This is a genomic window from Sinomonas gamaensis, from assembly GCF_005876955.1.
Lineage (GTDB): Bacteria > Actinomycetota > Actinomycetes > Actinomycetales > Micrococcaceae > Sinomonas > Sinomonas gamaensis.
The window spans coordinates 1-40,677 of record NZ_SSCL01000023.1; the positions used below are offsets into that span (position 1 = coordinate 1).

Here is a 40,677-nt window from a genome sequence, read left to right on the forward strand (position 1 = left end):
TGCGGCTTCCGCACCGTCGCCCTCCCGGAAGCCAGCAGCCGGTGAAGCTCAAGGAACCCCAGTGGCGCCGCGAGGGCCAGATGCCGGACTACCGCTTCTCCCTGGCCAACGAGCGCACCTTCCTGGCATGGATCCGCACCGCCATGGCGATCCTGGCCGGCGCAATCGCCGTCGACCAGCTCACCCCGCAGATCGCCCCGACCCCGGTGCGGATCGTGCTCTGCCTCGTCCTGGCCGTGATCGGGGCCCTGCTGGCCGTTGAGGCGTACCGGCGCTGGTCGCTCCAGGAACGCGCCATGCGCAACAAGCAAGAGCTCCCGCACGCCTGGCTGCTCGTGGCGATGACCGTCGTCGTCGCCGCCGCCGGCGCCGTCGTCGCCGTCCTCATCCTCCTCGTGCGGTGAACCCACCTCCCGAGGACGCCGCGCCCCGCGACCCAGGCCTGCAGCCCGAGCGCACCTCCCTCGCCTGGCGGCGGACCTTCCTGGCGCTCATCGTCTCCGACTTCCTCATCTGGCGCGCCTGGACCAGCTCGCTCGCGCACCACGCCGGCGAGATCGGAGGCTCCTCCCTCGGGCTCGGAATCGCGGCGGCAGTCGCCGCCGCCGCGACGGTCGTCCTCGGCGCGTGCATCCTCTACCGCGGCGCGGCCCTGCGCACCGCCGCCGCCCCGCCGACGTTCCTCCTGCGCATCACGACGACCGCCATCGTCGCCATGGGCGCCGCCACCATCGCCGCAATCCTGCTGGGCGAGTAGAGCCCGCAAATCACCCTTGCGACATCGCCGCCTACCGGCGTAGTCTCGATTTCAATCGATTGAAACCCTCCCTTGATGAGTACGTGTGCTGGATTTCAATCGATTGAAGAGGACAGTCCATCAAAGGGGATGAAAAGTGACTGCGATCAATCGCACGTACATCGACTGGAAGCGCGTGATCCTCGCGTGCATGGCTGATTATCTCGACGCCGGTGGCATCGTTGCCGCGTCGGCTGGCCTGGCGCTCTGGACGTCGGCGTTCAAGATGAGCAGCGGCCTTGTCGGCCTGCTCGCAGCGCTCGGCGTGAACGCAGGCGCCTATGCCGCCGGCGCGCTCATCGGAGGCTATCTCGGCGACCGCCTCGGCCGGAAGCGCGTCTACCAATACGACCTGATCGCCTACATGATCGGCGCACTGCTGATTGTCTTCGCGAGCGGAAGCGCCTTCCTGTTCGTCGGCATGATCATCATGGGCCTGGCCATCGGTGCCGACGTTCCCACCTCGTGGGCACTCATCGGCGAAATCGCGCCGGACAAGCACCGCGGAAAGCTCGTGGGCATGACCTCCGTCTTCTGGAGCCTCGGCCCCGTGGTCGTGCTGCTTCTCGCCTTCGGGCTGTCCGGCCTCGGCCTTCTCGGCATCCAGATCGTGTTCGCCCACCTCGCCTTGGTCGCACTGGTGACGTGGATCCTGCGCCGCAGGATGGCGGAATCCGAGATGTGGACGGCGGCACGGCAGAAGAACAGCTTCGACTCCGCGATGCTCCGCACGCTCTTCAGCCGGTATCGGGGCCGCCTCTCCTTCGTCTTCATCGTCCACAGCCTGGGCGCGATCGCGCTCGGCACCTTCGGCTTCTTCCTTCCGTACATCCTAAAGACGGTCGGGTCTCAAACCCAGGCAGCGAGCGTCGGGTTCAACGCCCTCAACTTCGGGCTGACCGGGGTCGGCGTGGCCGTCCTGTTCATGCCGTTGGTGGACCGGATCAACCGGCGAGTGCTGTACGGCGTCTCGGGTCTTTTTACGGCCCTGTCGCTCCTCGCCGTGATCTTCCTGCCGCTTTCGAACCCCTGGGTCGTCTTTGGATTCGTGGTCGTCTTCTCGATCTCGACGTCGTGCGGCCAAGAGCAGCTCTATCGTGTGTGGTGCCAGGAGCTGTTCCCGACGATGGTCCGCTCGACGGCCCAAGGCGTGGTGATCTTCGCCCAGAAGGTTGTCCTCGCCGTCTGGAGCCTGTTCGTCCCGATTATCGTGGGTGCGAGCTTCAGCGCCTTCACGTGGATCCTGTTCGGCGCCGTCGTGCTCAGCGTGCTCATCGGGGTCGCGTGGATGCCCAAGCGCCCGCAGACGCTTGAGGAAGTTGGCGCCGAAGAACTGTGGGGAGTCCACGCGTGAATCTGCTGATCATCTTCAGCGACCAGCTCCGCGCAGATGCCCTCGGCTGCTACGGAAACCGCACCGTTAGCACCCCGGCGCTCGACAGCCTCGCGGCGACGGGCACGGTCTACGACTCGGCCTTTACGCCGTGCCCGGTGTGCGTGCCCGCGCGCTCCAGCCTCATCACGGGGTTGGAGCCGCAGCACGGCGAATGCTTCGAGAACCAGATGCCGATGTCCTCGGAGTCGACCTTCATGGACGCACTGACGGAGGCGGGATACCGCACACATGGTGTGGGGAAGATGCATTTCACCCCGGATGCCCACGCCCTGCGCGGCTTTCAGACCCGGGACACCGGCGAAGAGTTCGGAACCGCGGACGACGACGACTACCTCGCCTTTGTTGCGGAGCAGGGCTTCGACTTCGTGGAGCACCCGCACGGGCTGCGGGACGAGATGTACTACATCCCCCAGCTCTCCCCCGTTCCCGAGCCGCTCCACCATTCGCACTGGGTCGCGGATCGGTCCATCGACTTCCTTCGGGAGCAGTCGTCCGATCGGCCCTTCCTGCTGTGGTCGAGCTTCATCGCCCCGCACCCGCCGTTCGCGCCCCCGTCGCCCTGGCACCGCCGCTATGAGCCATCGACGATGACGGACCCCTTCGTGCCGCCGTCGTCGTCGGACCTGCTCACGGTCTACAACCATCTGCAGAACCGGTACAAGTACCGCGATGGAGGACGCGACCGCCGACTGAACCAGCTGCTCAAGGCGTACTATTTCGCCTCGGTCTCCTACCTCGACTCGCAGGTCGGCAGGATCCTGCGGGCGCTCGACGAGTCCGGGCTGAGGGACGAGACAACGATCATCGTCACGGCCGATCACGGCGAGCTGCTCGGCGACTATGGCTCCTTCGGGAAGAGGTCATTCCTGGATGCCTCCGCAAGGATTCCGTTCATCGTCAGCGGCCCGGGCTTCAAGGCGGAAAGAAAACGGGAGGTCGTGAGCCTTCTGGACGTTTACCCGACGGTGCTGGAGCTCGCGGGCATCGAGCACCCTGAACGGGACGGTTCCGATCTTCAGGATCTCCCTCCCGAGCGGGCGTTCTTCGGCCAATACCAGGAGGGCGAGCTGGGTCTGTACGCGGTCATCACCGACCGGTGGAAGTACATATGGTCCGCGTTCGACAAGCGGGAGTACCTGCTGGACCGCGTGCGCGATCCCGACGAGACGATGAATCTCGCCTACAACGTGCGACGGCGGGCCGACCTTCTCTCGATGCGCGCCTTGGCGCTCGAGCATTTCGAGGACCTGCGGGACGCCGATCTTGACTCTCTGGCCTCCAATTCGAGCCTGCGGCTCGGGGAGCGTCCGTCTCCCGAGGCCGTCCGCGCGATGCAAGCGCTGGGACTCGATCGGGATGCGGCGACGCTCGTGGTGCGCGGGGGCGCGTGGACTCCCCCGTCCGAGGCGTGGCGGGACGAGCGATTGGAGACAGGACAGCGTTTGAAGACAGGACAATGAGACGGTGACGAGCGAAGAGGACCGCCCCTCCCAAGGCGTGACGATGCGCCAGGTGGCGGACGAGCTGGGGATTTCCCTGTCTACGGTCTCGCTGGCCCTGCGGGGCAAAACCGTCATCGCCAGTGAGACTCGGGAACGTGTACTGCGCGAAGCCAAGCGTCTCGGGTACGTGTACAACCGGAGCGCAGCCAACCTCCGTCAGCGGCGGCGCACTCTCGTCGGTCTGGTGGTCCCCGACATCACGAACCCCTTCGTTGGTGAGGCGGCGCTCGGCCTGCAGAGCGCCTTGGCGGAGCAGGGCCAGTTCGCCGTCCTCGCCAACACCCGCGACGAGGTCAGCGTTCAGGGCGATGTCATCGCTTCCCTGATCGAGGAGCGTGCCGCTGGGATTGTGCTCATTCCCGCCATGGGGACTGAGAGTGAGGATCTCGCGCTGATCCACGAGTCGAACACGCCCGCGGTCCTCATGAACCGCGACGTTCCCGGGAGCGGCCTCCCTCTCGTCGGAACGGAGGACGCCGAAATCGTCCGGGTCGCGATGGACCACCTCTCGGAGGTCCACGGGATCAAGGAGGCCGCCTATTTTGGGGGAATCGGAGAGGCAGGACCGCATGTGGTCCGGAAGGAAGCCTTCGACGGGGAGCTGGCCCGGCGGCAGATCAAGGACGTCGAAGCCTGGGACACGTTCACGGGCCCGAATCCTGCGGCGGCGTGCGAGGCGGCGTCCTCTCTGCTGAAGACCGAGGGACTCCCCGAGGCGATTCTCTGCCACAGCGATTCCATCGCGATTGGCCTCATCCGCGCGCTCGACGAAGCTCGGATCCCGGCCGATCGCTGCGCGATTGTCGCGATCGACGGCATCGCTGCCTCGGCGATGACCACGCCTCCGCTGACGACGGTTGCCGTAGACCCCGCCCACATGGGGCGGGACTGCGGTCGGCTCCTCCGGCCCTCTGGGCCCGCGGAAAGGTTCAGCCTCCCCCCGCGCCTCATCGTGCGCCGTTCCTGCGGGTGCGGCGGTCGGGCCTGAACGCCCTCAGGCCGCCATGCGACGACGGAGCCGGTCCAGCAAGCGCCGCAGGAGCCGGGACACCTGCATCTGGCTCACGCCGAGTTCGTCGGCAATCTGCTGCTGGGACATCTCCTTGACGAAGCGAAGATACAGAAGGCGCTTGTCGTCCCCGGAGACGCCTTCGAGGGCCGAGGAGAGCGCGATGTTCGCTTCGACGGTCTCGTAGCCCGTTTCGTGGAAGGCCATGACGGCCCCCAGCGGGTACACATCGCGATCCTCGGTCGAGTCAGTCGGCTCGATCTGCTGGTAGCCGAGGCTGGCCTCGGCTGCTTGGGCGTCAACAACGTCTTCGACGCTCACGCCGAGTTCGTCGCTGATCTCCTGCGCGGTGGGCTCATGCCCCAGACGCTGCGTCAGGTCCGGAACCGCGCCCCTGACTCTCAGGCGGAGTTCTTGGATGCTCCGAGGCGGGCGCACGGTCCAAGCTTGGTCCCTCAGGTACCGCTTGAGTTCGCCGGTGATGGTCGGCACGGCGTAGGCCACGAAGCCGTTGCCTTCGCCGCTGCGGTACCGGCGGGCGGCCTTGATGAGCCCCATCCTCGCCACTTGCCGAAGGTCCTCTGCGTCGTGGCCTGGGCAACGGTACCTCTTCGCCAACGCATCGGCGACGCTCAAATACTCGACCGCAAGTTCTCCTGCGGCTCGTGCTCGCTCCGCCGTCTCCGGCGAAGCCTGGTCCAAGATTTCAGGTGAAGCATGGTCCACGATCGTCATGACGAGTCTGCTCCTAGCTGGGGTAGGGACGTCTACGTTCAGGTCTGTGAGTCGGATGCAGTGAGTCCTAATGCCGCTCCGATGACTGGAGGCCGGCACGAGGGCTAGGCCGCAATCTCGACGCCTTCCCAAGGGCGCTCCGGCCCGGGGAAGGTGATCTCCTCAAGCGAGACGACGGCCGTCCGGCGCCGCCCGGCGGCCGTGGCCCACAACACTTTCGCGGTCTTCTCGTCGGCTGAGACGAGATAGCCGTGCAACTCGGCCCTGCTGCGCAAGGCGATCACCTTGCGCTCTTCAGTCACCGCCATAGCAGCCTCCTCTTCGCACGCCAAGCAGCGCGGTTCATGGTGCCTTCAGGCTTTGAGGGCCAGCTGCGCGGCCGGCTGCATGACCGCGACCCTCAAAGACAGAACGTTCTGTCTCCTGTTGAGAACTTTCTACACGGTACAGAACGTTCTGTCTACTTTCTTCTTTCAAATCCTCTAGAATGGAACCCATGGACGCTAAGGAAACCCCCCAAGCGGCCGCGGCTGGACGACTCAGTGCACGCGAGAGGATTCTGGACACCGCCTACGGGCTCTTCGCCCGAAGGGGGATTCGTGCGGTCGGCGTGGACGAGATCCTCGCGCGCTCAGGCGTTGCGAAGGCAACCTTCTACCGGCACTTCAAGTCGAAGGATGACCTTGTCCTCGCCTATATGGACCGCTGGTACAACGCGCGCAGCAGTGCGATAGAAGCCGCTATCCGCAGCATCGAGAACCGCGAGGAGGCCGTGCTTGCGGTCTTCGGCGTGCTCGATGACTGGTTCCAACACGACGCAGTCGAGGTGAGCACGTTCCTCCACGTCATGATCGAGATGGGCCCCGAACACCCCCTCGGGCGCGCCAGCATCGGCTATTTGGAACGAACGCGAGAGCAGTTGGCGGCGCTTGCCCGAGCCGCTGACCTGGCCGACCCCGAGGGCTTCGCCTGGTCCTGCCACATCCTCATCAAGGGGGCTATGGTCGCGGACATGGAGGGCGACAGGCTCGCCGCAGAAAGAGCGCGCACCATGGCCACCCTCCTGCTCGAGCACCACAAGCAGACAGGGCTCCGCCCGCGAAAGTTTCAGACCCTCGAAGAGGCCACGCGCAACTGACGTTTGAGGGGCTGCGCGTCAGGCGCGTTGCCGCAGTGAGTGCTGGGCGGCGTGCTGCACCGCGTGCCTGATGGGCGCGTTCGGGGCGCCGAACCCGTCGTACCCGTCGATCCGCTGTACCACCTCGAAGAAGACGCTCCCCACGGTCGCCGTGTAGAAGTGCAGGAATGCGCCCCGCTCGTCCCGGTCGTAGAGCAGGTCGAGCTCGCGGAGGGTCGCGAGGAACTGGGGATCAAGGTCGTACCGCGCGTCGAGGTCTTCGTAGTAGTTCTCCGGGATCGCGAGGAAGGGCAGCCTCCGCGCCCGGCACTCGCGGGCCGTTGCGACCAGATCGGGCACCGCGATGGCGATGTGCTCCTGGAAGGTGTCCCGCACCGTCCCCCGCACGCGGTCGGCTTGGACCCACGGCGCGAGGTTGAGCGCCAACCGCACCCGCCTGTCGTCTCCCTGCATGACCTGCGAGCGCACCAGGCCGGCGGGGCTTGAGACGTCCTGCGAGGGCTGAGGGCGCAGCGCCAGCACGGACGAGTAGAACAGCACCGCCTCGTCGTAGTGCTGCCAGGGCTGGGCGAGATTGATGTGGTCGATGCGAGCAGCGGCCGACGACGGCGCGTCCCCGCCTGCGCCGCCCTCGCCGAATTCTTCGGTCCATGCCGCGTCCTGGCACAGGAACACCTCGGTGCCGTCCGGCGCGGTCACCGCGAGCAGCACTTCCTCGTTCGCCTGCGAGGGGCGCGGCACCGGGGTCGCCTTCAGCTGCACGGCGCGCGCGACGGCGGTCACAGCGTTCTCGACGTCGAACCCGAGCGCTGAAATCGCCGGGTCGACGCCGCGAGCCTGCTGGCGGTTGAGGATGATCCGCGCCTCGCCCAGCGTCCAGAGGCCGACGGGCTTGGTGCGGTGCTCGCCGCGCGACTCGAAGCCGAGCTGGGTGAGGAGCAGCTCCAGCTGAGAGGTGTCCTCGGCCTTGATTTCGGCAAAGTTGACGCCCGACGGCGGCGCGACCTGCGGGAGCGTCGCGAGGGGCATCCGGAAGAGGCGGCGGTCGCCGTCGGACTCGGCCACAAGCTTGGCCGTCCGCTCCTCGAGCCAGATGAGGGAACGCATCGCGTCGACGGCGGTTCGCTCGACGTCGGCCTGCCGGAAGGTGTCGTTGAAAACCTCGAGCGAGACGGGACCGTTGTAGCCCGTGCGTGCCACGTGGCCGAGGAACTTGGGAAGGTCGAACTGGCCCTCCCCCGGGAAGACGCGGTAGTGGCGGCTCCAGCTGAGCACATCCATGGACAGCTTCGGCGCGTCCGCGACTTGGACGAAGAAGATCTTGTCCCCCGGAATCCCCTCGATCGGCTGGGTGTCCCAGCCGCGGGAGAGGATGTGGAACGTGTCGAGGCAGGTGCCCAGGTTGGGGTGGTTCACGTCGGCCACGATGCGCCACGCGTGCTCATAGTCGTTGACGTGCGCACCCCAAGCGAGGGCCTCGTACGCGACGTTCACCCCGTGCCCGGCGGCGAGCTCGGCGAGGCCGTGGAGCTGTTCAGCGCGGAGTCCGTCGTCGTCGATGCTCGCAGTGGCGACGTTGCTGCACACCAGAATCGTCCCGATCCCGAGCCGGCCCATCAGCCTGAACTTCGCCTCGGCGCGGCGCAGGTTGGCCCGGTACAGCTCGTCAGGGACGGAGTCGAAGTCCCGGAACGGCTGGTAGAGGTCGAGGCTCAGGCCAAGGTCGTCGGCGAGCTTGCGCACCTCTTCCGGGCTGAGCGAGGACGTGACCAAGTCTGTCTCGAAGATCTCAACCCCGTCGAAGCCGGCCTTCGCCGAGGCCCGCAGCTTCTCCTCCAGAGTCCCGGAAAGGCACACCGTCGCGATCCCGGTGCGCATCAGCGGGCCCCTGCCGAGGCTGCTTGGGCGGCCTCCCGCTCGATGAGCTCGAGGAAGTGTGCGCGCATCCGCTCCGCGTCGGGCTCGAGGCCCGTGAAGATTCGGAAGGCGTCCACGGCCTGGCCGACGGCCATGCGACCGCCGTCGAGCACCCGACAGCCGGCCGCGCGCGCCTCGCGCACGAGCTCGGTCTCGATCGGCCGGTACACGATGTCCGCGACCCACTGCCGTGGATCGAGCAGCGACGTGTCGAAGGGGGTCCCCGGATGCGCGGCCATTCCCGTCGGAGTGCAATGCACCACGCCGTCCGCCGCCTTGAGCAGCGAGGCGAGCTCCGCCGTCGTCCGCCCCTCGACCGACGCGCGCGGGAACATTGCGGCGAGTTCGGCGGCGCGGGTGGTGGCGCGAGCGGGGTCGACGTCGACAATGCTGAGCCGCTCGACGCCCGCCGCCAGCAGCGCGTAGGCGACGGCGGACCCGGCGCCGCCCGCCCCGAGTTGGACGACGTGGCCGAGCGCCGCCCCGGGAAGCCCTGCGCGGAAGGCGCTGAGGAACCCGGACCAGTCGGTGTTGTGGCCCACGGTGCGGCCGTCCTCGCGGATCACCACGGTGTTGACCGCGCCGAGGCGGGCGGCGTCGGCATCGACCTCGTCGAGGTGCTCGATCACGAGCTGCTTGCAGGGGTGCGTGATGTTGAGGCCATTGAAGCCCAGATTCCGCGCGGCCCTGACGAGCTCGCCGACGTTCTCCGCCGCGAGGCCGAGGGCCGAGAGATCGATGGGACGGTAGAGGTACAGCAGGCCATGGGCCGTACCCTCGCGCTCGTGCATCGGTGGGGTGAGGGATGGGGTGACGCCGTCGCCGATCAGGCCGATCAAGTACGACTCCGTTGTCAGGCTCATGGGGGCTCCTGTGGCTCTCGAAGCGGGACCTGTGATCCACACTACAGCATTGTTGCTGCAACACGTTGACTCGTTGCAGAAACGATGTCACTATCAGATAGTCGCTGTGATGACTGCCACAGCTTCAGCAGCACCGGACGCGCGAACGAGGAGGTTCCGATGGCGACGATCGCCGAGATCGCCCAAGCGGCGGGGGTATCCAAGTCCACCGTCTCCCGTTCCTTCACGCGCCCCGAGTCGGTCAACGCCGCCACCCGCGAGCACATCCTCACGGTGGCCGCCCAGCTCGGCTACACGCCCACCCCCGCGAAGGCCGAGGCCACCGGAACGATCGCACTGTTCGTCCCAGACATCGCAAACCCCTACTACCCGCCGCTCGTCAAGGCCCTCCAGGCCGCCTGCCGCCGCCAGTCGCTCTCGCTGCTCGTCGTTGACGGCGAGGACGATCCGGAGGCGGACGCCGAAGAGCTGGAGCGCATCATCGGACGCGTCGACGGCGCCATCGTCTTTGCTCCTCGCATGGACGCCGAGCGCCTCAAGGCCCTCGACGCCGTCTCGCCCGTGGTGCTCATCAACCATGTCGCCGAGGACCTTCCCGCGGTCATCCTGTCCGCACCGGAAGGTGCCCGCCAGGCCGTCGAGCACCTCGCCGCGCTTGGCCACCGGTCCATCGCGTACCTCGCGAGCTGGGAGGACAACTACTCGAGCCGCGTGCGTCTCGCGGCCGCCGAGGAGGCCGCGGACTACCACGGAGTCACGCTTGTGGTCCTCACCCACGCGGAGCCGACGTACGCGGCGGGCGTCCGCGCGGCGGACCTCGTCCTCGCCGAACCCGTCACTGCCGTCATCGCGCACAACGACCTGATGGCCTTCGGCTGCCTCAACCGCCTCGAAGATCGGGGAGTCAAGGGCGGCGTCGAGGTGAGCGTCATCGGCTTCGACGACATCTGGCTCGCGTCCACCACTCGCCCCTCGCTCACCACCGTCAACACGCCCTACGAACGGGGGGCCGCCGTCGCTCTCCGCCTGCTCACCGAGCGGATCGCAGACCCAGCACGTCCGGCGAGCACGGTCCACCTCTCCGGCGACCTCATCGTCCGGAACAGCACTGCGCCCGCCCCCTCCCTCGTGAAGTAACCCCTCAACCCCTTTCACCCACTCCACCCATTCGCACGAAAGGCGAGAGCTCATGGCCGAGTTCAGCGGCATTGTCGATCCCGACGTCAAAACGCCCGAGGAGCAGGCGCGGCGCCTGCGCCGCGCCAAGAAGGCCGCGCTCGCTGCCTTCCTCGGCGGCGCGCTCGAGTACTACGACTTCTTCGTCTACGCGACAGCGGCGTCGCTCGTGTTCTCGAAGATCTTCTTCCCCTCGGGCAACCCCACGATTGCCCTCATCTCCTCGTTCGCGACATTCGGTGTCGCATACGTGGCGCGGCCGTTCGGCGCGCTGTTCTTCGGCCACCTCGGGGACAGGATCGGTCGCAAGAACACGCTCGTGCTCACCCTCGTGCTGATGGGCGCCTCAACATTCCTCATCGGTGTGCTGCCGGACTTCCACGCCGCCGGCTACATCGCTCCGATCCTGCTCGTAGTGCTGCGCCTCATGCAGGGGCTCTCCGCGGGTGCGGAGACGGCGGGCGCCTCGGCGCTGACCATGGAGGAGTCCCCGGTGGGGCGGCGGGCGTTCTTCCCCTCGTTCTCGATGAGCGGCATTTCGACGGGCATCGTGCTCGCGTCCCTCGTGTTCCTTCCCGTCGCCTCGATGAGCGAGGCGGACCGCCTCCTCTGGGGCTGGCGCATCCCGTTCTGGAGCTCGATCGTGGTGCTCGTCGTCGCGTATCTCGTGCGCCGTTCACTTGAGGAGCCGGAGATCTTCGAGGAGAAGGCTGAGCACAACGACCTCGTCAAGCTGCCGGTCGCCGAGATGTTCCGCACGCACACGCCGCAGTTCCTCCAGGTCGCCCTGATGTCCTTCGAGACCGTGACGAACACGTTCATGCAGTCCTTCGGCCTCGCCTACGCCGTCTCGGTGGGCGTCCCAGCATCGACCATGCTGTGGGTGAGCGTCGTGGGCAACGTCGTCGCGATCGGGACCCAGCCGCTCGCCGCGTACCTCGCCGACAAGTTCGGCCGCAAGCCCCTCTTCATCAGTGGCGTACTCGGTTCGGGCGCTCTGATCTTCGTCTACTTCTCGTCGATTTCCACGCAGAACATCCCGCTCATCTTCCTCACGAGCACGCTCATCACGGCTGGCACGTACGCCATGTCCAATGCGATCTACCCGGCCTGGTTCGCTGAGCTGTTCAACGTCCGCGTCCGCTACTCGGGCATGGCGATCGGCCTGCAGATCGGCATCCTCTGCGCCGGCTTCACGCCGCTCCTCGGCACGGCCCTCGTGGGCGGCATTCCGGCCAACTGGGGTCCGGCGGCCTGGATCGTTGCCGGGTCCTCCGTCCTGGCCCTCATCGGCGCCCTGTGGGGACGCGAGACGTTCCGGACCCCGATCCACGAGCTCGGCAACAAGGTGCGCGGCTCGAAGTAGGGACTCTGGCGCGTGAGGACCCCTCAACCGGCACCGGTTGAGGGGTCCCTGCCGTCTCTAGGGGATGTCCAGGATCTCGCTCCGGATGAGGAACCGCTTGCCCTCCGGCGCCTCGAGGGAGAAGCCGCTCCCCCGGCCGTCCACCACATCGACCGTCAGGTGAGTGTGGGACCAGTACGCAAACTGCTCCCTCGACATCCAGAAGCCCAGCTCACCCCGCCCAGGGAGGTCGAAGACGCCCAGGAGGACGTCGGCGTCGCCGGTCAGGAACTCCCCGGTGGGGTAGCACATGGGCGCCGAGCCGTCGCAGCACCCGCCGGACTGGTGGAACATGAGGGGGCCGTGCCGCTCCCAGAGCGTGTCGAGGAGCGTCACGGCCGGGCCCGTCAGCGCGACCCGCGAGAACTCCTCCCCGGGCCGCACCGATCGGGCTGCCAGAGCTTCCATCAGTACTTGATGACCACGCGGCCGTCGATCTTGGCGTGGTGCATCTCGTCGAACACCTGATTGATCTCCGCAAGGCCGCGCGTGTGGAACGTCGGATGGATGAGGCCGCGGGCGTAGAAGTCCAGGGCCTCCACCATGTCCTGGCGGGTGCCGACGATGGAGCCGCGGATCGTGAGGCCCTTGAGCACGATGTCGAAGATGGGCGCCGGGAAGTCGCCCGGCGGGAGGCCATTGAAGACGATCGTTCCGCCGCGGCGGGTCATCCCGATGGCTTGGCCGAACGCGGCGGGGTGGACGGCGGTGACGAGGACGCCGTGCACCCCTCCCGTCGCTGCTTGGATGGCCGACGCCGGATCCTCGGCAAACGCATTGACCGTCACCTCTGCGCCGTGCTTGCGGGCGAGGGCGAGCTTTTCGTCGGCAACGTCGACCGCGGCGACCCGCATGCCCATCGCGACGGCGTACTGCACCGCAATGTGCCCGAGCCCGCCGATGCCGGAGATGACGACCCACTCCCCCGGCCGGACCTCCGTCTGCTTGAGCCCCTTGTACACGGTGACGCCCGCGCACAGGACCGGCGCGATCTCGTACGGGTCCGCGCCGTCCGGGATGCGGGCGGCGAACTTCGCGTCAACGAGCATGAACTGCCCGAACGAGCCGTCCACGCTGTACCCGCCGTTCTGCTGCGACTCGCACAGGGTCTCCCAGCCAGTCCGGCAGAACTCGCACGTCCCGCACGCGCTCCAGAGCCAGGCGTTGCCGATGAGATCGCCGACTGACAGGTCCGTCACTCCCTCGCCGACCTCGACGACGGTACCGACGCCCTCGTGACCGGGAACAAGCGGGAGCTTCGGCTTGACGGGCCAGTCTCCTTGCGCCGCATGAAGGTCGGTGTGGCAGACGCCGCTCGCGATGAGCTTCACGAGGACTTGGCCGGGCCCGGGCCTCGGGATCTCGAGCTCGTCGACGGTGAGTTCGTCGCCGAAGGTGTGGACAACGGCGGCCTTGAAGGTCTCGGGAAGAGTGCTGCTCATGGTCATGCTCCTTTGCATTGATTCCGGTGAGGCAAGAGAAGGCGAGACGGGCGACGGCGGCGAGCACCGCCGTCGCCCGTCCCCGCCCGGGTGTGGGGCTGGCTGGCGGGCCTAGAAGAAGCCGAGCTTGTTCTCGCTGTAGCTGACCAGAAGGTTCTTGGTCTGCTGGTAGTGCTCGAGCATCATGAGGTGAGTCTCGCGGCCGATGCCGGAGGACTTGTAGCCGCCGAATGCGGCGTGCGCGGGGTAGGCGTGGTAGTTGTTCACCCACACGCGTCCGGCCTGGATCTCCCGGCCCGCGCGGTAGGCGGTGTTGCCGTCGCGGCTCCAGACGCCGGCGCCGAGGCCGTAGAGGGTGTCGTTGGCGATCTCGAGCGCCTCGTCATAGTCGGCGAACTTCGCCACCGAGACCACGGGGCCGAAGATCTCCTCCTGGAAGATGCGCATGGTGTTGTTGCCCTCGAAGATGGTGGGCTCGACGTAGAAGCCGCCCGCGAGGTCGCCGGGGAGCTCGGCGCGCTTGCCGCCGGTGAGGACCCTCGCGCCCTCTGCCTTGCCGATCTCGATGTAGGAGAGGATCTTCTCGAGCTGGTCGTTGGAGGCCTGCGCACCAATCATGGTCTCGGTGTCCAGCGGGTTGCCCTGCTTGATCTTCTGGGTGCGCTCTACGACGTCGCCGAGGAACTTCTCGTAGATGTCCTCCTGGATCAGGGCGCGCGAGGGGCAGGTGCAGACCTCGCCCTGATTCAGCGCGAAGAGAGTGAAGCCCTCCTGGGCCTTGTCGTAGAAGGCGTCCTCGGCCGCGGCGATGTCATTGAAGAAGATGTTCGGGCTCTTCCCGCCGAGCTCGAGCGTGACCGGGATGAGGTTCTGCGAGGCGTACTGCATGATGAGGCGGCCGGTGGTCGTCTCGCCCGTGAACGCGATCTTGCGGATGCGCGGGCTCGACGCGAGGGGCTTGCCCGCCTCTACACCGAAGCCGTTGACGATGTTCAGCACGCCGCCCGGGAGGAGGTCTTGGATCAGCTCGGCGAGGACGAGCACACTGGCCGGGGTCTGCTCGGCAGGCTTGAGGACGACGGCATTGCCCGCCGCGAGCGCGGGGGCCAGCTTCCACGTGGCCATCAGGAGGGGGAAGTTCCACGGGATGATCTGCCCGACGACGCCGAGCGGCTCGTGGAAGTGGTACGCGGTCGTGGTCTCGTCGATCTGGGAGAGCGAGCCCTCCTGGGCGCGGATCGCCCCCGCGTAGTAGCGGAAGTGGTCGACGGCTAGCGGCAGGTCGGCGGCGAGGGTCTCGCGTACGGGCTTGCCGTTGTCCCACGTCTCGGCGACCGCGAGCAGTTCGAGATTCTCCTCGATCCGGTCCGCGATCCGGTGCAGGACCAGCGCCCGCTCCGCGACACTCGTCTTGCCCCAGCCCGGAGCGGCCTTGTGCGCGGCATCGAGGGCGAGCTCGATGTCCGCGGCCTGGGAGCGCGGGATCTCGCAGAACACCTTCCCCGTGACGGGGGTGATGTTCTCGAAGTACTGGCCCCCGACCGGGGCGACCCACTCGCCGCCGATGAAGTTCTCGTACCGGTCCTTGAAGGCGACCTTGCTGCCCTCGGTACCCGGCTGTGCGTAGACGGTCATGGCGAAACTCCTTTGTCTCTGGTTCCCCTGTGCGGGGGCCGGTGGTGCCGGCGTTGCGATGAGCGTAGGAGTGCGTGGGTTGCGGCTTGGTTGCAGGAGCCCCGCTTCGGGCGAGCACCGCCGTCGTACCTGAAATGCCTCCAGACGGACGTATCTGTACCCGAGACGAATGGAGGGGGACGTGACGCTGGATGAATTCTTGACGCAACGCTGCGTCATATATTTCCCCACGTTCAGCTGTTTCCCTTTTTGACCTCTGCCCTTCTGCCCTCGTCTCCATGCCGCTTAGATAGACGAACCGGCGGATACCGAATAAGTCCCCGGCGAAAAGGAAAAGGTCCAAGGAGACAGCCATGAAAGTCATTTCGTCGATTGCGAGTGCGGCCGCAGCCGTCTTCATCGCCGTGGCGGCCTCCGGTTGTGCGGGGACGGCCGGCGCGGCCTCTCAGCCGGCGAATCAGGTCACGGAACTGCGCTACCAAGGCTCCGCGAACAACGTGACGCTGCCCGAACTCGCCGAGGACCTCGGCTACCTCGGGAACGTCAAGCTGAAATGGGTCGGCAATACAACGAGCGGACCGCAGGATATCCAATCCGCGGCCACGGGGCAGACGGATTTCGGCGGCGCGTTCGCGGGCGCGGTGGTCAAACTCGTCGAGGCCGGGGCGCCCGTCAAGGCGGTCGTGAATTACTACGGCGAGGACGAGAAGACGTTCAGCGGCTTCTATGTCAAGAACGACAGCCCCATCCGCGGGCCTCGAGACTTTATCGGCAAGAAGGTCGCCGTCAACACCCTTGGTGCCCATTCCGAGGCCGTCATCGACACGTGGCTCGAGAAGAACAGCCTTACCCCGGACGAGATCAAGCAGGTACAGCTCGTCGTCCTCCCGCCGAACGACACGGAAGAGGCGATCCGCCGCGGCCAAGTCGACGTCGGATCGCTGAGCGGCGTCCTCCAGGACAATGCGATCGCAGCCGGCGGCCTCCGCTCGCTGTTCAGCGATTACGGGCTCTTCGGGGCCTTCGCCGGCGGACAATATGTGTTCCGCACCGATTTCCTCGCCCAGAATCCGGATACCGTCAAGACCTTCACCACGGGGGTGGCCAAGGCCATCGAATGGGAGCGGACCACGCCCCGCGACCAGGTGATCCAGCGATTCACCCAGATCATCGAGAAGCGCAACCGGGGCGAAAGCACAAAGAACCTCCAGTACTGGAAGAGCGTGGGAGTGCCCAACGCCGGAATCATTTCCGACACCGATTTCTCCCGCTGGCAGAAATGGCTCAACGAAACGGGAATTGTGAACGGGCAGCTCACCCCGTCCAAGTACTACACGAACGAATTCAACGCCCTCGCGAAAGGATGACGCATGACGCCGAAAATCAGCCTCCGCGACGTCGGCCAGAAATTCACGGTCCGGGGCGGCGGGACGTTGACCGCGCTCGACGGCCTCACTCTGGATGTCCGTGACGGCGAATTCCTCACCCTCGTCGGCCCGAGCGGTTCCGGCAAGACCACGCTCCTCGATTTGCTCGCAGGCCTCACCAAACCGACATTCGGCGAGGTTCTCGTCAACGGAAAGCCGGTCACGGGCCCGGGACCGGACAGGGCGGTCGTCTTCCAGCAGTACGCCCTTTTCCCGTGGCGCACGGCATCGCAGAATGTCTCGATCGGGCTCGAAGGAACTGGGCTCAGCAAGCGCGAACGCGCCGAGAAGGCCAGCCATTATCTGGGCCTCGTGGGCCTTTCGGGTTTCGAGGACCGCTACCCGCACGAGCTCTCGGGCGGCATGAAGCAGCGCGTCGCGATCGCCCGGAGCCTCGCCTACGAGCCAGACGTCCTCCTGATGGACGAGCCGTTCGCTGCCCTCGATGCCCAGACCCGCGAGCAGCTTCAGGGCGAACTGCTGCGCATCTGGCGGGCTACAGGCAAGACGATCGTCTTCATCACCCATGGCATTGAGGAGGCGGTTTACCTCGGACAGCGGGTCGCCGTCCTGAGCTCCCGCCCAGGGCGGCTCAAGGCCGTGGTGGACATCCACCTTCCGGAGTACGACGACGAAGCGGACATCCGCTCGCACCCCGCCTTCGTCGACTACCGCCACCGCGTCTGGAACCTCCTGCACGACGAGGTTCGCCGCACGGCAGAAAGGATCCCCGCCTGATGAGCACCCTTACCGCTCCGTCCATCCGGGCCGAGGCACCGGCGGAAGCTCCCGCGGCGCGCCGAAGCGAGGGCGCCGGCCGCGCGCTGCGGCGAGTGGCCGCCGTCGTCCGTTCGAGCCTCTGGAAGTCCGCGGCGATCGTCGCGTTCCTGCTCCTGTGGGAGGTCGGGCCGCTATGGTTTGCGGCGCCGTCGACCCGCGTCTTCCTGCCCCCGCTGCACGATGTGCTCGCGGCAACCTGGAAGCTGCTCGCCACCGGCGCACTCGAAAACCACCTCGCCGCGAGCCTGACGCGGTCGATCGCGGGGTTCGGCGTCGCCGTCGTCCTCGGAGTCGCAGCCGGCCTGCTGATCGCGTGGTACCGCCCACTCAACTCGTTCATCACGCCGCTGCTCGAGGTGTTCCGCAACACCGCCGCTCTCGCGCTCCTGCCGGTGTTCACGCTCCTGCTGGGGATCGGCGAGGAATCGAAGATCACGATCGTCGCGTACGCGGCGTTCTTCCCGGTGCTGCTCAACACGATCGCCGGGGTGCGCACCGTGGACCCGCTGCTCGTACGGGCGGCGCGCTCCCTGGGGCTCTCGAGCCTCGCGCTGTTCCGCAAGGTCGTCCTGCCCTCGGCGGTGCCCACAATCTTCACGGGCATCCGCATGGCTGGTACGGCGTCGATCCTCGTGCTCATCGCCGCCGAGATGGTCGGGGCGAAGGCCGGGCTCGGCTATCTGATCGTCAACGCGCAGTCGAGCTTCCTCATCCCGGACATGTACGCCGGCATCCTCACGGTCTCGCTCCTGGGCCTCGCCGTGAACTCGCTCCTCGTTGCCCTCGAACGCCACTTCTCGAAGTGGCGCGTCGAGGCCCGCTCCTAGTTCACTCTGACGAAAGGCATCCCGAAAATGACCACCGCCCTTGAAACCCAGCTCGAATTCTCCAAGCTCGGCTCGCGCATCGGCGCTGAAATCCGCGGCCTCGACCTCAGCCAAGACCTCTCGGACGACGTCGTCGCCCAGATCCGCGCAGCCCTCAACCGGCACAAGGCCCTCGTGTTCCGCGAAGCCAATGTCCGCACCGACGAGGAGCAGGTCCGTTTCGCCTCGCGCTTCGGCCCGCTCACGAAGGCGCACCCGACCGTCGCCTCCGTAGACGGCGCCGAGAACGTGCTCCCGGTGGACAGCGAGGACGGCTCGGCCAATACGTGGCATACGGATGTCACGTTTGTCGTCAACCCGCCGCAGGCCACCACCCTCCGCAGCGTCACGGTGCCGGCGTACGGCGGCGAGACCCTCATTGCCTCATCGGCCGGGGCGTATCAGGACCTTCCCGCCGAACTGCGCAACTTCGCCGATTCGCTCTGGGCCATCCACACGAACGACTACGACTACGCCGTGCCGAAGAACCTCGAGCACGTGGGTGCCGAGGAACGCCGCAAGGTGTTCACGCGGATCAAGTACCAGACTGCTCACCCCGTGGTGCGCGTGCACCCGCTGACCGGCGAGCGCGGCCTGTTCATCGGCGGCTTCGCCCAGCGGCTGCGGATCGTGGGGCTCTCGAACACGGAGTCGAGGGATATCCTCCGCCTCCTGCAGGCCTACATCACCCGGCCCGAGAACGTGGTGCGCGTCAACTGGGAGCCGAACCAGCTGGTCCTCTTCGACAACCGCATCACCCAGCACTACGCACCGTCCAACTACGATGACCAGCCCCGCAAGCTCAACCGCGTGACCATCGCCGGCGACATTCCGGTCGGCGTCGACGGCACGCGGAGCCAGGCGATCGAGGGCGACTCGTCGCACTACTCCGAGGTTGTCTCTGTTTCTGTTGGGACGGGGGCCTGACCGTGGGCAAGAAACTGCACCTCAACGCGTTCCTCATGAGCACTGGCCACCACGAGGCGTCGTGGCGGCTCCCCGAAAGCGACCCGCATGCCGGGACGAGTCTCGCCCACTTCACGCGGCTCGCCCAGACCGCTGAGCGTGGGAAGTTCGACTCGGTGTTCTTCGCCGACTCGCCCGTGCTGTGGGGGTCCGTGGGACGGCGGCCGGTGAGCGCGGTTGAGCCGACGGTGCTGCTCGCCGCGCTGGCCGCGGCTACGGAGCGGATCGGGCTCATCGCGACTGCATCGACGAGCTACAACTCCCCGTACAACCTCGCGCGGCGCTTTGCGTCGATCGACCACCTTTCCGGCGGCCGAGCCGGGTGGAACGTGGTGACGACGGCGGGGGCGGACGCCGCCCGGAACTTCGGCTTGGATGATCAGCCCCTTCACCGCTACCGGTATGAGCGCGCGGCGGAGTTCCTCGACGTCGCCTTCAAGCTGTGGGACTCCTGGGACGACGACGCTATCGTCGCCGACAAGGAAGCCGGGGTCTGGGCGGACTCGGATCTGGTGCGGGCCATCAAGCATTCGGGGCTGCACTTCTCGGTGCGCGGACCGCTCGACATCCCGCGCTCCCCGCAGGGGCACCCGGTCATCGTCCAGGCCGGTTCATCGGAGGACGGGAAGGGCCTCGCTGCCCGCTATGCCGAAGCAGTGTTCACGGCGCAGCAGACCCTCGAGGAGGCACAGGCCTTCTACAACGACCTCAAGGTCCGGACCGCCGTCACCGGACGGAACCCCGAGGGGATCAAGATCCTCCCGGGAATCGTGCCCGTGCTCGGCGGAACCGAAGCTGAGGCACTGAGGCGCGAACGCGAGCTCGACGACCTCATCAGGCCCGAGTACGCTCGCATCGAGCTCGCGAAGACGCTGCGCGTTACGCCCGACGACCTGCCTCTCGACCGGGAGCTTCCCGCCGACCTGCCGGACGAGGACGAGATCGAGGGCGCCAAGAGCCGGTACACGCTCATCGTGGAACTCGCTCGGCGCGAGCGGCTCACTGTGCGCGAGCTCATCGGGCGCCTGGGTGGAGGCCGAGGGCACAGGACGTTCGCGGGCACGCCTGAGCAGGTGGCGGACGCGCTCGAATCCTGGTTCCTGGCCGGGGCGGCCGATGGGTTCAACATCATGCCCGCCGCCTTGCCCTCTGGGCTTGAGGAATTCGTTGACCACGTGGTGCCGCTGCTCCAGGCCCGAGGTCTGTTCCGCGAGGAGTACACCGGATCCACGCTGCGCGAGCACTATGGATTGGCCCGGCCGGCCAACCAGTACGCACGCCTCGCCTCGGTGTAGGTTCGCTGCCGCGCTCCTGACCGGTTGCGACTTCCCAATCGGTCAGGGGCGCGGCATTCCCCCGTGGCGGGAAGGGCCCATGCGGTTGCGCCGTCAGATCCGCAGGGTCCTGATCCGGTCGTGCCGGATTCCGACCAGCTTTTGGCGCTCGATCTGGTTTCCCGACGGCGTGTCGGACAAGGACGCGCCGACGGCCGCGGCGAAAGTCGGTCGGAATCCGCCAGCCGTCGCCGGTCATACCCTTGCACCCGTCATACCCTGCAAAAGTGTCGGCACAACGGGAAGGTCCTCCTGGAGCCCTCCCTGCGACACCGTCTGCACCCGAAAGGCCCAAAACAGGGCAGTTTCTGTACCCGAAACGCCGGGGCTAGAGGGCCTTCAACGCTGTCAGGACCTTGGTGAGGGATTCCTTCGCGTCGCCGAACAGGAGGGTGGTCTGCGGCTCGTACAGGAGATCGTTCTCGATACCCGCGAACCCCGGCCGCATGGACCGCTTGAGGAACACGACCTGCCGGGCCTCGCCGGCCTCGAGGATCGGCATCCCGTAGATCGGCGAGCCGGGCGTTGTCTTGGCTGCGGGGTTGACCACGTCATTCGCGCCGACGACCAGCGCGACGTCGGCCTGCTTGAACTCGCCGTTGACCTCGCCCATCTCCTTGAGGGACTCGTACGGGACATTCGCCTCCGCCAGCAGCACATTCATGTGACCGGGCATCCGGCCGGCTACCGGGTGGATCGCGAACTCGACGTCTGTGCCCCGCGCCTCGAGGGCCTGCGCGAGCTCGGCCGCCGTGTGCTGACCCTGGGCGACCGCGAGCCCATAGCCCGGCACGATGATGACCCGCTGCGCGTACCCGAGAAGAATCGCGACGTCCTCGGCGCTCGAGGATCGCACTGGCCGCTCGCTCGCCACGGTTGAACCGGCGGTCGAACCGCCGCGGAACGCACCGAACATGATCCCCGAGACCCTGCGCCCCATGGCGGCGGCCATGAGCCGCGTGAGGATCGTACCCGAGGCCCCCACCAGCGTGCCGGCCACGACGAGCAGCACGTTCCCGAGCACGAGCCCGGACGCCGCGACGGCCAGGCCGGTGAACGCGTTGAGCAGCGAGATCACGATCGGCACATCCGCGCCGCCCACTGGCAGCACGAGCAGCACCCCCGCGACCAGGCCCACCACCAGGAGTGAAACCGCGAGCCCGAGGGAGCCCGTCGCGATGACAAATCCCGCGGTCCCCACTGCCCCGAGCAGCACCACGCCCATGAGCACGGGCAGGCCCGCGAACACGACCGGACGGGTCGTCATGAGCTCCTGCAGCTTCCCGAACGTCACTGCGGATCCCGCGAAGGACACAGCCCCGACGAGCAGTGTGAACACGATCGCGAGGCGCAGCCACCCGTCGTCGGCATGCGGCAGCTCGAGCAGCGCCACGAGCGCGGCCGCGCCGCCGCCCACCCCGTTGAACATCGCGACGAGCTGCGGCATCTGCGTCATCTTGACCCGTCGTGCCACGGGCGCGGCCACGGCTGAGCCCACCACCATCGCCGCGAGAATCCACGGGATGTTCTCGAGCCGGCTCGAGAGGAACACCGTCACGAGCGCAACGAGCGCCCCGAACGCCCCCACGAGATTCCCGCGCCGGGCGTGTTTCGGGGAGCTGAGCCCCTTGAGGGCGAGGATGAAGCAGACGGCCGCGACCAGGTACAGCAACGCGGTCCAGGTCGGATCGAGGAGTGTCACTTCGCCTCCCCGTCCCGCGCGGCTGCCCGGCGTCCGCGGAACATCTCGAGCATCCGGTCCGTCACCACGAACCCGCCCACCAGATTGGCGGTCGCGAGGACGACGGCGAGCAGCGCCACCACGAGCACCCAGCCGTCCGTCGCCTGCCCCGCGACGGTGATCGCGCCGACGAGAATGATGCCGTGAATGGCATTCGCCCCGGACATGAGCGGGGTATGCAGGATGCTCGAGACCTTGGAGACCACTTCAAAGCCCACGAACACGGCCAGCACCGTGATCGTCAGGAGCTCTATTCCGCCCATCAGCCAGCCCCTCCCTCGACTTCCCCGACATCTTCGGCATCGGCCCCGGGCGTTGCCGTGGCGAGCGCAGCGAGAGCCTGCGCCGTGGGCTCGTGCCGCACGTCGCCGTCGTACGTGAGGCACGCGCCGGCGAGGACCTCGTCGGCGAAGTCGGGCACCGCCTCGCCCTCCGAGGTCATGAGGGCAATGAAGTTGGCGACGTTCTTCGCATACAGCCGGGAAGCGTCCGCGGCCATCGCCGAGGCTGCGTCCTTGAGGCCGACGACGGCCACCGCACCTTTGCCGTCCAACGTCGCCACCGCCACGTCCTCGCCGGGAATGGAGCCCTCGACGTTGCCGCCCGACTCCGCGGCCATGTCCACGACCACCGATCCCGGGCGCATGGCCGCCACCATGTCGCGGGTGACGAGGAGCGGGGCGCGCCGGCCGGGGACGGCCGCCGTCGTGATGAGGACGTCCGCCTCGGCGACGTGCGGCGCGAGCAGCTGCCGTTGGTGTGCCCCACGATCCGCGGTGAGCTCGCGCGCGTAGCCGCCAGCTCCGGCCGTGGCCTCGGGCGAGTCGAGGTCGAGCTTGATGAAGGTGCCGCCCATCGACGCAACCTCGTCCGCTGAGGCGGGGCGAATGTCGTTGGCGGAGACGCGCGCGCCGAGGCGCTTCGCGGTGCCGATCGCCTGCAGCCCCGCGACGCCGGCCCCGAGCACGAGGACGCGGGCGGGCGGAATCGTCCCGGCTGCCGTCATGTACAGCGGGAAGAAGCGGGGGAACCGGATGGCCGCCTCGATCACACAGCGATAGCCCGTCACGAGCGCTTGTGACGTGAGCGCGTCCATCGACTGGGCGCGCGAGATGCGGGGCACGAGCTCGAGCGCGAAGGCGGTGACCCGGGCGTCGGCGAGCGCACGCACGGTGAGAAGCTCGGTCGACGGCGAGGCGAGCCCGACCGTGATGGCGCCCGGCTTGAGGTGCGAGGCACGAAGGGGCTCCAGCGGGCGGACGTGCGCGAGGAGGTCGACGGCAGCCAGGTCAAGCTCACTGACGATGCGGGCTCCCGCTGCCTCATAGTCGGAGTCCGCGAATCCGGCGCCCGCACCGGCCCCGGCCTCGACGACCGCACCGAGCCCAAGTCCCACGAGCTGGCGCACCGATTCCGGCGTCGCGGCGACACGCTTCTCCCCCTCGATGCGCTCCCTTGCGATGCCGACGTCCACGGGGCCTCCCTCGACGCTGAGTCCTAGGGGCAGTGTATTGCCCACGCGGCGAAAACTGGGCAGGAATCGAGAAGCGTCGCGCAGGTCCACAGACCTACGGTGAAGTCATGGCACTCATCGAATCAGCAACCCTCGAAGTGGCGGATCCCACGGCCGCCCAGCAGTTCTACACCGCAGCGTTCGGGGCGGACCTCCCCGTGCGCGTGCGCGCCTCGGAGGCCCCGACAGACGGTTTCCGCGGCTTCACCCTCTCGCTCATCGTCTCCCAGCCGGCCAACGCGGACCTCCTCCTCGACGCAGCGCTCCAGGCGGGCGCGACGGCGATCAAGCCGGCCGCGAAGTCCTTCTGGGGGTACGGCGGTGTGGTCCAGGCCCCGGACGGCACCATCTGGAAGGTTGCGACGTCGTCGAAGAAGGACAGTGTTCCGGCCAGCAAGGAAATCGACCAGATCGCCCTGCTCCTCGGAGTCGGGGACGTGGCGGCCAGCAAGCGGTTCTATGTAGAGCACGGCCTGACTGTGGCGAAGAGCTTCGGCCGCATGTACGTCGAATTCGCGGAGGCCGGCCCCATCAAGCTCGCCCTGTACGGGCGCCGTGCCCTGGCCAAGGACGCCGGTGTCCCGGTGGACGGCTCCGGCTCGCATCGCCTCGCGATCTCCGGCGCGGGCCCCTTCACTGATCCGGATGGCTTCGCGTGGGAGGCGTCGAAGATGGCCGCCGCCTCCTGACCGATCAGGCGACGTGAGCCCTTTCCCGCCCGGCACCACAGACTTACCATCCCCCCATGCCCGTTGTGGTGATCGGTGCCGGGCAGGCCGGGCTCGCAGTCAGCCGGGAGCTCTCGGCTCTCGGCGCCGACCACATTGTCCTCGAGCGGCACGAAGTGGCCCATGCGTGGCGATCGCGCTGGGACAGCTTCACGCTCGTCACTCCCAATTGGTCGCTTGATCTGCCCGGGAGCCCCTACACCGGTCCCGATCCGGAGGGCCACGCAGGACGGGACGAGATCGTCGCGTATCTCGAGGGCTACGCGAGCGAGCACAAGGTGCCGGTTCGGCGGGGCGTCGAGGTGCGGCGCCTGCGGGCCGCCGACGGCGGCTTCCGGATCGAGACCTCGGAGGGCGACTGGTCCGCCGACGCTGTGGTGGTCTGCACCGGGTCCTTCCAGCGGCAGTTCCTCCCGCCGTCGCTCGCCGGGGTGCCGCGCGATCTCATTCTTGCCTCCGGCGAGTACCGGCATCCGGGCCAGCTGCCGCCGGGGGTGATTGTCGTCGTCGGCAGCGGACAGACTGGCTGCCAGCTCGCCGAGGAAGCGCGGCTTGCCGGGCGCGACGTGGTGCTCGCGTGCGGCCGTGCGCCGTGGATCCCTCGCCGGCTGGACGGGATCGACACGGTGACCTGGCTCGCGCGGAGCTCGTTCTTCGACCTGCCGCTCTCCGCGCTCCCCGCACCGGGCGCGCGGCTCCTCGCGAATCCGCAGGCCACCGGCGCGGGCGGCGGCCACGACCTGCACTTCCGCACGCTTCAGGCACTCGGAGTGCGGCTCGCGGGCCGGGTGCTGGGCTCAGACGAGTCCGGGATCACCTTCGCGGACGATCTCGAGGAGTCCGTAGCCTTCGGTGATGCGCGGTGGGCCGACCTCCGCGCCCTCCTCGCCGCGGACCTCCCGCGCGCTGGTTTTCCCGTGCCCGAGCTGCCAGTGCCCGCGCCGTTCCGCGCCGACGCCGTCCGACACGTGGGTCTCCACGAGGTCGGCGCCGTGGTCCTCGCCTGCGGGTTCCGGCCCGACTACTCCTGGATCGACGCGCCCGTGTGCGATGCGCTCGGCTTCCCGATCACGGACGACGGCGAAAGCACTGTCGTGCCGGGCCTTTACTTCTGCGGGGTGCACTTCATGCGGACACGTCGATCCGCCCTGCTGTTCGGCGTGGGCGGCGACGCGAAGGTTGTCGCCGCGCGCGCGGCCACCCAAGTACCGAGCGTTGAGAGGCCCTGAAAGTCGAGTACTCGGTACGCGTGATCTTCCGTCTCTGCCGGCGCGAGAGTGGTCATGGACGCGTAGGCGTCCGGTGTCCGGCAGAGGGCAGTGTCCAGAGGAGGGCACTGGCGGAAGGAGCGAGCGATGGACCATGAGGGGGTTTCACGGATCGATCTCGAGCGGTTCGAACAGCTGGCTCAGCGACTGGAACAGGCTGCAGAGGCCATCGCGTCCAGCGAGGAGAAGCTGACCCGAACGCTTGCAGCGATGCGTGACAGGGACAGGGCCGCGGCTTTCGACGCGTGGCGGCGCAATCAGTAGCTGCTGCGCTCTATGACGCCGCCGACGAGGCGAGCGGGCCTGCCTTCGTGATGCCGTGGATCGCCTCCGCGAGCGTCTCGAGATACGCCGCCCGCCGGGGTGCCATGGCCCGGGATTCGACGGCGGGCGCCAGCCCGTCGCCGTAATGCAGGCTGAGGCCCTCCCGGAGGAGGCGGATTCCCTCGCTGCGCTGCTGGGACACTGCCGACGACGTGATCCCCAGCTCCGCGGCGACCTCCTTCACCGAGCGCCCGTCGAGATAGATCGCGGCGACCACGTGACGGAGCCGGTCGGGAAGCGACTGGACTGCAGCGCGAAGGTACCGGGTGCGCTCTCCGGCGAGCGTCGCCTCTTCGGGGGCGACGACGTCGGCCACCAGGGTGTCTGCGACCGCCTCGTCGAGGGGGCTGACCGTGCGGGCCGCGTCGGCTGCTGCCTCGGCCACGGCTTCGCGGCTCACCCCGAGCGCGGCGGCGATTTCGTCGTCGGTGGGCTTGCGGCCGAGCGCACTCGTCAGACTTTCCGTCACCGCGCCCACCGCCTTCATGCGCTTGCGGGCGCCCCGGCCCGCCCAGTCGAGGGACCGCATCTCGTCGATGAGCGCACCGGTGATGCGGCGGCGCGCGAAGGCACCGAACGGAACGCCCGTTGTCGGATCGAAGGCCTCGGCGGCCAGGACGAGTCCGACGGCGCCGGCGGACGCCATGTCTTCACGCGAGAGATGGGTTGCGCGGGAGCAGACGTCAGCGACGAGATAGCCCACGAGGGGGAGGTTATCCACCACGAGGCGGTTGCGTTCTTCGATGTTCACATGCACTCCTGGACCCAGCTTCCATGGAGCCCAAGGGCGAGACCCGCTCCCCCGCGCGTCAGTACATCCCGTTGGACATGTCCATTCTGTCAGGAGGGTTGAGCGTTGTACATGTCCATTTGTTGCGGCGTGTCGCAGGTGTGACAAAGGCAGTCATGGTCAGGGCGATTGTGGTCCGTCCACGCCTGTGAAAGACTCCTCTCGCATCGTGAAAGTTGACCTCAATCATGGAGGAATGAATGAAGATCACGAGAATCGAAAGCCTTCGGCGCGGGGAAATCGTGGCCGTCCGGGTCTACACGGACGAAGGCCTCGTCGGCCTGGGACAGACTGCTCCTTACGGGGCGAAGGTGACCGCCCGGGTCCTTCACGACTTTGTGGCGCCGCATTTCATCGGCCTCGACCCGTGGGACCTCGAGGCCGCAGTCGACAGCTTCCTGCGCGAGCAGTACAAGTTTCCGAGCTCGTTCGTGCTGCGCGCCCTCGGCGGCATCGACACGGCCGTCTGGGACCTTCTCGCGAAGTCCGTCGGGCTGCCCGTCTACAAGGTCATCGGCGGCGCCGCGAGGGATAGCGTTCCCGTCTACGCCTCGAGCATGGTCCGCAACATCTCCCCCGAGGCGGAGGCCGACCGCATCGCGGAACTGGCCTCGACGCACGGGTACCGGGCCGCGAAAATCCGGGTCGGCGACGCCATGGGGCAGGATCGCGACGCCGAGCCGGGCAGGACGGAACGGATCATCCCCCGCATGCGCGAGGTCCTCGGCCCGGATTTTCTGCTGAGCGCCGACGCCAACGGCGGTTTCACCGTCTCGCGCGCCATCCGAGTGGGGCGAATGCTCGAGGAGAACGACTACTTCCACTACGAGGAGCCGTGCCCCTTCCCCGAAATCGAGAACACCGCCCAAGTCGCCGCGGCTCTCGACATCCCCGTCTCGGGCGGGGAACAGGACACGTCGCTGCCGCAGTTCTACCGGATGCTCGGGATGCATGCCGTGGATATCGTCCAGCCCGACATCGGCTACATCGGAGGGGTGTCGCGGGCTCGCAAAGTGGCGGTGCTGGCGGAATTCGCCGGGATTCCGTGCACTCCGCACTGCGCGAACGACTCCATGCTCCAGGTCTTCACGCTCCACCTGGCCTTGGCCATGCCCGCGTGCATCCACCATCAGGAATGGAGCATCGAGCGGACACCGTGGACCGAGGGCGTCTATGAACCGATGCTCGAGGTGGTAGGCGGAGCGGTCGCGGCGCCCAGCACTCCCGGCTGGGGAGTCGAGCTGATTCCGTCCTTCGTGGCATCCTCGGAGTCAGAGGTCACCAGCTGACCCCTACACTGGGGTAACCGAAAGTTTCGAAAGAGCAGGACCTTTTCGCATGTCGCTCGCTTCTCAGGGGCAGAAGCCCAATCTCGCCGAGATTGCCCGGGCCGTGGGGGTTTCCACCCCCACGGTCTCGAAGGTGCTGAACGAGCGCAAAGACGTGGCCGAGAAGACGCGGGCCAAGGTATTGGCGGCCCTCGAGGAGGCCGGCTACCGCTCGCCTGCCCAGCGCCGCGCGGCCACGGGGCCAGAGGTCGTCGAGGTTGCCTTCGACTCGGTCAACACGACCTACGCTTCCACCCTGCTCAGCGGCATCCTCGCGTACGCCGCGACCGTCAATGTCGAGATCATCCTGAGCACAACCGGAGGCCTTCCCGCTGGAGGGCTTGACCTCAGCCGGAAGGCGCAGCGGATGATCGACGAGCGGCGCGCCGGACTGATCGTGGTCACCTCTGCCCTGAGCACCGCCAATATGGTGGCATTCCGACGGCGGCGCATCCCCGTCGTCGTCCTCGATCCGCTCAATCTGCCGCCAGCCGACCTCGTGAGCGTGGGAGCCACCAACTTCGCCGGCGGGAGAGCCGCCGCCGAACACCTCCTCGACCTCGGCCACACACGGATCGCCTACCTCGGCGGCCCGGAATCCGCCGAGTACAACCAGGCGCGGCTCCACGGCTACATGTCCGCCCTCATGGCCCGCGGCATCAACGTGGACCCCGCGCTCGTCATCAACGGCCGGTTCCATGCGGACCATGGCGCAGAGGGACTCCGCGCGCTGGCAGCACTCGAGAATCCCCCGACCGCGATCTTCGCCGGAAACGACGTGATAGCAGTCGGCGTCCTGCGCGAAGCCCGACGCCGTGGACTGCGCGTCCCCGAGGACCTCAGCCTCGTCGGCTTCGACGGCACCGCCCTCGCCGAGGACTCGGTGCCCTCCCTGACGTCGGTGGCCCAGCCGCTCCAGGAGATGGGCAGGGCGGCGCTGCGCAGCATCCTGCTTCAGGCGAAGGGCGAACAGCTGGACTCGCACCGGGTCGAGCTCGCTACCCAGCTCGTGATCCGCGAGTCCACAGCCCCGCCGCGAGCCTAGAAGCCCACCCATCCGCGCCCTCTCGGCGGCCCTTTCTGTGTTCAGGCGCACCAAAAGGCCCGAAAGTCGATAGAATAAATTTCGGAGTTTTCCCGAAAACCCATTGACCCCCTCAGCGTGATCTGTCTAACATTGAGCAAATGGAAGGCGAGTTCCACAAAGTGGAATCTCTTCGCCCCACGCTTGACCAACGACTGATTCCAATCGCCGAGGAGAGTCTGTGTCGCAGACCGAGACCACCGTTCGACTCGAGATTCCCGCCGAGTTCTCGCACTCCGCGCCCGTGCCGTGGGCCGTCGCCCAACTGGAGGCAGCGCTTGCCGGCCGAGGGCTCCACATCACCGAAGGCTCCGATAGCCTGCCGATCCGACTGCGAAAAGACGACGCCCTCGAGGTCGAGAGTTTCGGCCTGACGGCAGCCGAAGACGGGATCGTCGTGACGGCTGCAGAGCCCCGCGGGTTCGCCTACGGCCTGACCGAGCTCGCAGACATCCTGCGGACCGCCGAGGAACCGCTGGCGGCCTTGACGACAGCCGAAGCTGCTCCGAAGACGCCGGCGGCGCCGGTCCGCGGAGTGCTGCGCTCGTTCTCCAGCGATGTTCTCGACCTCGGCTGGTTCCGCGACCCCGAGTTCTGGACCGGGTACCTCGATGAACTCGCCGCGCAGCGGATCAACCGGGTCCATCTGGCGCTCGGCATGCAGTACAACTACTCGCACGATCCGGATGTGCGCGACAACTACCTCTGCTTCGCCTACCCCTTCCTGGTCGAGGTGCCCGGGTGGGAGCAAGTGCGCGTGGAAGGCCTGGGCGAGGACGACCGCCGTCGAAATCTCGAAGCGCTCCGTTTCGCGAGTGACGAAGCCGCACGGCGCGGCATCCATTTCCAGCTGGGCCTCTGGAACCACGCGGTGCGCCCGGAGCTCGACGAGAGCCCCGAGCTGCGCTATCCGATCGCGGGCCTGCCCGACGAGCAGATTCCCGCATACTCGGCGGACGCCCTCCGCCTTCTGCTGGCCGAATGCCCCGCCATCGCCGGAGTGACCTTCCGGGTGCACTACGAGGGCGGCGTGCCTGAGAAGGACCACGGCGCTTTCTGGCGGACCGTGATGTCCGGGCTGCGCGACGCCGGGCGACAGCTCGACGTCGACATGCACGCCAAGGGCGTGGATGCGGAGCTGATCCAGGTGGCCCGAGAAGTGGGGGCCCACGCAGCGATCTCGCCCAAGTATTGGGCTGAGCATCAGGGGCTTGCGTACCATCAGGCATCCGTCCGGCCCCTCGAGAAGGCGCGCCCGGCGAACGGGGACGGCCTGCGCGGGGTGACCCAGAACGAACGTCGTTTCACGCGCTACGGCTACGGCGACTTCCTGGGCGAGGAGCGCGACTACGACGTGATCTTCCGTGTCTGGCCGGGCAGCCAGCGGTTCCTCATCTGGGCCGACCCGGAGCTGTTCGCGGGATACGGACGGTTCAGCACACTGGGCGGAGCGCTGGGCGCTGAGCTCTGCGAGCCTCTCACCTTCCGGGGCCGCAAGGACACCGGCCGGGACGGGATCCCCCGCGACCTCTACGTGGATGAGTCGCTCTCACTCGGGCGTGACGACTGGAAGAAGTACGCGTACGAATACCGGCTGTGGGGCCGGCTCATGTACGACCCCTCGGCTTCGGAAGAGACCTGGCTGCGCAGCCTGCGGCAAGAGTTCGGCGCCGCAGCTGAACCGCTGGCCTCGGCTCTCTCCTCCGCCGGCAAGGTCATGCCGCTCGTGACGGTGACCCAGTCCTTGAGCGCCTCGAACAACTTCTTCTGGCCGGAGGTGTTCACGGACATGCCGATCGCTCGCCACGCGCGGTCGCTCGACACCTACGACTTCGACCTCGAGGACCCCGGAACCTGGGGCACCGCAAGCCCCTTCGACCCTCAGATCTTCGAGACCGCGGACGCCTACGCCGCGGGGCTCATGAGCGGGAAGCCGAGCGGGCGGATCACGCCCGACCAGGTCGCGTCCCGGCTGCTCCTGATGGCAGAGTCCGCGGAGGCGGCGCTCGAAGACGCTCGAAAGTCTGCACCCGAGCCCGAGTCCCCGAGCTTCCGACGCCTAGCCATCGACGTGGCCCTTGAGGCCCTCTTGGCGCGGTTCTTCGCTGGCAAGATCCAGGCCGGCGTCGCGTACTCGCTCTTCAGTGCGACGGGCGACACCCAGATTCTGCGGAGCGGGCTGGCCGACTACCAGGAAGGGCGAGATGCCCTCGCCCGCCTCATCAAGACTGCGAGCGGCATCTACGGTGCCAACCTCGCGTTCGGCGACCGCCCCTCGGAGCAGGGCCACTGGAGCGATCGGCTCGCCCAAGTGGACGCCGACATCGCGGAACTGGCCCGCGAGCTCGAGGAGGTCGCGCGCGGCACGAACGGCTCTGACGCATCGGCTGTCGCTTCCCGGCGTTCGACGCAATGGCGACAGGGCGGTCTCGACCACACTCCCGCGGGGGACTTCGTGCACGGGCGTCCGTTCGTCGTGCAGGCCCAGGCTGAGCCGGGAATCACCGTCGAGCTTCGGGCACGCCACCTCAACCAGGGCGAGGACTGGCTTGCGGTTCCGATGAATCGCGAGGGCGGCGAACTCTCCGCGACGATCCCCGCCGACTACACGGAGGCGCGGTTCCCGCTCGAGTACTTCTTCGTCCTTCGGGACGAGGACAGCCACGACGCGTGGCTCGTGCCCGGGCTCGAGGAAAGCCTCGCAAATCAGCCCTATCACGTCGTGACTGGCCACCTCGCCTAGATCACGTCGCACAGATCAATTCGGAATTTCCCACACCAACACGGAGGACAGGACAAAGATGTTCACATCAAACTGGCGAGGACGCGCTGCCATGGTCGGCGCCGTCGTGCTCACCGCCGCGACAGCGCTCACGGCCTGCGGGTCCGGAAGCGGCAGCAGCAGCGCTTCGAAGGACGCCATCACCGGAACGATCCGCGTGAGCGCCCAGACCGACCAGCCGTACCTGCAGGACGCAGCAAATCAGTTCGAGAAGCTGCACCCGGGCACCAAGGTCCAGCTCGTCGAGTCGCCGTCGAACACGTACCAGACCACGATCCGCGCCCAGCTCGACGCGAAGCACGCACCGGACGTCATGTTCGTGTGGGGCGGCGCCGGAAACGCCATGGCCACCCAGCAGCTCGCCAAGGCCGGCATGCTCGCGGACCTCTCGGATCGACCGTGGGTCAAGAACATGGGTGACACGGCGAATGGCCTCGTCTCCTACGACAACAAGGTGTACGCCCTCAACACCTATGCCAACCCGACGGGCGTCTTCTACAACACGGACATGCTCAGCAAGCTCGGAGTGTCGATTCCGAAGACGTTCACCGAACTCCTCTCCTTCTGCAAGGACGTGTCCTCGAAGGGCATCGTCCCGATCGCCATGGGCAACCAGACCGGCTACCTCAACACCGAGGTACCGCTCGAGCTCGTCAACACCCTCATCTACTCGAAGAACAAGAACTTCGCCGCGGACATGGCCTCGGGCAAGGAGAAGTGGACGACCTCGGATCTGTGGAAGTCGTCGCTCACGAAGGCGCACGAGCTGTACCTCCAGATGAACGACGCGAAGTGCTTCCAGGCGAACTCGACCGGCTACTCCGATCAGCAGGCCCGGCAGCTCGTGGCGCAGGAGAAGGCGCTCGGCGTCAACATCATCTCCGCGGCCGCCCAGGGCGTGCAGCAGGCGAACCCGAAGATCAAGTACGACATGTTCGAGATCCCGGCCACGGACAATCCGGATGACACGATCCTGACCATGAACACGGGCGCCTCCTACGCAGTGAACAAGGACAGCACGAACCTCAAGACTGCCATCGCGTTCATCGACTTCATGGGCGAGGACAAGCAGCTCACCGCGGCCTCGAATGCGGCCTTCGGTGTTCCCTACAAGGCGGGTCCCAACACGACCGTGATGGACGGGCTCAAGGGCATCGAGCCGCTCTACAAGGCCGATAAGACGGCCCTGTGGGCCACCAACTTCTGGCCCAATGCCGAAGTCAAGCAGGTCATGATCGCTCAGGATCAGAACCTCATCCTCGGCAAGACCAACGTCACCGATGCGGTCAACGCGATCCAGAAGGCCTTCGCCGGATCCTGATCTCGACGAGGGTGGGGCGCCAAGGCGTCCCACCCTCGCCCGTCCAGCGGTACCACCCCTCAGCGTGCCGCCCCACTTGAGGAGCCATCAAATTGGTTATCACTACAGAAACTCCCCCGCGCTCCGATACGCGCCCCCGGAAGGCAGTGCGAGGCGGCGCAGCAGGTGCACGCATTCCGTTCTGGTTCGCGGTCCCCTGCCTTCTGATCTTCGCGGGCGTGGTCGCCTACCCCACGCTGCAGGGCATGTACTACGCGTTCACCGACTGGACCGGTCTGGGCAGCGACATCCACTTCAACGGCATCGACAACTTCGTCAAGCTGTTCTCCTCCCCCGAGGCCCCTGAGGCGCTGGGCCACACGCTGCTCATCGCGGCTTCTGTCACCATCATCCAGAACCTGCTCGGCCTGCTCCTGGCCATCGGACTGCACTCGAAGATCAAGAGCCGGAACGTGCTCCGCACGCTCCTCTTCGCCCCCGTGGTCATGACGCCCGTGATCGTGGGCTACGTGTGGCAGTTCATCTTCGTCCCCGGCGGACCGTTCGCGTCCCTCACCGAGTCGCTCGGCGCCCCTGTTGGCGGCCTGAATGTCCTGGGCGACCCGGCATTCGCCATCTGGGGCATCATCACCATCGTGATCTGGCAGCACGCGGGTTACTCCATGGTCATCTTCCTCGCGGGCATGCAGAACGTCCCGGACGAGCTCCTCGAGGCCTCGGCCCTCGACGGCGCCAACGCCGTGCAGAGGTTCTTCTGGATCACGTGGCCGCTCCTGCGGACCCCCACTCTCATCAACGTCACGCTCTCGCTCATCTCCTCGATGAAGCTCTTCGACCAAGTCATGGCCACGACGCAAGGCGGGCCCGGAAACGCAACGCAGACGCTCTCCACCCTGCTGTTCAGCGAGGCCTTCCTCTACAACAACTACGGCTACGGGATCTCGCTCGGCCTCATCGTGTTCATCCTCATCGCGGTGATCTCGTTCGGCCAGATGCGGCTCTTCCGGGAACGGGACTGAAGGACATGAAGAAATACACGTGGCGAACCGGCGTCCTCGAGGCAGTGATGATCCTCGTGACCGCGGCCTTCGTCTTCCCCCTCTGGCTCCTGGTCTCGGTCGGCTTCCGGCCCTCCGCGGAGGTCTCACTCAATCCGGTTGCGCCGCCGTCGTCGCTCTATCTGGAGAATTTCTCTACCGCGTGGGAAGAAGGCGGCCTTGGCCCGGCCTTCATCAACAGCATCTACATCACCGCGATTTCGGTGGCGATCCTCGTGGTCGTCGGCGCCTGCGCGAGCTACTACTTCTCGCGGTCGCGCGGCAAGGCCGGCCTCCGCTGGTTCGCGATCGTGGCAGCCGGCATGATGGTGCCCTTCCAGATCGGGGTGCTGCCGCTCTACCGCGTCATCACCGACCTCGGGCTCGCGGGGAACCCCGTTTCGCTCATCATCTTCAACGCGGGAATCCACCTCCCGCTCACGGTCATCCTGTATACCGGTTTCATGCGGCAACTGCCCGCCGAGTACGAAGAGGCCGCTCGGGTCGACGGCGCCAGCTCGTTCCAGACCTTCTGGCGCATCGTCGTGCCGCTCCTCCTGCCCGTCACCGGAACCGTGATCGTCCTCGATGGCGTCTCCATCTGGAATGAGTTCTTCACGCCCCTGCTCTACCTCGGCGGCACCCCGAACGTCACGGTCCCCGTCCAGATCTACAGCTTCGTGGGCGAGTTCAACACCCATTGGGGTCAGGTATTCGCCGGCCTGCTGATGGCAAGCCTGCCGATCCTCCTCCTGTTCTTCGCCTTCCAGCGCTACATGATCCGCAGCTTCGGCAGCGGCCTGAAGGGATGAGAACCGTCATGCACCTGGCTCCGATCGACGCGCGGGTTGAGGATCTCATCGCCGCGCTCCCCGAAGGCAGCGTGCTCACGGAACCCACCGCCGTCGAACCCTACCGGCGTGACCGCGCAGGTGACCCGGACGCCGGCGTCCCGCTCGCCGTCGTCCGCGCAGCGTCGACAGCGGAAGTGCAGACAGCGGTGCGCTGGGCGGCGCGGCATGGCGTGCCGGTAGTGCCGCGGGGAGCTGGCACCGGCCTCTCGGGCGGGGCGAGCGCTGTGTCCGGCGGCATCGTCGTCTCGACCGAGCTGATGCGCGAGGTGAAGGTCGATGCTCGTACCCGCACGGCCGTGGTCCAGCCCGGACTCCTCAATGCGGAGTTCAAGGCGGTAGTAGCGGAGCACGGTCTCTGGTACCCGCCGGATCCGGCCTCGTTCGAGATCTGCTCCATCGGCGGCAACCTTGCGACCAACGCGGGCGGCCTCTGCTGCGTGAAGTACGGCGTGACCGCCGATTACGTGCTCGGCCTCGAGGTCGTGCTCGCCGACGGCCGGGCGGTACGGCTGGGCGGCTCCTTGATCAAGGACGTCGCGGGCCTCAACCTCGTCAAGCTCTTCGTCGGCAGCGAGGGGACCCTCGGGATCATCACCGAGGCCACCCTCCGCCTCCTTCCTGCCCCACCCGCGCACCGGACCATCGCGGCCTGGTTCCGCACCACCGAGGACGCGGCCGAGGCAATCGCCGAGATCGCCAGCACCATCCGGCCCAGCATGCTCGAGTACATGGACCGGAACTCGGTCAACGCCGTCGAGGACCTCCTCGGGATCGGGCTCGACCGCGAGGCCGCCGCCTTCGTCCTGGCAGGAAGCGATGATCTCGACCCCGCGGGGCGCGAGATCACCGTGATGCTCGAGGCCTTCGCGCGGCACGATCCGATCCTGGTCCAGGAGACCTCCCCCGAGGACGGCGCAACGCTCGAGTACGCCCGCCGCATCGCCATCCCCGCCGTCGAGGCCACCGGCCGCCTGCTGCTCGAGGACGTCGGGGTGGCCATCCCCCGGCTCGCCGACCTCATCCACGGCGTCGAGGAGATCGCGGCTCGGGAGCGCGTGCGCATCGCGTTCATCGCCCACGCCGGCGACGGCAACACCCACCCGCTCGTCGTGTTCAACCCCGACGATCCTGCCGAGGAAGCCCGCGCACATCAGGCCTACGGCGACGTGATGACTCTGGCCATCCGCCTCGGTGGAACCATCACCGGCGAGCACGGAGTGGGCCGGCTCAAGCGCCCCTGGCTGGAGGACCAGATCGGCCCGGATGCCCTCGACATCGCCCAGCGGGTCAAGGACGCGTTGGACCCCGAGCACCTCTTCAACCCCGGAACGATTTTTTAGGAGACCGACGAATGACCGGAACTGAGCGCGCCCGCGTGGGCGGGCTGCAGATCGCTGCCGCGCTGCACGAGTTCATCGAACAAGAGGCGCTTGCTTCCAGCGGGCTAGGGTCCGAGGAATTCTGGCAGGGCGTCGAGGAGATCATCACCGACCTCATGCCCGCCAACCGCCGCCTCCTCGCAGAGCGCGACCGTCTCCAGTCCGAAGTGGACGATTGGAACCGCGCATACCGCGGGAAAGCCTGGGACGCCGCCGAGTATCGCGCCCGGCTCGAGCAGATCGGGTACCTCGTGCCTGAACCCGAGCAGGTCACAGTGACCACGCAGAACGTCGACACCGAGATCGCCGAGCTCGCGGGCCCGCAGCTCGTGGTGCCCGTGAGCAACGCTCGGTACTCGCTCAACGCCGCGAACGCGCGGTGGGGTTCGCTGTACGACGCCTTCTATGGCACCGACGCCCTGCCCGGTTCGCCTCAGGGCAGGGGATACGACCGTGACCGCGGCCTTCAGGTCATCGCGGAAGTGCGGCGACTGCTCGACGAGTTCTTCCCGCTGGAGCACGGCAGCCACACTGACGCGACGCAGTACGCCGTGGAGGACGGGACCCTCGTCGTCACGCTCCCCTCCGGGCCCAGCCGCCTGAAGGACAGCGCTGCCTTCCGCGGCTTCACCGCGGATCCCGGGCGCCCCGAGGCGATCGTGCTCTGCCGCCACGGCCTCCATTGGGAACTGCGCTTCGACCCCAACTCTCCCGTGGCGGCCGACGACCGTGCCGGCATGAGCGACGTTGTCGCCGAGGCCGCCCTCACCACGATCATCGACTTCGAGGATTCAGTGGCTGCCGTCGACGCGGCCGACAAGGTGGCCGCGTACCGCAACTGGCTCGGCCTGAATCGCGGCGACCTGGTGGAGAGCTTCGAGAAGAACGGCAGAACCATCACCCGCCGCCTCGCCGAGGATCGTCGGTACATCGCTCCGGATGGCTCGGAGCTCGTCCTGCCGGGTCGCTCGCTTCTTTTCGTCCGCAACGTCGGCCACCACATGATGACTGACGCTGTGCTCGACGCCGCGGGGGACGAGGTCGGTGAGGGCATCATCGACGCGATCGTCACTGTCCTGTGCGCCCTGCCCGGCATCGATCCGGGCAACCCGAAGCGCAACGGCTCCGCCGGGTCCATCTACATCGTGAAGCCGAAGATGCACGGACCCGAGGAAGTGGCTTTCGCCGTGCGCCTCTTCGGTCGGGTAGAGCGACTCCTCGGGCTCGCGCCGGAGACCATCAAGCTCGGGCTCATGGACGAGGAGCGCCGCACGAGCGCGAACCTCAAGGCGGCTATCGCCGAGGCGACGAGCCGGCTCGTGTTCATCAACACGGGCTTCCTCGACCGGTCTGGCGACGAAATCCACACCTCCATGGAGGCCGGTCCCATCGTTCGGAAGGCCGAGCTGCGCACGCAGCCCTGGATGCTCTCCTACGAGGACCGGAACGTGGACATCGGCCTCGAGGTGGGCCTGCCCGGCCACGCACAGATCGGCAAGGGCATGTGGGCGGCTCCCGACCGGATGGCCGCGATGCTGGAAGAGAAGATCGGCCATCCCCTCTCCGGGGCGACGACAGCCTGGGTGCCCTCGCCGACCGCGGCGACCCTGCACTCCCTGCACTATCTGCGAGTCGACGTGCGCGGCCGACAGGCCGAGCTCGCCGGGGCGCGCCGCGCAGGCCTCGAGCAGCTGCTGACGGTCCCCGTCGGCGACCCCGAGCAGTGGGACGAGGCGGCCCGTCGCGCGGAGGTCGACAACAACGTCCAGTCGCTCCTCGGCTACGTGGTCCGCTGGGTCGATCAGGGGATCGGCTGCTCCAAGGTGCCCGACATCCACGATGTGGGCCTCATGGAGGACCGCGCCACCCTGCGCATCTCCAGCCAGCTGCTCGCCAACTGGCTGCGCCACGACGTGGTCTCCGCGGCGGAGGTACGGGCATCGCTCGAGCGAATGGCCGCCGTCGTCGACTCTCAGAATGCCGGCGACCCGGCCTACCGGCCCATGGCGGATGACTTCGATGGAAGCTTCGCCTACCAAGCGGCCTGCGAGCTCGTCTTTGAAGGGGCCGCGCAGCCGAACGGCTACACGGAGCACATCCTGCATCGCTGGCGCCGGAAGGCGAAGGAGCAGGCGGCGGAGTGGAATCAGACGGAACAGGAACAGAGGGCAGGCGTATGAAGCAGTACATCGAAACCGCGTCGATCAGCCATGAGCTGGCGCTCCACATTGTGGACGTGGCCATCGAACAGGGCGCCCAGCTCGGAGTGCCAGTGGCCGTCACGGTCGTGGACCCGGCGATGGCGTTGGTTGCCTACGCTCGGGCCGACGGGATGACCCCGCACAGCTCCGAGACGAGCCGCCGCAAGGCCCAGACCGCGGCATCGACCCGGCGGCCGAGCGGGTGGATGCAGGGCGATTTCGCACTCATGCTCCCCCTTGGCTCCGGGAACCGACTCACCAACATCAACGGCGGTGTCCCGCTCCGCTTCGATGGCCGGCTCATCGGCGGCCTGGGGATCGCCGGCGGCACTCCTGATCAGGACGCCGAGATCGCCTTGGCCACACTTCAGGCGGTCGGGGCCGACACCCTGACGCCTGTCCCGTAGACGACCCGGAGGATTTCCTTGGCTTTCCATATTGCTCTGCCGCGCCTGATGAAGGTCGGCGGAGGCGCCATCAAAGAGCTGGGCGATGTCGTCGCCGAGTTGGGGGCGCGGCGCCCCCTCGTGGTCACCGATCCGTTCATGCAGAAGTCCGGGACGGTTGACGCAGCCCTCGATGCCCTGCGGGCGGCCGGCTTCGACGCCGCGGTCTTCTCCGAGACCGTGCCGGACCCCACCACAGACTCGCTCATTGCGGGGCTCGAGGCGGTCCGCGAGCACGACGCGGACGTCCTGATCGGCTTCGGCGGCGGGAGCTCGATCGACACCGCCAAGGCGCTCGGGCTCCTGTCGAAGCAGGGCGGACCGATGCGTCAGTACAAGGCGCCCAGACGGAACACTGGCCCCTCGCTGCCGGTCGTCGCGGTTCCCACGACGGCCGGCAGCGGGTCCGAGGCGACGCAGTTCTCCATCATCAGCGACTCTGAGACGAACGAGAAGATGCTCTGCGCGGGGCCTGCGTTCCTGCCGGTTGCCGCGGTGGTGGACTACGAACTGACGCTCTCTATGCCGGCCAGGCTGAGCGCGGACACGGGGGTCGACGCGCTCACCCACGCCATCGAGGCGTACGTGAGCCGCAAGGCCAACCCCTTCTCCGACGGGTTCGCGCTGGCGGCGATCACCGCGATCGGCCAGAACCTCCGTGAGGTCTACAAGGACGGGGCCAACCGTGAGGCCCGGGAGGCGATGATGCTCGCCGCGACCCAGGCGGGCATCGCCTTCTCGAATTCGAGCGTGGCCCTCGTGCACGGGATGAGCCGTCCTCTGGGGGCCCACTTCCACATCGCTCACGGGCTCGCCAACGCCATGCTCTTCCCGGCCGTCACCGAATTCTCCGTCGCCGGAGCAGAGGCGCGCTACGCGGATTGCGCGCGGGCGCTGGGCGCCGCGCGCCCGGATGACGACGACGGCGCAGCCTCGCGCGCGCTCGTCGCCGAGCTCCATGCGCTCAACCGGGATCTGAACGTTCCCACGCCTGAGTCCTACGGGGTCAGCTCGGACGACTGGAGCCGACTGATCCCCCTCATGGCCGAGCAGGCTCTCGCCTCCGGATCCCCGGCCAACAACCCCATCGTTCCGGACGCAACCGAGATCGCAGCCATCTACACCAGGATCTACTCCTCATGACAACCATCAAGACGATTCCGCATTACCTCAACGGCGAAGAGAGCAACGGGGTCGGGGAGCGCACCCAGCCGGTGTTCAATCCGGCCACCGGCGAGCAGACGGGCGAGCTGTGGCTCGCCGATAGGCAGGACCTGGAGGCGGCGGTGGCGAACGCGCGCAAGGCCGCCGATTCCTGGGGGGAGGTCTCCCTGGCCAGGCGCACCGCGGTGCTGTTCAGGTTCCGAGAGCTGGTCGCGGGCCACATCGATGAGCTCGCGGCGCTGGTCACCGCCGAGCACGGGAAGGTCCTCTCGGACGCGAAGGGCGAGATCGGGCGGGGCCTTGAGGTGGTCGAGTTCGCCTGCGGGATCC

38 protein-coding genes are annotated in these 40,677 nt (G+C 67.4%); 27 read left to right on the plus strand and 11 right to left on the minus strand.

The window, feature by feature from the left end:
- The first annotated feature begins 80 nt into the window (after positions 1–80).
- From E5679_RS19515 to E5679_RS19535, 5 genes are all read left to right on the plus strand, one after another.
- Positions 81–404: a YidH family protein gene (locus E5679_RS19515; protein WP_138419092.1), complete on the plus strand. Its 324-nt coding sequence runs from the start codon at positions 81–83 to the stop codon at positions 402–404.
- The gene (locus E5679_RS19520) at positions 401–757 is read left to right on the plus strand and encodes a DUF202 domain-containing protein (protein WP_138419025.1); all 357 of its coding nucleotides are present in this window, start codon (positions 401–403) and stop codon (positions 755–757) included. Before E5679_RS19515 ends, E5679_RS19520 begins: the two co-directional genes overlap by 4 nt.
- A 136-nt stretch (positions 758–893) precedes the next feature.
- The gene (locus E5679_RS19525) at positions 894–2,150 is read left to right on the plus strand and encodes an MFS transporter (protein WP_138419027.1); all 1,257 of its coding nucleotides are present in this window, start codon (positions 894–896) and stop codon (positions 2,148–2,150) included.
- Positions 2,147–3,652 carry a sulfatase family protein gene (locus E5679_RS19530; protein ID WP_171042479.1) on the plus strand — a complete coding sequence of 502 codons (1,506 nt, stop codon included), beginning with the start codon at positions 2,147–2,149 and terminating at the stop codon, positions 3,650–3,652. The genes E5679_RS19525 and E5679_RS19530 overlap by 4 nt, the downstream gene beginning before the upstream one ends.
- A gap of 4 nt (positions 3,653–3,656) precedes the next feature.
- Positions 3,657–4,682: a LacI family DNA-binding transcriptional regulator gene (locus E5679_RS19535; RefSeq protein ID WP_138419031.1), complete on the plus strand. Its 1,026-nt coding sequence runs from the start codon at positions 3,657–3,659 to the stop codon at positions 4,680–4,682.
- Positions 4,683–4,688: 6 nt separating this feature from the next.
- Here the strand turns inward: E5679_RS19535 and E5679_RS19540 are convergent, their stop codons facing one another.
- Both E5679_RS19540 and E5679_RS19545 read right to left on the minus strand, forming a co-directional pair.
- Positions 4,689–5,438, minus strand: a complete 750-nt coding sequence (locus E5679_RS19540) for a sigma-70 family RNA polymerase sigma factor (protein WP_138419033.1) — start codon at positions 5,436–5,438, stop codon at positions 4,689–4,691.
- Between the two features lie 104 nt (positions 5,439–5,542).
- The gene (locus E5679_RS19545) at positions 5,543–5,746 is read right to left on the minus strand and encodes a hypothetical protein (protein WP_138419035.1); all 204 of its coding nucleotides are present in this window, start codon (positions 5,744–5,746) and stop codon (positions 5,543–5,545) included.
- Positions 5,747–5,934: 188 nt separating this feature from the next.
- Between E5679_RS19545 and E5679_RS19550 the strand changes: the two genes are divergently transcribed.
- A complete protein-coding gene (locus E5679_RS19550; RefSeq protein WP_138419037.1) occupies positions 5,935–6,576 on the plus strand; it encodes a TetR/AcrR family transcriptional regulator in 642 nt (213 codons plus the stop codon).
- Positions 6,577–6,594: 18 nt separating this feature from the next.
- Here the strand turns inward: E5679_RS19550 and E5679_RS19555 are convergent, their stop codons facing one another.
- Positions 6,595–8,454: a bifunctional sugar phosphate isomerase/epimerase/4-hydroxyphenylpyruvate dioxygenase family protein gene (locus E5679_RS19555; RefSeq protein WP_138419039.1), complete on the minus strand. Its 1,860-nt coding sequence runs from the start codon at positions 8,452–8,454 to the stop codon at positions 6,595–6,597.
- Positions 8,454–9,356: a shikimate dehydrogenase gene (locus E5679_RS19560; protein WP_138419041.1), complete on the minus strand. Its 903-nt coding sequence runs from the start codon at positions 9,354–9,356 to the stop codon at positions 8,454–8,456. The genes E5679_RS19555 and E5679_RS19560 overlap by 1 nt, the downstream gene beginning before the upstream one ends.
- A 159-nt stretch (positions 9,357–9,515) precedes the next feature.
- Between E5679_RS19560 and E5679_RS19565 the strand changes: the two genes are divergently transcribed.
- Together E5679_RS19565 and E5679_RS19570 are read left to right on the plus strand one after the other, a co-directional pair.
- Positions 9,516–10,493 carry a LacI family DNA-binding transcriptional regulator gene (locus E5679_RS19565; RefSeq protein ID WP_171042480.1) on the plus strand — a complete coding sequence of 326 codons (978 nt, stop codon included), beginning with the start codon at positions 9,516–9,518 and terminating at the stop codon, positions 10,491–10,493.
- A gap of 52 nt (positions 10,494–10,545) precedes the next feature.
- A complete protein-coding gene (locus E5679_RS19570) occupies positions 10,546–11,898 on the plus strand; it encodes an MFS transporter (protein WP_138419044.1) in 1,353 nt (450 codons plus the stop codon).
- 57 nt (positions 11,899–11,955) lie between these two features.
- Here E5679_RS19570 and E5679_RS19575 read toward each other — a convergent pair whose 3' ends face one another.
- The 3 genes from E5679_RS19575 to adh form a co-directional block, all read right to left on the minus strand.
- Positions 11,956–12,345, minus strand: coding sequence for a DUF779 domain-containing protein (locus E5679_RS19575; RefSeq protein ID WP_138419047.1), 390 nt, complete (start codon positions 12,343–12,345; stop codon positions 11,956–11,958).
- Positions 12,345–13,379, minus strand: coding sequence for an alcohol dehydrogenase AdhP (gene adhP / locus E5679_RS19580; protein ID WP_171042481.1), 1,035 nt, complete (start codon positions 13,377–13,379; stop codon positions 12,345–12,347). The genes E5679_RS19575 and adhP overlap by 1 nt, the downstream gene beginning before the upstream one ends.
- A 111-nt stretch (positions 13,380–13,490) precedes the next feature.
- A complete protein-coding gene (gene adh, locus E5679_RS19585) occupies positions 13,491–15,014 on the minus strand; it encodes an aldehyde dehydrogenase (RefSeq protein WP_138419051.1) in 1,524 nt (507 codons plus the stop codon).
- Positions 15,015–15,367: 353 nt separating this feature from the next.
- Here adh and E5679_RS19590 point away from each other — a divergent pair, with 353 nt between their 5' ends.
- Genes E5679_RS19590 through E5679_RS19610 form a run of 5 tightly spaced genes read left to right on the plus strand, consistent with a single transcriptional unit; the run spans position 15,368 to position 20,348 of the window.
- The gene (locus tag E5679_RS19590; RefSeq protein WP_138419053.1) at positions 15,368–16,381 is read left to right on the plus strand and encodes an ABC transporter substrate-binding protein; all 1,014 of its coding nucleotides are present in this window, start codon (positions 15,368–15,370) and stop codon (positions 16,379–16,381) included.
- A gap of 3 nt (positions 16,382–16,384) precedes the next feature.
- Entirely contained in the window at positions 16,385–17,179 is a 795-nt protein-coding gene (locus E5679_RS19595) for an ABC transporter ATP-binding protein (RefSeq protein WP_138419054.1), read from the plus strand.
- Positions 17,179–18,048: an ABC transporter permease gene (locus E5679_RS19600; protein WP_138419056.1), complete on the plus strand. Its 870-nt coding sequence runs from the start codon at positions 17,179–17,181 to the stop codon at positions 18,046–18,048. The genes E5679_RS19595 and E5679_RS19600 overlap by 1 nt, the downstream gene beginning before the upstream one ends.
- A 27-nt stretch (positions 18,049–18,075) precedes the next feature.
- Positions 18,076–19,014, plus strand: coding sequence for a TauD/TfdA dioxygenase family protein (locus E5679_RS19605; RefSeq protein WP_138419058.1), 939 nt, complete (start codon positions 18,076–18,078; stop codon positions 19,012–19,014).
- A complete protein-coding gene (locus tag E5679_RS19610) occupies positions 19,011–20,348 on the plus strand; it encodes an LLM class flavin-dependent oxidoreductase (protein ID WP_275092569.1) in 1,338 nt (445 codons plus the stop codon). Before E5679_RS19605 ends, E5679_RS19610 begins: the two co-directional genes overlap by 4 nt.
- Before the next feature lie 367 nt (positions 20,349–20,715).
- Here E5679_RS19610 and E5679_RS19615 read toward each other — a convergent pair whose 3' ends face one another.
- The 3 genes from E5679_RS19615 to E5679_RS19625 are packed head-to-tail and all read right to left on the minus strand — an operon-like array spanning position 20,716 to position 23,602.
- A complete protein-coding gene (locus E5679_RS19615; protein ID WP_138419060.1) occupies positions 20,716–22,089 on the minus strand; it encodes an NAD(P)(+) transhydrogenase (Re/Si-specific) subunit beta in 1,374 nt (457 codons plus the stop codon).
- Positions 22,086–22,391: an NAD(P) transhydrogenase subunit alpha part 2 gene (locus E5679_RS19620; RefSeq protein ID WP_138419062.1), complete on the minus strand. Its 306-nt coding sequence runs from the start codon at positions 22,389–22,391 to the stop codon at positions 22,086–22,088. The genes E5679_RS19615 and E5679_RS19620 overlap by 4 nt, the downstream gene beginning before the upstream one ends.
- The gene (locus E5679_RS19625; protein ID WP_138419064.1) at positions 22,391–23,602 is read right to left on the minus strand and encodes a Re/Si-specific NAD(P)(+) transhydrogenase subunit alpha; all 1,212 of its coding nucleotides are present in this window, start codon (positions 23,600–23,602) and stop codon (positions 22,391–22,393) included. The genes E5679_RS19620 and E5679_RS19625 overlap by 1 nt, the downstream gene beginning before the upstream one ends.
- Before the next feature lie 107 nt (positions 23,603–23,709).
- Between E5679_RS19625 and E5679_RS19630 the strand changes: the two genes are divergently transcribed.
- The 3 genes from E5679_RS19630 to E5679_RS21000 all read left to right on the plus strand — a co-directional run bounded on the left by E5679_RS19630 (position 23,710) and on the right by E5679_RS21000 (position 25,901).
- On the plus strand, positions 23,710–24,330 hold the full coding sequence (locus E5679_RS19630) for a VOC family protein (RefSeq protein WP_138419066.1): 621 nt from the start codon (positions 23,710–23,712) through the stop codon (positions 24,328–24,330).
- A gap of 56 nt (positions 24,331–24,386) precedes the next feature.
- Entirely contained in the window at positions 24,387–25,598 is a 1,212-nt protein-coding gene (locus E5679_RS19635) for an NAD(P)-binding domain-containing protein (RefSeq protein WP_138419068.1), read from the plus strand.
- Positions 25,599–25,724: 126 nt separating this feature from the next.
- Complete coding sequence (locus tag E5679_RS21000; protein WP_171042482.1) at positions 25,725–25,901, plus strand: hypothetical protein; 177 nt, start codon at positions 25,725–25,727, stop codon at positions 25,899–25,901.
- Positions 25,902–25,911: 10 nt separating this feature from the next.
- Here the strand turns inward: E5679_RS21000 and E5679_RS19640 are convergent, their stop codons facing one another.
- Entirely contained in the window at positions 25,912–26,712 is an 801-nt protein-coding gene (locus E5679_RS19640) for a sigma-70 family RNA polymerase sigma factor (protein WP_138419070.1), read from the minus strand.
- Between the two features lie 239 nt (positions 26,713–26,951).
- On the opposite strand from E5679_RS19640, the gene E5679_RS19645 reads away from it, so the two are divergent.
- The 11 genes from E5679_RS19645 to E5679_RS19695 all read left to right on the plus strand — a co-directional run.
- Positions 26,952–28,040 carry a mandelate racemase/muconate lactonizing enzyme family protein gene (locus E5679_RS19645; RefSeq protein WP_138419072.1) on the plus strand — a complete coding sequence of 363 codons (1,089 nt, stop codon included), beginning with the start codon at positions 26,952–26,954 and terminating at the stop codon, positions 28,038–28,040.
- 49 nt (positions 28,041–28,089) lie between these two features.
- On the plus strand, positions 28,090–29,124 hold the full coding sequence (locus E5679_RS19650) for a LacI family DNA-binding transcriptional regulator (protein WP_138419074.1): 1,035 nt from the start codon (positions 28,090–28,092) through the stop codon (positions 29,122–29,124).
- A 220-nt stretch (positions 29,125–29,344) separates the two neighbouring features.
- Positions 29,345–31,906: a beta-N-acetylhexosaminidase family protein gene (locus tag E5679_RS19655; protein WP_138419076.1), complete on the plus strand. Its 2,562-nt coding sequence runs from the start codon at positions 29,345–29,347 to the stop codon at positions 31,904–31,906.
- A gap of 58 nt (positions 31,907–31,964) precedes the next feature.
- Complete coding sequence (locus tag E5679_RS19660) at positions 31,965–33,266, plus strand: ABC transporter substrate-binding protein (protein WP_138419078.1); 1,302 nt, start codon at positions 31,965–31,967, stop codon at positions 33,264–33,266.
- 92 nt (positions 33,267–33,358) lie between these two features.
- Entirely contained in the window at positions 33,359–34,285 is a 927-nt protein-coding gene (locus E5679_RS19665) for a carbohydrate ABC transporter permease (RefSeq protein WP_212747011.1), read from the plus strand.
- A gap of 5 nt (positions 34,286–34,290) precedes the next feature.
- Complete coding sequence (locus E5679_RS19670; protein ID WP_138419080.1) at positions 34,291–35,115, plus strand: carbohydrate ABC transporter permease; 825 nt, start codon at positions 34,291–34,293, stop codon at positions 35,113–35,115.
- Positions 35,116–35,123: 8 nt separating this feature from the next.
- Positions 35,124–36,497, plus strand: coding sequence for an FAD-binding oxidoreductase (locus E5679_RS19675; RefSeq protein WP_138419082.1), 1,374 nt, complete (start codon positions 35,124–35,126; stop codon positions 36,495–36,497).
- 11 nt (positions 36,498–36,508) lie between these two features.
- A complete protein-coding gene (locus E5679_RS19680) occupies positions 36,509–38,716 on the plus strand; it encodes a malate synthase G (RefSeq protein WP_138419084.1) in 2,208 nt (735 codons plus the stop codon).
- Positions 38,713–39,144, plus strand: a complete 432-nt coding sequence (locus tag E5679_RS19685) for a GlcG/HbpS family heme-binding protein (protein ID WP_138419086.1) — start codon at positions 38,713–38,715, stop codon at positions 39,142–39,144. Before E5679_RS19680 ends, E5679_RS19685 begins: the two co-directional genes overlap by 4 nt.
- Before the next feature lie 18 nt (positions 39,145–39,162).
- Complete coding sequence (locus tag E5679_RS19690) at positions 39,163–40,326, plus strand: iron-containing alcohol dehydrogenase (RefSeq protein ID WP_138419088.1); 1,164 nt, start codon at positions 39,163–39,165, stop codon at positions 40,324–40,326.
- The coding region (locus E5679_RS19695; RefSeq protein WP_138419090.1) for an aldehyde dehydrogenase family protein at positions 40,323–40,677 on the plus strand (355 nt) is incomplete at its 3' end. The genes E5679_RS19690 and E5679_RS19695, both read left to right, overlap by 4 nt.

Excerpts from the sequence above, each read along its gene's own strand:
- E5679_RS19515 (WP_138419092.1), top strand. The coding sequence starts at position 81 with ATGCCGGACTACCGCTTCTCCCTGGCCAACGAGCGCACCTTCCTGGCA.
- E5679_RS19540 (WP_138419033.1), bottom strand. The coding sequence starts at position 5,438 with ATGACGATCGTGGACCATGCTTCACCTGAAATCTTGGACCAGGCTTCG.
- adhP (WP_171042481.1), bottom strand. The coding sequence starts at position 13,379 with ATGAGCAGCACTCTTCCCGAGACCTTCAAGGCCGCCGTTGTCCACACC.
- E5679_RS19565 (WP_171042480.1), top strand. The coding sequence starts at position 9,516 with ATGGCGACGATCGCCGAGATCGCCCAAGCGGCGGGGGTATCCAAGTCC.
- adh (WP_138419051.1), bottom strand. The coding sequence starts at position 15,014 with ATGACCGTCTACGCACAGCCGGGTACCGAGGGCAGCAAGGTCGCCTTC.
- E5679_RS19620 (WP_138419062.1), bottom strand. The coding sequence starts at position 22,391 with ATGGGCGGAATAGAGCTCCTGACGATCACGGTGCTGGCCGTGTTCGTG.
- E5679_RS21000 (WP_171042482.1), top strand. The coding sequence starts at position 25,725 with ATGGACCATGAGGGGGTTTCACGGATCGATCTCGAGCGGTTCGAACAG.
- E5679_RS19600 (WP_138419056.1), top strand. The coding sequence starts at position 17,179 with ATGAGCACCCTTACCGCTCCGTCCATCCGGGCCGAGGCACCGGCGGAA.
- E5679_RS19660 (WP_138419078.1), top strand. The coding sequence starts at position 31,965 with ATGTTCACATCAAACTGGCGAGGACGCGCTGCCATGGTCGGCGCCGTC.
- E5679_RS19570 (WP_138419044.1), top strand. The coding sequence starts at position 10,546 with ATGGCCGAGTTCAGCGGCATTGTCGATCCCGACGTCAAAACGCCCGAG.
- E5679_RS19605 (WP_138419058.1), top strand. The coding sequence starts at position 18,076 with ATGACCACCGCCCTTGAAACCCAGCTCGAATTCTCCAAGCTCGGCTCG.
- E5679_RS19630 (WP_138419066.1), top strand. The coding sequence starts at position 23,710 with ATGGCACTCATCGAATCAGCAACCCTCGAAGTGGCGGATCCCACGGCC.
- E5679_RS19575 (WP_138419047.1), bottom strand. The coding sequence starts at position 12,345 with ATGGAAGCTCTGGCAGCCCGATCGGTGCGGCCCGGGGAGGAGTTCTCG.
- E5679_RS19650 (WP_138419074.1), top strand. The coding sequence starts at position 28,090 with ATGTCGCTCGCTTCTCAGGGGCAGAAGCCCAATCTCGCCGAGATTGCC.
- E5679_RS19635 (WP_138419068.1), top strand. The coding sequence starts at position 24,387 with ATGCCCGTTGTGGTGATCGGTGCCGGGCAGGCCGGGCTCGCAGTCAGC.
- E5679_RS19590 (WP_138419053.1), top strand. The coding sequence starts at position 15,368 with ATGAAAGTCATTTCGTCGATTGCGAGTGCGGCCGCAGCCGTCTTCATC.
- E5679_RS19685 (WP_138419086.1), top strand. The coding sequence starts at position 38,713 with ATGAAGCAGTACATCGAAACCGCGTCGATCAGCCATGAGCTGGCGCTC.
- E5679_RS19670 (WP_138419080.1), top strand. The coding sequence starts at position 34,291 with ATGAAGAAATACACGTGGCGAACCGGCGTCCTCGAGGCAGTGATGATC.
- E5679_RS19595 (WP_138419054.1), top strand. The coding sequence starts at position 16,385 with ATGACGCCGAAAATCAGCCTCCGCGACGTCGGCCAGAAATTCACGGTC.
- E5679_RS19555 (WP_138419039.1), bottom strand. The coding sequence starts at position 8,454 with ATGCGCACCGGGATCGCGACGGTGTGCCTTTCCGGGACTCTGGAGGAG.
- E5679_RS19645 (WP_138419072.1), top strand. The coding sequence starts at position 26,952 with ATGAAGATCACGAGAATCGAAAGCCTTCGGCGCGGGGAAATCGTGGCC.
- E5679_RS19675 (WP_138419082.1), top strand. The coding sequence starts at position 35,124 with ATGCACCTGGCTCCGATCGACGCGCGGGTTGAGGATCTCATCGCCGCG.
- E5679_RS19550 (WP_138419037.1), top strand. The coding sequence starts at position 5,935 with ATGGACGCTAAGGAAACCCCCCAAGCGGCCGCGGCTGGACGACTCAGT.
- E5679_RS19545 (WP_138419035.1), bottom strand. The coding sequence starts at position 5,746 with ATGGCGGTGACTGAAGAGCGCAAGGTGATCGCCTTGCGCAGCAGGGCC.
- E5679_RS19560 (WP_138419041.1), bottom strand. The coding sequence starts at position 9,356 with ATGAGCCTGACAACGGAGTCGTACTTGATCGGCCTGATCGGCGACGGC.
- E5679_RS19680 (WP_138419084.1), top strand. The coding sequence starts at position 36,509 with ATGACCGGAACTGAGCGCGCCCGCGTGGGCGGGCTGCAGATCGCTGCC.